At 70.8% G+C, this 41,617-nt stretch carries 39 protein-coding genes, 1 pseudogene and 1 riboswitch; of the genes and pseudogenes, 11 read left to right on the top strand and 29 right to left on the bottom strand.

The window, feature by feature from the left end; translation table 11 throughout:
* Positions 1 to 208: pseudogene (locus tag ABD374_RS33760) on the top strand (hypothetical protein); the annotation flags it as partial.
* Between the two features lie 45 nt (positions 209 to 253).
* On the opposite strand, the gene ABD374_RS33755 reads toward ABD374_RS33760, so the two are convergent.
* The gene (locus ABD374_RS33755; RefSeq protein ID WP_344500829.1) at positions 254 to 730 is read right to left on the bottom strand and encodes a hypothetical protein; all 477 of its coding nucleotides are present in this window, start codon (positions 728 to 730) and stop codon (positions 254 to 256) included.
* An 80-nt stretch (positions 731 to 810) separates the two neighbouring features.
* A complete protein-coding gene (locus ABD374_RS33750) occupies positions 811 to 1,788 on the bottom strand; it encodes a helix-turn-helix transcriptional regulator (protein WP_344500827.1) in 978 nt (325 codons plus the stop codon).
* A 112-nt stretch (positions 1,789 to 1,900) separates the two neighbouring features.
* On the opposite strand from ABD374_RS33750, the gene ABD374_RS33745 reads away from it, so the two are divergent.
* Positions 1,901 to 2,314 (top strand): DUF3224 domain-containing protein, encoded by a 414-nt coding sequence (locus tag ABD374_RS33745; RefSeq protein WP_344500825.1) that lies wholly within the window; start codon positions 1,901 to 1,903, stop codon positions 2,312 to 2,314.
* Between the two features lie 9 nt (positions 2,315 to 2,323).
* Here ABD374_RS33745 and ung read toward each other — a convergent pair whose 3' ends face one another.
* The 8 genes from ung to ABD374_RS33705 all read right to left on the bottom strand — a co-directional run bounded on the left by ung (position 2,324) and on the right by ABD374_RS33705 (position 10,511).
* A complete protein-coding gene (gene ung, locus ABD374_RS33740) occupies positions 2,324 to 3,007 on the bottom strand; it encodes a uracil-DNA glycosylase (RefSeq protein WP_344500823.1) in 684 nt (227 codons plus the stop codon).
* Positions 3,008 to 3,075: 68 nt separating this feature from the next.
* The gene (locus ABD374_RS33735; protein WP_425577424.1) at positions 3,076 to 4,656 is read right to left on the bottom strand and encodes an ABC transporter substrate-binding protein; all 1,581 of its coding nucleotides are present in this window, start codon (positions 4,654 to 4,656) and stop codon (positions 3,076 to 3,078) included.
* Between the two features lie 119 nt (positions 4,657 to 4,775).
* Complete coding sequence (locus ABD374_RS33730) at positions 4,776 to 5,543, bottom strand: SDR family oxidoreductase (RefSeq protein WP_344500819.1); 768 nt, start codon at positions 5,541 to 5,543, stop codon at positions 4,776 to 4,778.
* Between the two features lie 44 nt (positions 5,544 to 5,587).
* The gene (gene fabG, locus ABD374_RS33725; protein WP_344500817.1) at positions 5,588 to 6,349 is read right to left on the bottom strand and encodes a 3-oxoacyl-ACP reductase FabG; all 762 of its coding nucleotides are present in this window, start codon (positions 6,347 to 6,349) and stop codon (positions 5,588 to 5,590) included.
* 164 nt (positions 6,350 to 6,513) lie between these two features.
* Entirely contained in the window at positions 6,514 to 6,900 is a 387-nt protein-coding gene (locus ABD374_RS33720) for a DUF3037 domain-containing protein (RefSeq protein ID WP_344500815.1), read from the bottom strand.
* Entirely contained in the window at positions 6,897 to 7,805 is a 909-nt protein-coding gene (locus ABD374_RS33715) for a HipA family kinase (protein WP_344500813.1), read from the bottom strand. The genes ABD374_RS33720 and ABD374_RS33715 overlap by 4 nt, the downstream gene beginning before the upstream one ends.
* 149 nt (positions 7,806 to 7,954) lie before the next feature.
* Positions 7,955 to 8,206 (bottom strand): metal-sensitive transcriptional regulator, encoded by a 252-nt coding sequence (locus ABD374_RS33710; protein WP_344500833.1) that lies wholly within the window; start codon positions 8,204 to 8,206, stop codon positions 7,955 to 7,957.
* Positions 8,207 to 8,246: 40 nt separating this feature from the next.
* A complete protein-coding gene (locus ABD374_RS33705) occupies positions 8,247 to 10,511 on the bottom strand; it encodes a heavy metal translocating P-type ATPase (protein WP_344500811.1) in 2,265 nt (754 codons plus the stop codon).
* A gap of 328 nt (positions 10,512 to 10,839) precedes the next feature.
* On the opposite strand from ABD374_RS33705, the gene ABD374_RS33700 reads away from it, so the two are divergent.
* The 3 genes from ABD374_RS33700 (at position 10,840) to ABD374_RS33690 (ending at position 14,679) form a co-directional block, all read left to right on the top strand.
* Entirely contained in the window at positions 10,840 to 11,811 is a 972-nt protein-coding gene (locus ABD374_RS33700) for a hypothetical protein (RefSeq protein ID WP_344500809.1), read from the top strand.
* Positions 11,812 to 12,012: 201 nt separating this feature from the next.
* On the top strand, positions 12,013 to 14,127 hold the full coding sequence (locus ABD374_RS33695) for a prolyl oligopeptidase family serine peptidase (RefSeq protein ID WP_344500807.1): 2,115 nt from the start codon (positions 12,013 to 12,015) through the stop codon (positions 14,125 to 14,127).
* 81 nt (positions 14,128 to 14,208) lie between these two features.
* Positions 14,209 to 14,679 (top strand): Rieske (2Fe-2S) protein, encoded by a 471-nt coding sequence (locus ABD374_RS33690; RefSeq protein WP_344500805.1) that lies wholly within the window; start codon positions 14,209 to 14,211, stop codon positions 14,677 to 14,679.
* A 149-nt stretch (positions 14,680 to 14,828) separates the two neighbouring features.
* On the opposite strand, the gene ABD374_RS33685 is transcribed toward ABD374_RS33690, so the two are convergent.
* Positions 14,829 to 15,737, bottom strand: coding sequence for a LysR family transcriptional regulator (locus ABD374_RS33685; RefSeq protein WP_344500804.1), 909 nt, complete (start codon positions 15,735 to 15,737; stop codon positions 14,829 to 14,831).
* Between the two features lie 74 nt (positions 15,738 to 15,811).
* Between ABD374_RS33685 and ABD374_RS33680 the strand changes: the two genes are divergently transcribed.
* Complete coding sequence (locus tag ABD374_RS33680) at positions 15,812 to 16,828, top strand: DMT family transporter (RefSeq protein ID WP_344500803.1); 1,017 nt, start codon at positions 15,812 to 15,814, stop codon at positions 16,826 to 16,828.
* On the opposite strand, the gene ABD374_RS33675 is transcribed toward ABD374_RS33680, so the two are convergent.
* The gene (locus ABD374_RS33675; protein ID WP_344500801.1) at positions 16,819 to 18,153 is read right to left on the bottom strand and encodes an aminotransferase class I/II-fold pyridoxal phosphate-dependent enzyme; all 1,335 of its coding nucleotides are present in this window, start codon (positions 18,151 to 18,153) and stop codon (positions 16,819 to 16,821) included. The genes ABD374_RS33680 and ABD374_RS33675 overlap by 10 nt on opposite strands.
* A 35-nt stretch (positions 18,154 to 18,188) precedes the next feature.
* On the opposite strand from ABD374_RS33675, the gene ABD374_RS33670 reads away from it, so the two are divergent.
* Complete coding sequence (locus ABD374_RS33670) at positions 18,189 to 18,851, top strand: pyridoxamine 5'-phosphate oxidase family protein (protein WP_344500799.1); 663 nt, start codon at positions 18,189 to 18,191, stop codon at positions 18,849 to 18,851.
* A 114-nt stretch (positions 18,852 to 18,965) separates the two neighbouring features.
* On the opposite strand, the gene ABD374_RS33665 is transcribed toward ABD374_RS33670, so the two are convergent.
* From ABD374_RS33665 to ABD374_RS33650, 4 genes are all read right to left on the bottom strand, one after another.
* Complete coding sequence (locus ABD374_RS33665) at positions 18,966 to 19,937, bottom strand: DMT family transporter (protein WP_344500797.1); 972 nt, start codon at positions 19,935 to 19,937, stop codon at positions 18,966 to 18,968.
* Positions 19,938 to 20,098: 161 nt separating this feature from the next.
* Positions 20,099 to 21,100, bottom strand: coding sequence for an EamA family transporter (locus ABD374_RS33660; protein ID WP_344500795.1), 1,002 nt, complete (start codon positions 21,098 to 21,100; stop codon positions 20,099 to 20,101).
* 40 nt (positions 21,101 to 21,140) lie between these two features.
* On the bottom strand, positions 21,141 to 21,683 hold the full coding sequence (locus ABD374_RS33655; protein WP_344500793.1) for a Clp protease N-terminal domain-containing protein: 543 nt from the start codon (positions 21,681 to 21,683) through the stop codon (positions 21,141 to 21,143).
* A gap of 167 nt (positions 21,684 to 21,850) precedes the next feature.
* Complete coding sequence (locus ABD374_RS33650; RefSeq protein WP_344500791.1) at positions 21,851 to 22,441, bottom strand: PadR family transcriptional regulator; 591 nt, start codon at positions 22,439 to 22,441, stop codon at positions 21,851 to 21,853.
* 138 nt (positions 22,442 to 22,579) lie between these two features.
* Between ABD374_RS33650 and ABD374_RS33645 the strand changes: the two genes are divergently transcribed.
* Positions 22,580 to 23,395: a PhzF family phenazine biosynthesis protein gene (locus ABD374_RS33645; RefSeq protein WP_344500789.1), complete on the top strand. Its 816-nt coding sequence runs from the start codon at positions 22,580 to 22,582 to the stop codon at positions 23,393 to 23,395.
* A gap of 96 nt (positions 23,396 to 23,491) precedes the next feature.
* Here ABD374_RS33645 and ABD374_RS33640 read toward each other — a convergent pair whose 3' ends face one another.
* Both ABD374_RS33640 and ABD374_RS33635 read right to left on the bottom strand, forming a co-directional pair.
* On the bottom strand, positions 23,492 to 24,292 hold the full coding sequence (locus tag ABD374_RS33640; protein WP_425577422.1) for a CPBP family intramembrane glutamic endopeptidase: 801 nt from the start codon (positions 24,290 to 24,292) through the stop codon (positions 23,492 to 23,494).
* Positions 24,293 to 24,523: 231 nt separating this feature from the next.
* Positions 24,524 to 26,032: a glutamate-cysteine ligase family protein gene (locus tag ABD374_RS33635; RefSeq protein ID WP_344500785.1), complete on the bottom strand. Its 1,509-nt coding sequence runs from the start codon at positions 26,030 to 26,032 to the stop codon at positions 24,524 to 24,526.
* A gap of 496 nt (positions 26,033 to 26,528) precedes the next feature.
* Here ABD374_RS33635 and ABD374_RS33630 point away from each other — a divergent pair, with 496 nt between their 5' ends.
* Together ABD374_RS33630 and ABD374_RS33625 are read left to right on the top strand one after the other, a co-directional pair.
* Positions 26,529 to 27,131 carry a hypothetical protein gene (locus ABD374_RS33630; RefSeq protein ID WP_344500783.1) on the top strand — a complete coding sequence of 201 codons (603 nt, stop codon included), beginning with the start codon at positions 26,529 to 26,531 and terminating at the stop codon, positions 27,129 to 27,131.
* Between the two features lie 346 nt (positions 27,132 to 27,477).
* Positions 27,478 to 27,675, top strand: a complete 198-nt coding sequence (locus ABD374_RS33625) for a DUF5999 family protein (RefSeq protein ID WP_344500781.1) — start codon at positions 27,478 to 27,480, stop codon at positions 27,673 to 27,675.
* Between the two features lie 147 nt (positions 27,676 to 27,822).
* Here ABD374_RS33625 and gcvP read toward each other — a convergent pair whose 3' ends face one another.
* A complete protein-coding gene (gcvP, locus tag ABD374_RS33620; protein ID WP_344500779.1) occupies positions 27,823 to 30,708 on the bottom strand; it encodes an aminomethyl-transferring glycine dehydrogenase in 2,886 nt (961 codons plus the stop codon).
* A 233-nt stretch (positions 30,709 to 30,941) separates the two neighbouring features.
* Positions 30,942 to 31,038, bottom strand: a riboswitch (glycine riboswitch).
* 114 nt (positions 31,039 to 31,152) lie between these two features.
* On the opposite strand from gcvP, the gene ABD374_RS33615 reads away from it, so the two are divergent.
* The gene (locus ABD374_RS33615) at positions 31,153 to 31,518 is read left to right on the top strand and encodes a PRC-barrel domain-containing protein (protein WP_344500777.1); all 366 of its coding nucleotides are present in this window, start codon (positions 31,153 to 31,155) and stop codon (positions 31,516 to 31,518) included.
* Here ABD374_RS33615 and ABD374_RS33610 read toward each other — a convergent pair.
* The 10 genes from ABD374_RS33610 to clsA form a co-directional block, all read right to left on the bottom strand.
* Complete coding sequence (locus ABD374_RS33610; RefSeq protein WP_344500775.1) at positions 31,446 to 32,879, bottom strand: DNA polymerase IV; 1,434 nt, start codon at positions 32,877 to 32,879, stop codon at positions 31,446 to 31,448. The genes ABD374_RS33615 and ABD374_RS33610 overlap by 73 nt on opposite strands.
* 68 nt (positions 32,880 to 32,947) lie before the next feature.
* Complete coding sequence (locus ABD374_RS33605; protein ID WP_344500773.1) at positions 32,948 to 33,568, bottom strand: MerR family transcriptional regulator; 621 nt, start codon at positions 33,566 to 33,568, stop codon at positions 32,948 to 32,950.
* 167 nt (positions 33,569 to 33,735) lie between these two features.
* On the bottom strand, positions 33,736 to 34,209 hold the full coding sequence (locus tag ABD374_RS33600; RefSeq protein WP_006123076.1) for a bifunctional nuclease family protein: 474 nt from the start codon (positions 34,207 to 34,209) through the stop codon (positions 33,736 to 33,738).
* A gap of 53 nt (positions 34,210 to 34,262) precedes the next feature.
* The gene (gene ftsR, locus ABD374_RS33595; RefSeq protein ID WP_344500771.1) at positions 34,263 to 35,006 is read right to left on the bottom strand and encodes a transcriptional regulator FtsR; all 744 of its coding nucleotides are present in this window, start codon (positions 35,004 to 35,006) and stop codon (positions 34,263 to 34,265) included.
* Positions 35,007 to 35,023: 17 nt separating this feature from the next.
* The gene (locus ABD374_RS33590) at positions 35,024 to 35,980 is read right to left on the bottom strand and encodes a double zinc ribbon and FHA domain-containing protein (RefSeq protein WP_344500831.1); all 957 of its coding nucleotides are present in this window, start codon (positions 35,978 to 35,980) and stop codon (positions 35,024 to 35,026) included.
* A gap of 82 nt (positions 35,981 to 36,062) precedes the next feature.
* Positions 36,063 to 36,854, bottom strand: a complete 792-nt coding sequence (locus tag ABD374_RS33585) for a DUF881 domain-containing protein (RefSeq protein ID WP_344500769.1) — start codon at positions 36,852 to 36,854, stop codon at positions 36,063 to 36,065.
* A 5-nt stretch (positions 36,855 to 36,859) separates the two neighbouring features.
* Positions 36,860 to 37,192: a small basic family protein gene (locus tag ABD374_RS33580; protein ID WP_023543062.1), complete on the bottom strand. Its 333-nt coding sequence runs from the start codon at positions 37,190 to 37,192 to the stop codon at positions 36,860 to 36,862.
* On the bottom strand, positions 37,189 to 38,121 hold the full coding sequence (locus tag ABD374_RS33575; protein ID WP_344500767.1) for a DUF881 domain-containing protein: 933 nt from the start codon (positions 38,119 to 38,121) through the stop codon (positions 37,189 to 37,191). The genes ABD374_RS33580 and ABD374_RS33575 overlap by 4 nt, the downstream gene beginning before the upstream one ends.
* A gap of 88 nt (positions 38,122 to 38,209) precedes the next feature.
* Complete coding sequence (locus ABD374_RS33570; RefSeq protein WP_344500766.1) at positions 38,210 to 40,705, bottom strand: sugar phosphate nucleotidyltransferase; 2,496 nt, start codon at positions 40,703 to 40,705, stop codon at positions 38,210 to 38,212.
* A 117-nt stretch (positions 40,706 to 40,822) separates the two neighbouring features.
* Entirely contained in the window at positions 40,823 to 41,431 is a 609-nt protein-coding gene (clsA, locus tag ABD374_RS33565; RefSeq protein ID WP_344500765.1) for a cardiolipin synthase ClsA, read from the bottom strand.
* Positions 41,432 to 41,617 lie beyond the last annotated feature (186 nt).

The following is a 41,617-nucleotide window of genomic DNA, read 5'->3' as shown; positions in this document are numbered from 1 at the left end:
CCCCGCCCCGGCGCGGCCCGCTCCCGCGCCTCCCGCCGCCCCCGCGCCCCCCAGGGCGGCCGTACCCGTGGTGCCGCGCGTCCTACCCTCCCTGCCCACTCCCGCCACGGGCGCGGGCACGGACGTGTGCGCGCTCGGCGAGGGGTACGGCGGCTGGCGTCCCGGCAGCGCCGAGGCCCGCATCTGCCGTGATGTGTACGGGCGTTGACGGGCCGACCCGCGCCGCGTCTCCCCCGCTCCCCCGCTCACCCGCTCACCCCTCCTCTGCCAAGAGCCTCCGCTCGAGGCGGTCGACAGCCGCCCGCACACCATCCCCGTAGCCGTCGTCCCCCAACGCGTCGAACGCCGCCCGCGCCCGCGTCAGATGGGTGCGCGCGGCGCCCGGGCGGCGCAGTTTCAGGTAGTCGGCGGCGAGGTTGAGATGGAGCGAGGGGTAGAACCCGCGCACCGCGACCGAGGAGTCGTGCCGGGCCACCCGCTCGTCGGTCAGCCCGTCGGCGGCGGCCAGCGCCCTCAGGTCCCAGGCCAGTTCGTCACCGGCGTCGTCCTGCGTGTCCGCCATGTAGTGCGCGAGCGTGCAGCGGTGGAACGGGTCCCCGTCCTCACCGACCTCCGCCCACAGCTCACCGAGGCGGTTGCGCGCCTCCTCGCGGTCGCCGGCGTGGAGAAGCATGACCGCCTGCCCGATCCGGACCATCGTGGCGTCCTCGGACATCTCCTGCTGCTCCATCGCCGTGTTCTCCTGTCGCCCGCACACGCCCGGCCAATACCGACGGTCCCGACGCTAGACCCCGCCACTGACAATCGGGCTCAGGCTCGGGCTGCGCCCTGGTACCGCTGAGCCAGGCCGGTGACCGTGCGGGCCACCTCCGCGCGCAGTTCCGGCGGGCCCAGCACCTCGATCTCCAGCCCCAGCCGCAGCAGGTCCCCCAGCGCCACGGGCAGCGCCTCGACGCGCAGTACGGTCTCGGCCCACCCCTCCTCGTCCGGCGGCCCCGCGGCCCGCACCGCCTCCGCACCGGCCGCCCCGCACTGCACGGGCAGCAGCCTCATGCCGCGCGGGGACACCCGCAGCCGGGCCTCGCCGCGCAGCACCCCGGCCTCCATCCGGCGCGAGCTCTCCTGCCAGTACGCCGCCAAGTCGAACCCGGCCGGCCGCTCGAAGGGATCCTCCAGCGTCTCCACGGCGAGCATCCGCGACACCCGGTAGGTACGGACCGACTCCCCCGCGCTCGCCACGAGGTACCAGTTGCCGCCCTTGAGCACGACGCCCAGCGGCCCCAGTCCGCGGTGCACGTCGCCGCGCCAGCTCCGGTAGTGGACGCGCAGCATCCGCTGCCGCCAGACCGCCCCGGCGACCTCCGCGAGGTACGGCGTGGGGTCGGCGTCACGGAACCAGGCGGGGGCGTCGAGGTGGAACCTCTCCTGCACGCGCCGGGTGCGCTCGCCCAGACCGTCGGGCAGCGCGGCCCCCAGCTTGAGCCGCGCCGTCGCCAGGTCGGCCGCCAGGCCCAGCTCCGCCGCCGCCCCGGGCATGCCGGTGAAGTGCAGTGATTCGGCCTCGTCGCCCGTCAGGCCGGTCAGCCGGGTGCGGTAGCCGTCCATCAGACGGTAGCCGCCGGCCGGACCGCGGTCGGCGTACACCGGCACTCCGGACGCTCCGAGCGCCTCGACGTCCCGGTAGACGGTACGGACGGAGACGTCCAGCTCGAGGGCCAGTTCGGGCGCGGTCATCCGGCCGCGGTTCTGCAGCAGGAGGAGCAGGGAGAGCAGTCGGTCGGCGCGCACGGGCCAAGTCTGCCCCCGTACCTGACAGAAGGTGGCAGGTACGGACGGGAGGCTGGTTCCCGGGAGCGCGAGGAGTCTCGCGCCGGACTCCCGGATCTTGAGAGGAACCTCCATGTCCGTACAGACGCAGGCCACCGGAAGCTTCACCTTCACCGGCTGGGAGGAGCACCCGGTCGCCGGGGCGCAGGAGGGCCCCGGGCTGGCCCGCGCCTGCGTCACCAACGCGTTCACCGGGGTCATCGAGGCCGCCGCGACCTCGTGCGCGTACTCCATCGCGTACGTGACCGGGAAGACCGGTGTCTTCACCGGTTACGAGCTGATCAGCGGCTCGGTGGCCGGCCGCGAGGGGACGTTCGCCGTCGAGGAGCGGGGCGCCTTCGGCGACGACGGCTCGGTCCGCTGCACCTTCGAGGTGGTGCCGGGCTCGGGCACCGGCGGGCTCGCCGGGCTGAGCGGGACGGGCGGCTTCACCGCGCACCACGGCGAACCGGCCGTCCCGTACACCTTCGCCTACGTCCTGGGATGACCGGGCCGGTCAGCCCAGGTTCGGCAGGGTCCAGTCGACGGGCTGGTGGCCCTGGGCGGCGACCGCCTCGTTGATCTGCGTGAAGGGGCGGGACCCGAAGAACTTCTTCGCCGACAGCGGCGAGGGGTGCGCGCCCTTCACCACCGCGTGCCGCTCCTCGTCGATCAGCGGAAGCTTCTTCTGCGCGTAGTTGCCCCAGAGCACGAAGACCGCCGGGTCGGGCCGCGAGGCCACGGCGCGGATCACCGCGTCCGTGAACTTCTCCCACCCCTTGCCCTTGTGGGAGTTGGCCTCGCCGGCCCGCACGGTCAGCACGGCGTTGAGCAGCAGGACGCCCTGCTCCGCCCACGGCATCAGATATCCGTTGTCCGGGACCGGGGTGCCCAGCTCCGCGTTCATCTCCTTGTAGATGTTCCGCAGGGACGGCGGCACCCTGACACCCGGCCGCACCGAGAAGCACAGGCCGTGGCCCTGCCCCTCGCCGTGGTAGGGGTCCTGTCCGAGGATCAGGACCTTCACCCGGTCGTACGGCGTGGCGTCCAGGGCGGCGAAGACCTCTTCGCGCGGCGGGTAGACCGGCCCGTTCTCCCGCTCCTTCTCGACGAACTCGGTGAGCTCCTTGAAATAGGGCTTCTGCAGCTCGTCTCCGAGGACGCCGCGCCAGGACTCGGGCAGCATGTCGGTGTCGGTCACGTCAACAACCTCCGGTAAGCGATCAGCTCTTCACCGGAGAACCTACCCGCGGCCACTGACAGCGGCCGCTACCAGCTGGTCTTCCTGTGCAGCTGCCACACCTGCATGATCGTCTGCGGGTCCAGCGCCCGTTCGGCGCCCGCGATGTCGTCGGAGGCGCCGACGTACAGCTTGCCCTGCCACAGCGGCAGCAGGCGGACGTCCTTGAGCAGGATCTCCTGGGCGCGCCCGAACTGCTCGCCCACCGCGGCGCGGTCGCTCTCCTGCCGCGTCTTCGGCAGCAGGCTGGCCGTGATCTCGGGCGTCTCGTACGGCGTACCGACGGCGTTTTCCTCGCCGACGAAGGGAGCGACGAAGTTGTCCGGGTCCGGGAAGTCGGGGGACCAGCCGCGGCCGAAGACCGGGAACTCGCCCTTCTGATAACCCTTCTGGAACGTGTTCCAGGGACGGTGCTTGAGCGTGATCCGGAACAGTCCGGACGCGTCCAGCTGCCGCTTCAGCTCGGCGAACTCCAGTGCGGTGGCCGATCCGTACCGGTCGGAGGTGTACCAGAAGGTGAGCGGGACGGGCTCGGTGATGCCCGCCTCGGCCAGTATGTTCCGCGCCTTCGGCGCGCTCGGCTCGCCGTAGGTGTCGAAGAAACTGGTCGCGTGGCCCGCGACACCGTTCGGAATCATCGAGTAGAGGGGTTCCGCGGTGCCCTTGTAGACCTTCTCGACGAGAGCGCCCCGGTCGATCACCTGGGCGACGGCCCGGCGGACCGCCGGGTTGCGTGCGGCCGGGTCCTTGGGGTTGAACACCAGGTAGCGGATCTCGGCGCCGACGGCCTCGACGACCTGGAGCTCCTTCTCCTTCGGCTGGTCCTGCAGGTCGATGACCTGCTCCGCGGTCAGACCGCGGAACGTCGCGTCGATCTCCTTCTTCTTCAGCGCCTCCACCATCACGGCGGAGTCCTTGAAGTAGCGGATCGTGACGGCATCGTTCTTGAGCTCGGCGAACCCGTCGTACTTCGGGTTCCTCACCAGTTCGGCCGTCTTGTCCGGCTTGTACGACGCGAGGGTGTACGGACCCGAACCGGTCAGTCCGTTGTCCTCGCGGAGCTTGCTCTTCGGGTAGTCCGCGGGGCTCACGAGGGACATCGCGGGCGTCGCGAGAACGAACGGGAAGGTGGCGTCCGGCTTGTTGAGGTGGAAACTGATCTTCCGGTCGCCGCTCGTCTCGACCCTGTCCAGGCTGCTCAGGAGCCCGCTGGGGCCGCCCTTCACGCCGATCGCGGAAATGCGGTCGATCGAGTGCTTCACGGCCGCGGCGTCGAGCTCGGTCCCGTCGGAGAAGACGAGGCCCTCGCGGAGCGTGCAGCTGTACACCTTGTTCGAGCCGTCCGTGAAGGAGCACTTCTCGGCGGCGTCGGGCTCCGGTGCGGAGCTGCCCACGGGGTAGCTGACCAGCGTCTGGAAGACGTTCCGGTACAGCTCCCAGGAGCCGTCCCACGCACCGGCCGGATCGAGCGTGCTGGGCGTGCTCGTCGTACCGACGGCGAGCTTCTGCTCCGTATCGGACTGATCACCGGACAACATCCCGCATCCGGTCAGCAGGGATATGGACGCAAGGGCTGCAACGGGCTGCAGACGTCTGGTCCGGTTGAACACGTGCACGCTCCTCGATCAGCCATGGGTCGGCAGACCATACCGCAGCGCCCTGCCGGGTCAACGGGCAGACCTGGCAGGGCACTTGTGAACAATCCAGAGTAAAAGCGGAGTAAAGCGACTCAGCCGACGCCGGCGTTCAGGAAGATCCCGCCGTCGACCACCAGAGTCTGTCCCGTGACCCAGTCCGACTGGTCCGAGGTGAGGAAGGCGGCAGCTCCCCCGATGTCCTCGGGGACACCGAGCCGTCCCAGCGGGTACGCCGCGGCGGCCTCCGCCTCGCGGCCCTCGTAGAGCGCCTGGGCGAACTGGGTCTTCACCACGGCGGGCGCGATCGCGTTGACCCGTACGGTCGGCGCGAACTCGTGCGCCAGCTGGAGGGTCAGGTTGACCATGGCCGCCTTGCTCATGCCGTACGCGCCGATGAAGGGCGAGGCGGAGATGCCGGCGACCGAGGCGATGTTGACGATCGCCCCGCCGTTCTCCTTCTGCCACGCCTTCCAGGTCTGCTGCGCGAACCCGAGCGCGGAGACCACGTTGGTCTCGTAGACCTTGCGGACGACGCCCAGGTCCAGCTCGGCGATCGGCCCGAAGACCGGATTCGTGCCGGCGTTGTTGATCAGGAAGTCGACCCGCCCGAACGCCTCCATGGCGCGCTCGACCGCGATCGCCTGGTGCGCCTCGTCGTGGGCCTTGCCCGCGACGCCGATCACCCGGTCCGCGCCGAGCCTCTCCACGGCCTCCTTGAGCGCGTCCTCGCCGCGCCCGGTGATGCACACCCGGTCGCCGCGGGCGACGAGCGCCTCGGCGACGCCGTAACCGATGCCGCGGCTCGCGCCCGTGATGAGCGCGACCTTCCCGCTGTCCCGTACCTCTGCCCCAGCAGCCATGTTCCTCAGTCCCTCCTCGGTTGAGCGGCGACAGTCGAGCGGCGTCAGTTGAGCGGGCCGCCGGCGACGTACATGACCTGGCCGGAGACGAAGCCGGCGGCCTCGCCCGTGAAGAAGGCGATGGCGTTGGCGATGTCGTCCGGCGTGCCGACGCGCTGCACCGGGATCTGGGTGGCGGCCGCGGCCTGGAACTCCTCGAAGTCCATGCCCACGCGGGCGGCGGTCTGCGCGGTCATCTCGGTGACGATGAAGCCGGGCGCGACGGCGTTGGCCGTGATGCCGAACTTGCCGAGTTCCTTGGCGAGGGTCTTGGTGAAGCCCTGCAGACCGGCCTTGACGGCGGAGTAGTTCGCCTGGCCCCGGTTGCCGAGCGCCGAGGAGCTGGAGAGGCTGACGATACGTCCGAACTTGGCGTCCACCATGTGCTTCTGACACGCCTTGGCCATCAGGAACGCGCCCTTGAGGTGCACGTTCACCACGGTGTCCCAGTCGGACTCGCTCATCTTGAAGAGCAGGTTGTCGCGCAGGACGCCCGCGTTGTTCACGAGGATCGTCGGCGCACCGAGCTCGGTGACGACACGCGCGACGGCGGCCTCGACCTGGGCGCCGTCGGAGACGTCACAGCCGACGGCGAGGGCGGTGCCGCCCGCCGCGGTGATCTTCTCGACGGTGTCCTTGCACGCGGCCTCGTCGAGGTCGAGTACGGCGACGGCGCGGCCCTCTGCCGCCAGTCGGACCGCGGTGGCGGCGCCAATGCCGCGCGCCGCCCCGGTCACGATCGCGACGCGCTGCTCGGTGGTGGACATGCTGGTTCTCCTCGCCCTCGGGTGCGGCCGCTCGGCCAGGTCGACCGAGAGTGAGTTCCCGATCACTGAGCAACCGCTTAGTAGCTTCAGCAGACGTGACGCTAGAAGCGATGGCACGCGGTGTCAACGGTCCGAGGAGCGACCGGCGGAATCAGTAGCGCGGATCACCGCACCAGCAGGTCGAGCAGACGCCCGACCTCGGCCTCCGGATCGGCCGTCAGCCCCGTGTGCACGGGGCCGGGCTGTACGACGGTGCTGCGCGGCGCGATCAGCCAGCGAAAGCGTCGCCCCGCGTCGTCGCCCGCCGCCTGCCCGGCCCCTTCCCCGCCTCCGCAGACGCCTTCCACGGCGCGCAGGGCGGCCCGTACGCCCGCCACGTCGGCGCCGGGATCCAGCGCCTTCAGCTTGGCCTCGTCCAGGTGGGTCCTGGCGGCGACGAAGGATTTGGCGCGGCAGTAGACGAGCACGCCCGCGTTGAACATTTCGCCGCGCTCCACGCGCGGCACGACGCGCACCAGCGCGTATTCGAAGACGTTTCGCTCGGTGCTCACTTGCCGCCGTCCTTCTCGGGCCGCTCGGCCTGCTTGTCCTGCCCCGCCTGCTCGCCCTGCTCGCCCTGCTCGTCCCGACCGGACGCGTGCGGCTGCGGCGCCAGGCGGTCCGCCAGCCAGCCGGGAGCCTGCGACGGCCTGTCCCTGGTCGGCGCGCCGAGGGTGATCCGGTCGTGGATCGTCGCGGCGCGCGGCAGCAGCGCGTCGACGTACGCGCGGCGGAGCGCCTCGGTGCTCTCGAAACCGGGCTCGTCGACCAGCCATTCGGCCGGCACCTCGGCGGCGACCTCGGTCAGCAGTTCCTCGGTGACCAGCGGCGCGAGCTCGGCGGCAGCGGCCGCGACGTCGGGACCGAAGGGCGCGAGGACGTGGTCCGAGGCGTTGTACGGCTTCGCGGACGCGCTCCGGGCGGTCGGCCAGTTGTGCTGCCAGATCATGGTGGCGCCGTGGTCGATGAGCCAGAGGTCCCCGTGCCAGACGAGCATGTTGGGGTTGCGCCAGGAGCGGTCGACGTTGTTGATCAGCGCGTCGAACCACACCACCCGGCCCGCCTCGGCCGGATCCACCTCGTACGCGAGCGGGTCGAAGCCGATCGAGCCGGGCAGGTAGTCCATTCCGAGGTTCAGCCCGCCGCTCGCCTTGAGCAGTTCCTGGACCTCCTGGTCCGGTTCGGCCAGACCGATGACCGGGTCGAGCTGGATGGTGACCAATTCGGGGACGCGCAGCCCGAGCCTGCGGGCCAGTTCCCCGCAGACGACTTCGGCGACCAGGGTCTTGCGGCCCTGCCCCGCGCCGGTGAATTTCATGACGTACGTACCCAAATCGTCGGCCTCGACGATCCCCGGGAGCGAGCCGCCCTCACGCAGGGGCGTGACGTAACGGGTCGCGGTGACTTCTGTCAGCATTTTCCCAGGCTATCGGGGCGCTGAGCTTCACGATCCACGGAGCGGGCAGATGACCGCGCGGTTCCGGCAGGGGCGGCCCGCGCGACCGGAAGATCACCCGACCGGGCACCACGCCCCTCGCCCCTGTCCGTACCTCTGTGTCTCGGCCTCTACGACCGGAGTAGCCGGGCGATGGCCTGGGAGGCTTCGCCGATCTTGGCCGGCGCCTGGTCCCCGCCCTGCACGATGGCCTCGGTGACGCAGCAGTCGAGGTGCTCGCCGAGCGGGGCCACGGCGCAGGACCGGAGTGCGGTGTCGGCCGCGGATACCTGGGTGAGGGCGTCGACGCAGTACGTGTCCTGCTCGGGCATCCGCCGGAGCCCGCGCACCTGTCCTTCGACGCGGGGCAGCCGTCTGACGATGTCGTCCTCGCTCTGTCCGCAACCGGCCGCCGGGGGCTCCTCAGCCGGTGGCGGCTTTGAAACCGCGCAGGCGCAGGGAGTTGCCGACGACGAAGACGGACGAGAAGGCCATGGCCGCGCCGGCGATCATCGGGTTGAGCAGGCCCGCCGCGGCCAGCGGCAGGGCGGCCACGTTGTAGGCGAAGGCCCAGAAGAGGTTCGAGCGGATGGTGCGGAGTGTCCTGCGGGAGAGGCGGATGGCGTCGGCGGCGGCGAGCAGGTCTCCTCGTACGAGGGTGAGGTCGCCGGCTTCGATGGCGGCGTCGGTTCCGGTGCCCATGGCCAGGCCGAGGTCGGCCTGGGCGAGGGCGGCGGCGTCGTTGACGCCGTCGCCGACCATGGCCACGCTGCGGCCCCGGTCCTGGAGCTTCTTGACGACGTCGACCTTGTCCTCGGGCATGACCTCGGCGATCACTTCGTCGATGCCGACCTCGCGGGCGACGGTTTCGGCCACGGCCCGGTTGTCGCCGGTGAGCAGGATCGGGGTGAGCCCCAGGGCCCGCAGCCGGCGGACGGCTTCCGGGCTGGTGTCCTTGACCGCGTCGGCGACCTCCAGCACGGCGCGGGCCTCGCCGTCCCAGGCCACCGCGATCGCGGTACGTCCGGCCGCCTCGGCCGCCGCCTTGGCCCGCTCCAGTGCGACGGGAAGGGTCATGGCCCACTCGGTGAGCAGCTGGGTGCGGCCGACGAGGACCGCGTGCCCGTCGACGACGCCCTGGACGCCGAGTCCGGGTGCGTTCGCGAAGTCCTCGGGCGTGGGGAGGGTGCCGACGCGCTCGGCGGCCGCGGTGGCCACCGCCCGGGCGACGGGGTGCTCGGAGGCATGCTCCAGGGCGCCCGCCAGGCGCAGTACCTCGGCCTCGGTGGTGGTGGGGGCGGTGTGGACGGCGAGCAGGGTCATCTTGCCGGTGGTGACGGTGCCGGTCTTGTCGAGGACGATCGTGTCGACCTTGCGGGTGGTCTCCAGGACTTCCGGGCCCTTGATCAGGATCCCGAGCTGGGCGCCGCGGCCGGTACCGACCATCAGAGCGGTCGGCGTGGCCAGGCCCAGCGCGCAGGGGCAGGCGATGATCAGGACGGCCACGGCGGCGGTGAACGCGGCGGTCAGGCCGGAGCCGTTGCCGAGCCAGAAACCGAGCGTGCCCAGCGCCAGGGCGATGACGACCGGGACGAAGACGGCGGAGATCTTGTCGGCCAGGCGCTGGGCGGCGGCCTTGCCGTTCTGGGCGTCCTCCACCAGCCTGGCCATCCGGGCGAGCTGGGTGTCGGTGCCGACGCGGGTGGCCTCGACGACCAGGCGGCCCCCGGCGTTGAGGGTGGCGCCGGTGACGACATCACCCGCGCCGACCTCGACCGGCACCGACTCGCCGGTGAGCATCGCGGCGTCGACGGCGGAGGTGCCCTCGACGACCGTGCCGTCGGTCGCGATCTTCTCACCCGGGCGGACCAGGAAACGGTCCCCGACCCGCAGGTCCGCCGTGGCGATCAGGTGTTCACGGCCGTCACGCAGGACGGTGACCTCCTTCGCGCCGAGTTCGAGGAGGGCCCTGAGGGCGGCGCCCGCCTTGCGCTTGGAGCGGGCCTCGAAGTAACGCCCGGCCAGGATGAAGGCGGTGACACCGGCCGCCGCCTCCAGGTAGATGTTCCCGGCGCCGTCGCTGCGCGAGATGGTCAGCTCGAAGGGATGGGTCATGCCGGGGGTGCCGGCCGTCCCGAAGAACAGCGCCCACAGCGACCACAGGAACGCCGCCGACGTGCCGACCGAGATCAGCGTGTCCATCGTCGCCGCGCCGTGCCGGGCATTGGTCCACGCGGCGCGGTGGAAGGGCCGGGCGGCGTACGTGACGACCGGAGCGGCCAGCGTCAGCGAAAGCCACTGCCAGAACTCGATCTGCAGCGCGGGGACCATCGCCATCGCGATGACCGGCACGGCAAGAACCGTCGCGGTGACCAGTCGCTGACGCAGCGGCCGCAGCTCCTCGTCCGCCGCCGGTGCCTCTCCGGCGCCGGGTTCCCCGGCCGCCCGTACCGGGACCGGCTCCTTCGCCGTGTAGCCGGTGGCCTCCACCGTCGCGATCAGGTCATGTACGGAGACGCCGTCGCCCCGGTAGGTGACCTTCGCCTTCCCGGTGGCGTAGTTCACGGTGGCCTCGACACCGTCCATCCTGTTCAGCTTCTTCTCGATACGCGCCGCGCACGAGGCGCAGGTCATGCCGCCGATGGCGAGTTCGACCTCGGCGCCGGTGGTGGCCGTGGTGGTGGTCACGTCTGCTCCTCGGGGTGGTGGATGGGGGCCGGGCGCGGCCGATGAAGTCGTATCCGGCCTCGTCGGCCTTCTGCGCGATCAGAGCGTCGTCGGGTTCGGCGGTGGCCGCTGCGGATCCCGTCGATCGCGCAGACGGTCGCGTACGTCGACATGACGACCTCCTCCGAAGAACCTTCATACCCCCTAGGGGTATCTTCGATGGGTTCATGTATACCCCCCTCCCCCATGCGGCGCAAGCGCCGGACCAAGGTTGACTACATACCCCTAGGGGGTATCGTGAAATGCATAAGCCGCTCTCATCGCGGCCCGTACACCCAAGGAGACCGCCATGAACACGGGCCTGAAGATCACTGCCTTCGCCGCCGCGCTCGCCGCGACGTTCGGTACCGCGTACGGCGTGGGCAAGGGCGTCGATCCCGTCGTCGGCGACGAACAGCCCGCGGCGCACGACGCGCACGAGAAGGAGAAGGAAGCCACCGAAGGCGGCGGGCACGGTGAGCACCGGACCGCGCCGGCCGGTGGCCTGCAGATCTCGGAGGGCGGCTACACCCTCGCCCTCGAAACCCCCCGGGTCGCCGCCGGCGACCGCACGAAGCTCCGCTTCTCCATCCAGGACGAGAACGGCCGGAAGGTCACCGCGTACGAGCGCGAACACGGCAAGGAGCTGCACTTCATCGTCGCCTCGCGCGACCTGACCGTCTACCGCCATCTCCACCCGACGCGCGCCGCGGACGGCACCTGGAGCACGTCCGCCGGCCTGCCCGCGGCCGGCGGCTACCGGGCCTTCGCCGACTTCAAGCCCGCGAAGAAGGGCGCTGCGGGAGTGACGCTCGGCGCCGACCTCGCCGTCTCCGGCGAGTACGCTCCCGCTCCCCTGCCCGCTCCCGCCACCACCGCCGAGGTCGACGGATACGAGGTCACCCTCACCGGCGGACTGCGCCCCGGAAGGAGCGGTGAGCTTCAGCTGAACGTCGCCAAGGACGGCAGGCCGGTCACCGACCTCCAGCCCTACCTCGGCGCGTACGGCCACCTCGTCGCCCTGCGCTCCGGCGACCTCGCCCATCTCCACGTCCACCCCAACGGCGAACCCGGCGACGGCACCACCCAGCCCGGCCCGGAGGTCTCCTTCACGGCGACAGCGCCGAGCGCGGGGACGTACCGGCTCTTCCTCGACTTCCAGCACGAGGGCGAAGTCCGCACCGCCGCCTTCACCGTCGAGGCCGGGAAGGGGAAGGGTGCCGGGGACCCCGAGCCGGCCGCCGACCAGCACGAGCAGGAACCGCCGGGCCACAGGCATTGAGCCGGTCACGCGGTCCCGGCCCACCGGCCGTGCCGCCCGGAGATGCGCGCAGGCCCGAGACCCCCGGCCGGACACCCGCTTCGAGGCCGAGTCGGAGTTCCCGTGCCGGTCCGGGGCACTGCGGCGCCGGAGAGCGCCTCCCCGGGCCACCGCCCGGTCGCGGAGTTCTCGCTCACACATCCGCGCGCCTAGGGTGCCCGGATGAACGCCCAGGGTTTTCCTCGCCAGTTCGCCCGTACGCGCCGCTTCTCGCTCGGCGTCCCCCGTCGTTTCACCGTCTCGCCCGACGGCGGGCGCGTGCTGTTCGTACGGTCGGACGCGGGTGACGACCCGGTCAGCAGGCTGTGGCTGTACGAGGACGGGAGCGAGCGGGTGCTGGCCGGGCCCCGGGACGCCGGCGTCGTTCCCGAGGCGGAGCGGGTCCGCAGGGAGCGGGCCCGCGAGACGTCCCGGGGCGTGGTGGCGTACGCGACCGACCGCGAGGTCCGCGTCGTGGCGTACGCCCTGGGGGGCGAGCTCTGGACCGTACGGACGGACGGGGACGGAACCGCCCCGCGCCGCGTCCCGACGGCGGGCCCGGCTGTCGACCCGCGGCCCTCCCCGGACGGAACGCTCGTCGCGTACGTCACCGGGGGCGCCCTGCGCGTCGTGCGCACCGACGGCACCGGGGACCGGCTGCTGGCCGCTCCCGAGAACGCCGACGTGACGTACGGGCTCGCGGACCATGTGGCGGCGGAGTCGCTCGGCCGGATGCGCGGCCACTGGTGGTCGCCGGACAGCGACGCGCTGCTCGTCGCGCGCGTGGACACCTCGATGGTGCAGCGGTGGCACCTCGCTGATCCCGCGCGTCCCGGGAACGCACCGCGGGCGTTCCCGTATCCGGCGGCGGGAACGGCCAATGCTGAAACTACGATGCACGTCGTACGAGTGGACGGTGAACGTGTCGCGGTACGGACACCCGCCGCCGCCGACCCGGAGCACCACGTGCGGGGCCGGTGGACGGACACGGCCTTCGAGTACGTCGTCACGGCGGGGTGGGACGCCGCCGGCCCGTTCGTGAACGTACAGACGAGGGACCAGCGCACGGCGTACCTGATGGGCATCGACCCGGCGACCGGTGAGACCTCGCTGCTGCACATGCAGCGCGACGGGGCATGGCTGGAGTTCGTCCCCGGCGCCCCGACGCGCACGGCCGCCGGCTCCCCCGTCCTGGCGTTCGTGCCGCCGGGAGGCGACGTCCGGGGCCTGAGGACGGCCGGGCACGGTGCGATCACGCCGCCCGGACTGAACGTGCGCGAAGTGCTGTGCACCCTCGGCGAACGGGTCCTCTTCACCGCGAGCGACGAGCCGACGGAGGTCCACGTCTGGTCGTACGGACCGGACTCGGGTCTCGTCCGGCTGAGCGAGGGGCCCGGCGTCCACACGGCCGCCGCCGGGGGCGGCACGGTCGTACTCGACAGCCTGACGCCCGAGGGGCACACCGTGACCGTCCTGCGCGACGGCAAGCCCGCCGGACACATCGCCGTACGCGCCGAGGAGCCGCTGGTCACGCCCCGGCCGGTCCGTCTCTCGCTCGGCCAGCGCGAGTTGCGCAGCCTGCTCTTCCTCCCGTCGTGGCACGAGCCGGGGGCGGGCGGCCTGCCCGTCCTGCTCAGCCCGTACGGCGGCCCCGGGGTGCAGCTGGCCGTCAGGGCCCGCGCGTGGTGGGCGGCCGTGGGCCAGTGGTGGGCCGAGCAGGGGTTCGCCGTGCTGATGACGGACGGGCGCGGTACGCCGGGGCGCGGCGTCGCATGGGAGAAGAGCGTTCACGGCGATCAGCTGACGCCCGTACTGGAGGACCAGGTCGACGCGTTGCACGCGGCGGCCGGGTACTGCGCCGACCTCGACCTGGGGCGGGTGGGGATCCGGGGCTGGTCCTTCGGCGGCTATCTGGCGGCGGGCGCCGTACTGCACCGCCCCGACGTCTTCCACGCGGCCGTCGCGGGCGCGGCCCCCACCGATCTTCGGCTCTACGACACGCACTGGAAGGAGCGCTACCTCGGCCACCCCGGCGTCCTGCCCGAGAACTACGAACGCTGCTCACTGGTCGAGCACGCCGGCAAGCTGACGCGGCCGCTGATGCTGGTCCACGGCATGGCGGACGACAACGTGCTGCCGGCCCACATGGTGCGCTTCTCGGCGGCGCTGCTCGCCGCCGGGCGGCCGCACACCGTCCTGCCGCTGCCCGGGTCGGGCCACCTCGTCACCGAGGAGGGCGTCGCGGACAGACTGCTGCTGCTGGAACTCGATTTCCTGAAGAAGTCGCTCGGGTGCTGAACAGCGCGGCCCGCTCCCCCGTACCACCCCGTACAACCGCGTCCGACAACGCGCGGCCAGTCGTCGAAGGAGAGTGCCGGCATGACGAGGTCTCAGGAGGCAGTGCGGCTGATCGGCCGCCGTACGGTCGTCGTCGCGGTGGGCGCCGCCGGAGCCGCAGCGGCGCTGACGGCGTGCGGCGGCTCCGGCGGTGACGGCCCGGCCGGCACCGCGGTCGAGGAGCCGGTGGGCGGTACGGGCGGCAGTGGCGCGGGCGACGGCGCGGGCGCCGTACTCGCGAGGACCACCGACATCCCGGTGGGCGGCGGCAAGGTCTTCGCCGACCAGGGGCTGGTCGTCACGCAGCCCACCGCGGGGCGGTTCAAGGCGTTCTCGTCGAAGTGCACCCATCAGGGCTGCGCGGTCAAGGACGTCTCGAACGGAACGATCAACTGCCCCTGCCACAACAGCACGTTCGATGCTTCGGACGGCAGCGTGAAGGGCGGCCCGGCGAAGCAGCCGCTGCCCGGCGCCGCCATCAAGGTCGAGGGCGACGCGATCACCCTCGCCTGACCCGGACGGACCACGGGCGGCGGGCGGCGGACGACGGACCACTGACGGCGGACGGCGCAGCCGGGGAAGGGCAACCGGCCGGCCGTGACCGCCGGCAGCGACCGGTCCGGTCCGGTCCGGTCCGGTCCGTACGGACCGGACCGGTCACGTCACTGCCCCACCGCTCCCGCGCCCGCCGTGACCAGCGCGTCGACCGCCGCACGGATGGAAGGCCGCCGGTCGGCGTCGGCGCGCCAGACGGCGTACACGTGCCGCCGCATCGGGTGCCGCACCGGTAGGACGCGCACCCGGTCCGGCACGGGCCCGCGCCCCAGCCGGGGTACCACGCACACCCCGAGCCCCTCGGCGATCAGCGCGAGCTGGGTGGCGTGTTCCTCCGCGACATGCCCGATCCGGGGTTCGACACCCTTGCCGCGCAGCGTGAACATCAGCCACTCGTGGCAGAACTCGCCCTCCGCCCAGGTGACCCACTCGTCGTCGGCGAATTCCTCCAGGTCCACCGCGGCCCGGCCGGCGAGGGGGTGGTCGACGTGCACGGCGACGTCGGCGGGATCGTGGAGCAGCTCCCGCTTCGCGAGTCCTTCGGGCATGGAGAGCGGCTTGTTGTACCAGTCGAGCACGACGGCCAGGTCGAAATCGCCCCGCAGGACGGCGCGTACCGAATCGGCGGGCTCCATCTCCCGCATCCGCACCCGCAGTTGAGGATGTCCGGCGCGCAGCGCCGCGAGGGCCGACGGCAGCAGACCGCGGGCGGCCGTGGGGAAGGCGGCCACCGCGAGGTCCCCGACGACGCGGCCCCGCTGTGCCTCGATGTCGGACTGGGCCAGTTCGACCTGGGAGAGGATGCGGGCGGCGTGGTCGGCGAGCAGTCGCCCGGCGTCGGTGAGGCGGACACCCCGGCCGTTCTTGGCGAGCAGGGGCTGACCGACCTCGCGTTCCAGCTTGGCCATCTGCTGGGAGACCGCGGAGGTCGTCACGTGCAGGCCCTCGGCCGCACCGCCGACCGAGCCGTGCCGGGCCAGGGCATCGAGCGTACGCAGGCGCTCCAGATTCAACATGTAAGCGATGCTAAGCGATGGGATTCATTAAATCTCGCTTGTTCTAAGAGGTTGAACGATCCAGAGTGAGCACCATGAGCCCCGCCTCCCCACTTCGCGCCGCACCGCCCGCCATCCCCGACACCACCTCCAGCGCCCCTGTCGCCCCCGACGGCCCTCCCGCGCCCGTCCGCCGCCCCGCGCTGGACTGGCGCATCCGTTTCGCGGTGCTCGCGCTCATCTGGGGCTTCAGCTTCCTGCTCATCAAGGTCGGCACGCAGGCGTACGCACCCTTCCAGGTCACTCTCGGCCGCCTGGTGTTCGGTACGGCCGTCCTCGCCGTCGCGATGGCCGTGAAGCGGGTGGGGCTGCCGCGCGGCGCCCGGACCTGGGGCCATCTCACCGTCGCCGCGTTCTTCCTCAACGCCCTGCCGTTCTCGCTCTTCGCCTATGCCGAGCTGACGATCCCCTCGACGCTCGCCGGCATCTGCAACGCCACCTCGCCGCTGTGGGGCATGGCGCTCTCGGTGGTCGCGTTCTCGGAGGACCGCCCGACCCGCCGCCGCGTCGCGGGACTCGGCCTCGGCTTCATCGGCGTACTGACCGTGCTCGGCGTCTGGCAGGGCTTCTCGGGACTGGACCTCGGCGGAACGGTGATGGCCCTGCTGGCCGCCCTCAGCTACCCGGTCGGCTGGATCTACCTGCGCCGCACCCTCGCGGGCAGCGGCGGCTCCGCCCTCTCCATGACCGGTGCGCAGCTCCTCCTCGGCACCGTCCAGCTGGCCGTGGTCACGCCGCTGTTCACCACCGTGCCCGGCTCGTTCCCGGTCGTTCCGCTGCTCGCGGTGGTGGCCCTCGGCGCCCTCGGGACCGGCCTCGCGATGCTCGTCCAGTACGGTCTGGTCGCCGAGATCGGCCCGACGACCGCACAGATGGTCACGTACTTCGTCCCGGTGATCGCCACCGTCGCGGGCGTCACCCTGCTGGGCGAGCACCTCAGCTGGAACACTCCGGTCGGCGCCCTCGTCGTCCTCGCGGGCGCCGCACTCACCCAGAGCCGGGCCCGGGGCGGCAGCCGGAGCCGACGCGGCAGCACGGCACGTCAGGCGTAGTGCCTGGCCGCCGGCGGAGGTCCGGTCGCCGACGCGACGGCGTCGGCGACCGGACCGATGTCACGCGCCGTCATCGCCGAGACGGTCAGGCGTACGCCGGGCGGCGCGGACATCCGGAACCGCGCGCCCGGCGCGACCGCCCACCCCGAGTGCAGCAGCCGCGCCACCGCCCCCGTCTCGTCCGCCACCGGCACCCAGACGTTCAGGCCGCTGCGCCCGTGCGCCTCGATCCCCCGCTCCGCCAGCGCCCGTACCAGCGCGTCCCGCCGCCCGGCGTACGCACGCGAGACGGCGCGGACGTCCACGGCGCCCGTCTCCCACAGGTCCACGACGGCACGCTGGAGCAGCCGGCTGACCCAGCCGGGGCCGAGCCGCTGGCGTCCCGCCACCCGGTCCACCGTGACCGGGTCGCCGGTCGCCATCGCGAGGCGCAGGTCCGGCCCGTACGCCTTCGCGACGGACCGCACGAACGCCCAGTGGTCCGTCACGCCCGCGAGCGGACGCAGCGGCAGATCGACGATGGCGTGCCCGTGGTCGTCCTCGATGAGCAGCACCCCGGGGTATGCCGCCAGGACCGCGCGCAGCTCCTCGGCGCGCGCGGCGCCCACCGCCGCGCCGGTCGGATTCTGCGCCCGGTCGGTGACGACGAGCGCCCGGGCGCCGCTCCGGAGCGCCCGCTCGACCTCGCCGGGCAGCGGCCCGTCGTCGTCGAGCGCGACCGGTACGGCGCGCAGCCCGAGCGCGGGGACGAGGTCGAGCAGACCGCCCCATCCCGGGTCCTCGACCGCGACCACGTCACCCGGCTTCAGATGCGCGGCCAGTACGCGCTCGATCGCGTCCAGCGCCCCCGAGGTGACCACGACCGGGCCCTGCGGCACCCCGTCCGCGTCGAACGCGGCCCGTGCGAGCCGCCCGAAGTCCGGGTCCACGGGCTCCTCTCCGTACAGTCCGGGCCGCCGCGCGCCGTGCCGCGCCGCGGCGGCGAACGCGTCGTGCAGCGGTGGCAGCAGCGCGGGATCGGGGTTCCCCCGGCTCAGGTCGCGCACGCCGGGCGGTACGTCGGCCCTGATGGACTCGCGCGCCGTACTGGCCGGGCGGGGACGCACCCGGCTGCCGCGGCGACCGGACGTCTCGATCACCCCGCGCTCGCGCAGGGTGCGGTACGCGGCCGCGACCGTATTCGGATTGACTCCGAGCTCACCCGCCAACTCCCGCATCGGCGGCAGCAGTTGGCCGGGCGAAAGCTCCCCGGAACCCACCGCGCGCTCCACGCTCGCGGCAATCTCCGATGCGCGCCGCCCACTGATCCGATATTCTCCTAGCACAAAGTTTACTATGCACTAGTGCAATGGAGAAAGCAATGCCGGACACCAGCTCCTACACGCCTTCCGAGCGCACCGTCCCGACGCGTTCACGGGAGCGCGCCTCTTACGACCGCGAGCTGGTGCACGCGCTGCTCGACGAGGGTTACGTCTGCCACCTCGGCTTCGTCCGCGACGGCGCCCCGGTCGTCCTGCCGACGCTCTACGGCCGGATCGGCGACCGCCTCTACGTGCACGGCTCCACGGGTTCCCGCCCCCTGCGCATGGCCGGCCAGAGCGATCCCGGCCTCGCCGTCTGCCTGACCGTCACCCACGTCGACGGCCTCGTCCTGGCCCGCTCCGCCTTCCATCACTCCATCAACTACCGCTCCGTGGTGGTCCACGGCATCGCCCACGAGGTCGTGGACGAGGAGGAGCGCCGCACCGCCCTGGACGCGCTGGTCGACCACGTCGTCCCCGGCCGCTCCTGCGACTCGCGCCCGGCCAACGCCAAGGAGCTCGCCGCGACCGCCGTGATCCGCCTCGACCTGGAGGAGGTCTCCGCGAAGGTCCGCACCGGCGGCCCCAACGACGAGCCCGAGGACGCCTCGCTCCCCCACTGGACGGGTGTCGTCCCGCTCGTCCGCGGCTACGGCGCGCCGATTCCGGCGGACGGCCTCGATCCGGCCGTCGCCCTGCCCGACTACCTCACCACCCTCTGAGGGACCGTACGGAGAACCGTCCGCCGCGTACCGGAAGCCGGCGGGCGCCCGCGAAGGCGTCCACCGACTTCCGGACCCGGACCGGCACGGCCCGCCCCCGTACGCGCGAGCCCCCTACGCGAGAACGGCGGCCCGCCGGCCCGGCGCGGCGGTCCTGGCCTCCGCGACCGCGAGACCCGCCACCGCGGCGAGCAGCAGCAGCGTCCCCGCCACGGTGGCCGGCGCCAGGTGCTCGCCCAGCAGGACGACCGCGATGACGGTGGCGCTCACCGGTTCGAGCAGCGTGATCACCGAGACGGTCGCGGACCGGACGACCGCCGCCCCCGCGAAGTACAGGGCGTACGCGAGCGCCGTCGGCACCGCCGCCACGTACACCAGCAGGCACACCACCCGCACCGGGTCGTCGGTGTGCGGCAGCAGCCCTTCGGCGGCCACGAACGGCAGCAGGCACAGCGAGCAGATCGCGAACGCCCACGCGGTCGTCGCGAACGGGTCGGCCCCGCCCCCGTCACGCCCGAGCCGGCGCGTCAGCAGCGTCATGGCGGCGTACCCGGCGGCAGACAGCAGCGCGAAGAACACGCCGACGGGCCGCACCGACGTACCGCCGCCGCCCAGCACCATCACGGCGAGCCCGACGAGCGCACCCACCACGGTGAGCGCCCCGGCGCGTCCCAGCCGCTCCCCCATGGCCAGTCGCGCCCCCAGCGCGATCAGCACCGGCGCCGCGCCCATGGTGACGACGGTGCCGACGGCGAGCCCGGTGGCCTGGACGGCCGCGAAGTAGGCGCTCTGGAAGACCGTGAGTCCCAGACCGGTGACGAGGACGCGCGTCACCCGCCGCCTGCGGGGCTCGGCGGACGCCACCGGCGCGGCGGCCGGGCGACGGCGCAGCGCACGGGCGGCCAGGAGCAGCACCAGGCCGCCGACGCAGCGCCAGAAGGACAGCGCGAGCGGTCCGAGGTCGCTGGCCAGGAAGGTCAGCGAGGCGGCCGCTCCCGCGGTGCCCCAGGCCGTTCCGGCGACGATCAGGTAGACCAGGCCACGCCGGACGGGCAGGCCCGAGGAAGGACAGGAAGATTTCGACACGTGACTTCTCCGCGTGAAGACGGGACAGGTGGTCGCTCGGCTCCGCACGCGGGCAGCGACGAACCGCTCGGGGACTGCCCGAGCCCGGTCTTCGTCTTCGGCAGTGCCGCCCGCGTTACGCGGCGGGAGGCGGAAGCACAGTCGAATGCATGATCGTCACCCTACGGCGCGGTCCGCTCGGCGGACAACTCCCCGTCCGCATGCCGGAGATCCGCGCCCGCCCCGGTGAGCCCGCCCGCGACGGGCCCGCTCGGCGCCCTGGGCGCCGACGACTGGGCGATGAAGGCACCGACGAGCACCACGGCTCCGCCGATGATCTGCGGCGCGGACAGGTGCTCGCGCAGCAGCACCCATGCCAGTACGGTCGCGACGACCGCCTCCAGGCAGGCGACCACACCGGCCACCTGCGGCGACAGCCTGCGCACCGAGACCACGCCCGTGACGTACGCGAGGACGGTGGCGATCAGTACGATCCAGCCGAGCAACAGCGCGGCCGGCACGTCCGCCCCGCCCATCCGCGCACTCCCCGCGAGCAGTGACCAGTCCATGCCCCAGGGGCGTGCCACGAGGGTCAGCACCGCGGCGCCGATGAGCAGTCCGTACGCGATGACGCCGAGCGGGTCGGCCGCGTCGTCACCGGTGCTGCCCTGGTCGGACAGGACGAAGTAGCCGACCTGGCAACAGGCGGCGCCGAGCGCGAACAGCAGCCCGAGCGCGTCGAAGCTCAGCCCCGCCCACACCTCGACGACGCAGGCCAGGCCCCCGACGGCCAGCACCACACCCACCGCCGCGGCGCGCGTCACCGGCCTGCGCTGCACGAAGCGCACCCAGCCGAGCACGAGCGCGGGGGCGAGGTATTCGATGAGCAGGGCGACGCCGACCGGGATCCGGGACAGCGAGGCGAAGTAGAAGGCCTGCACACCGGCGACCGCGAGCAGGCCGAAACCGGCGAGCAGAGCGGGCTTGCGCAGCAGCAGGGCGCGGTGGCGCCAGGCCACGGGCAGCATGACGAGCGCGGCTCCGGTCACGCGCAGCCACACCACGTGCAGCGGGTCGAGCCCCGCTTCGATCAGCGGCTTGGCCGCGACACCCGAACCACCGAACGCGAACGCCGATGCCAGGGCAAGTCCCAGGCCGGCGCTCCTCCCCTGAGACGCTTGCATCGGCACATCATGCCAGGTGGGGTCAGGAGCTTCATCTCCGTCACACCTGACGGGATTCTCCGTGCAGGCGCCCCGCCAGCAGCTGCGTGTCGACACCGGCCCGCCGGAGCACCTCCGCCGCCCGGCAGCCGGGCTCCGCGGCGAGCACGGCGAGCAGGTCGAGGCCGCGGGCCCGCCGGTCCTCGCGCGCCGCGGCACGCCCCAGCGCACCCGCCATGGCCGCGACAGCGGCGGGCGACCAGCCCGCCACTCCGGTCTCCCCCGCCCCGGGCGCCGCGCCGGAGTCCTCCACCGCCCCCTGCCAGCGCAGCCCGTAACCGATGCTGCGCTGCACCAGGTAACCGAGCACCCTGGCGACCTGCGGGCCGCCGTCGAACGCCGCCCTGACATCGGGGTCGGTCTCGATCACCGAGTGCAGCAGATGCGCGGTGTCGATCTGCCGGTCGCCGTCCCGCAGCGCCCGCCTGCGCGCACCCGCTACCACCGAGGCGAGCTCCGCGGTGAGCCCGGCTTCGATGTCTGCGCAGGAAGGAGCGGGCCGAGGAGCAGGTTGCTGAGGAACCCGTGGGGTACGGCTTTGCACACCTCCCACCTCATCAGCCGCCGCCGTCGGCGGCATCCCCGGCAGGAAGCATTTACGCATCCGACAGAAGGTGGGCAACCCCGCGCGAGTCCTCCTCCTCACGGATGAGAACAGGGAAACCCGGACAACCCGATGCGAGACGCCGGGATCCCCCGCCCTCTCGGTCCTCAGTCCTCGTCGGCGAGGATCAGATAGAGCTTCTTGCGGGACTCGTTGATGACGGCGAGAGCCTTCTGCCGCTGCTCGGCCGATCCGGTCTTCCAGACCTGGCCGAACGCCTCCATCAGCCCGAACCCGGCCTGCCGGATCTCGTTCACGTTCTCCCAGTCGATGCCCCGCCCGGCTTCCTCCCACGGAGCCCGCGGCCCGGCCTCCGCCTCGGTACGCCCCGCGTCGGTGAGGGTGAACAGCTTCTTGCCGCCCTCGCTCTCGCTGACGATCAGCCCTTCGTCCTCGAGCAGCTGGAGCGTCGGGTAGACCGAGCCGGGGCTCGGCCGCCAGGCCCCGCCGCTGCGCTCGCCGATCTCCCGGATCATCTCGTAGCCGTGCATGGGACGGTCCGCCAGCAGCGCCAGGATCGACGCGCGTACGTCGCCGCGCCGCGCCCGGCCCCGGGGCCCGCCCCGGCCGCGTCCGCCGCCCCACGGCCCGCCGAACGGCGGCCCGAAGGGACCGAACGCGGCGCGCCGCCCCTCGAAATCACCCCGGCCGCGATGACCGGGCCCGCAGTCTCCATGTCCGTGTCCATGTGAACGCATCGCCGCGCTCCTTCCATCGGTGACCTGTCGCGATGCTTCAACGATATATCGGAACTACTCTTCCGCCAAGCGTTAAAGAGCCAGTCGTACGAAATTGGCCTTGGCCTGCGGCTTCACCCCGCCGCTACGTTCATGGCCATGCGGATTCGAATCGTCGACGCCTTCACCGACCGCCCCTTCGCCGGAAATCCGGCCGGAGTCCTGTTGCTGGACTCCGGCGGCTTCCCCGACGACGCCTGGCTCCAGCGGGTGGCGGCCGAGGTGAACCACCCCGAGACCGCCTTCGCCCACCCGCTTCCCGCCGGCGGCGACGCCGACTGGGCGCTGCGCTGGTTCACCCCCACCGCCGAAGTGGACATGTGCGGCCACGCCACCCTGGCCACCGCCCACGTCCTGCACACCACGGGCGCCGCGACCGGCACCGTCCGCTTCTCGGCACGCTGCGGCATCCTGGCCACCACCGTGCGGGAGGGCGGCGCCTACACCCTCGACTTCCCGACCGCGCCGCTCACCGGAACGCCCGTCCCCGACGGCGTGAGCAAGGCGCTGGGCGCCGAGGTCCTCTCGGCCCACGACACCGGGCCGCACATCGGCGACCTGCTGGTCGAGCTGGCCGACGAGTCGGCCGTACGGGCGCTCACGCCCGACTTCGCCGCCCTCGTGGCCCACTCCGGGCGCGGCATCATCGCCACGGCCGCCGCCGAGGACCCCTCCCGCGGCTACGACTTCGTCTCGCGCTGCTTCTTCCCCCGGGTCGGCGTCGACGAGGACCCGGTGACCGGCAGCGCGCACACGGCCCTCGCCCCGTTCTGGTCGGCCCGCCTCGGCCGCGACGAGCTGACCGGCCTCCAGGCCTCCGCCCGCTCCGGCCTCGTCGCCGTGTCACTGCGCGGTGACCGCACCCTGCTGACCGGCGGGGCCGTCACCGTCATCGACGGCGAGCTGTTCGCCTGACAGCGCCGGCGGCGCGAAGGGGCGTACCGGACGTCCCGTACGGAACCCGAGCTTCCCGTGCGGGACGGAACCCCGGTACGCCCTCTCCCCGCGCCCTCAAGCCGTCGGCAGCCATCCCACCCTGCCCGCCAGCAGCGCGTACCCGACGAAGGCCCCGACATCGAGCAGCGTGTGGGCCACGACCAGCGGCCCGACCCGCCCCCAGCGCCGGTACAGCAGCACGAAGACCGCGCCCATCACCATGTTGCCGATGAAACCGCCGATCCCCTGGTACAGGTGGTACGAGCCGCGCAGCACCGAACTCGCCGCCAGAGCGGCCATCGGCGACCACTCCAGCCGATCGAGCCTGCGCAGGAGATACCCGACGACGATGACTTCCTCCAGCACGGAGTTCTGCATCGCGGACAGGATCAGTACGGGAAACTTCCACCACACCGAGGGCAGCGATTCCGGCACCACCGTGAGGTTGAACCCCGACTCGATGGCGACCAGGTAGAAGGCGAGCCCCGCGCTGCCGATGCCCGCCGCGACCAGCACCCCCCGCCCCAGGTCCGGCCACGGCCGCGTACGGTCGAACCCGATCGCACGCAGCCCCGTGCCCTCCCGCGTCAGCAGGTACGCGACCAGCGCCACAGGCACCAGCGCCGACGTGATGCCGAACAGCTGCCAGGCGAGATCCAGCCACGGCCGCCCCGGTGTGTACGACCCGTTGAGTTTCGCCGCCTGGTCCTTGAGCCCACCCGGTTTCGTGAGCGCTCCGACAAAACTGATCAGGGACGACACCGCGCTCGCGCCCAGCGAGAGCGCGAGAACGATCAGAACCTCGGCACGGAGGGTCCGCGGCATCACCCCCTGCCCGGGATGAGAGCCGGCCACCCGTCCCGCCTCTGCCTGCACACCAGCCTCCAGTTCGGCCGTTCCGCCTCGTCACCGGCTCCGCCCGCCAGGGTCTCGAACACGGGCACGGAGATCGCGCGTGACAGGCCCCGGGACGTCACAGCTTGCCCGACGACGCGGCGACGGACGGCACCAGGTCCAGAACCCTGCTCCGGCTCCGGCTCCGGCTCACAGTCCGGGCACACCCCGGGCGCCGGCGGCGGCCCACCCGCAGCCCGGCCGGCTGTCCCCTCAGACTCGTCCCGGGAATCCCGCCGGCCACGTGTGCACCGGATCGCCCCGGTGCATCAGCTCGCTGTAGCGGCGGGTGGTGGCGGCCAGCGCGGCTTCGCGCTCCAGACCGGCCTCCAGGGCGCGGTGGTACGTGTCCACCTGCCAGGAAGCGCCGTTCACGCGGCGCCTGCACCGCTGCTCGATGACGCCGAGGTAGTAGTCGCGGTCCGCGGGCTCGATGCCCCAGGCGTCGAGCCCGGCCGCGGCCAGCGGCAGCAGCTCTTCCTGTACGAGCCTGACGGCCGGAACCCGCGCGGTCCCGTTCGCACGCCCCGGCTTCGGCCAGACGATCTCCGCGTCGATGCCGTGGCGGCAGGCCGCGTCGAAGTTCTCCTCCGCGGCCTCGAAGGGAAGCCGCTTCCACACCGGCCGCGCTTCCTCGGCGAGCGCCCGGACCAACCCGTAGTAGAAGGCCGCGTTGGCGATCACATCGGTCACCGTCGGTCCTGCGGGCAGCACCCTGTTCTCGACCCGCAGGTGCGGTACGCCGTCGACCAGCCCGTACACGGGCCGGTTCCAGCGGTAGACCGTCCCGTTGTGCAGCACCAGTTCCTGGAGCCGCGGCACCCCGCCGTCCTCGAGCACCAGGAGCGGGTCCTCGTCGTCGCATATCGGCAGGAGAGCCGGGAAGTAGCGCACGTTCTCCTCGAAGAGCTCGTACGCCGACTCCACCCACCGCTCGCCGAACCAGGTCCTGGGCCGTACGCCCTGGGCCTTCAGCTCCGGCGGGCGGGTGTCGGTGGCCTGCTGGAAGAGAGGCGGCCGCGACTCGCGCCACAGCTCGTGCCCGAAGAGGAAGGGCGAGTTGGCGCCCACGGCTATCTGCACCGCCGCGATCGCCTGGGCCGCGTTCCACACATCCGCGAACCGGTTCGGCGTGACCTGGAGGTGCAACTGCACGGAGGTGCAGGCCGCTTCGGGCGTAATGGAGGCGAAGGTACAGCTCAAACGCTCGACGCCGGCGATGTCGAGGGTGAAGTCCTCACCCCGCGCGGCGACGATCTGATCATTGAGCAACTGGTAGCGGTCGATGTCGGAGAGGTTTGCCGAAACCAGATCATGGCGCCCGAGCGTCGGCAGAATTCCGATCATCACAATGCCCGCGGCGACCTCCTCCGCCTTTCTGTTGGCATACCCCAGGCTGGTGCGCAGCTCCTCCGTCAGCTGATCGAAGACGCGTCCGCCCAGCCGGTGCGGAGCAATATTCACTTCCAGATTGAACATTCCGAGTTCGGTCTGGAAATCACTGCTGGCGATCCGGTCGAGGACCTCCGCGTTCACCATCGCCGGCATCCCGTCGGCTCCGGCGAGATTGAGCTCGATCTCCAGTCCCATGAGGTTCTTGGGGCGGTCGAAGCGCTTCTCCGCCAGCAGTCGCTCCAGTCCCTCCAGGCACTGCTGGAGTTTCCTCCGGTACCGCTGCCGGTCCGACAGATCGAACCCGCCTGCTACGACCTTCTCCCCCATCGAAGTACCCCTCCTCGAGTGGGCGGCTCACAGCATCGGGCATTGACGTCACGATCGATGATGCCCAGACATGCCGATCCGTAACGCCCCACGGCCGCAGAGGACCGGGTACCCTCGACCGGGAAGCCCAGCGGCACATTCACTCGGCATGCGGCAGAAAGCAGATACCAGCGCCCTGCCGTCGGTGAGAAAAGCCGATGATTTCCGGCCTACCGCTTTCGCCGGAACTTTCCAGGCCACGGGCCTGAGACCCCGGTGAATGGGTAGATTCTCCGCAGGAAAAGGTCCGGATACCGCCTTGCCCGCAATACCGGCGACCGCTAGCCGAAACACCATGTGAACACGTGTCGTATAAACTCCGCAGACGAGGCAGAGAGCTGGCGCCCCGGCCATCGCCCCACGGCCCCCCTCTGACCCCGCACCTGCATCACACGCAGACAGCGCCGTCCGCACCGCCCACGCATCACCGTGTCTCCCAAGTGAGAGGCGACCCACCATGCCGCTGCTTGTCCCCTCGGCTCCCGCGCCCGCCCTACGCAGCGTCCTCGCGGCACTCGGTTCCCCCACCGCCGTCCGGGAGGCCCGTCCCGCGGCCCTCCGTACGGCCCAGGGACCCCTCAGCCCCGAGTTCCCTCTTCCCGTCCACGTCCTGGACGGGATCATCCCCTCCGGCAGACCACCGCGCGCCCGGCTGACCGGCTGGCGGTTCCTGATCCGCAGCGGCGACCGCACGGTGGCCGCCGCCGACAGCATGCTCACCCCCGACGGCTGGGCCTTCTCCCATTTCTGCGAGGGCCCGTACATCACCTCCAGCGAGCGCGCGCTGCGTCAGGCCGAGGCGATGTCGACGCGCTACCAGCCCCGCCTGCTGTCCGTGCCGGAGCTCTACATGCTCACCCTGTGGCTGCACGACGGCCCCGAAGCCCACACCGACGCCGCCGACACGATGCCGCTGCCGACGGACCTGCTCGTGCCGCTGGCGCCCGCGCCGCCCGGCATCGCCTCGCACCGCCCGCACCGGGTCGCCGACCTGCTGCCGCTGCTGACCCACCGGCTCGCGCCACCGGCGGCCGCCCCGCTCCTCAGCCAGTCCGCCTGACGACAGCAGGACAGCGCGACACCAGCCCTCACAAGCTCCTCGCAACGCCCTTCACGCCCCCTGTGCCCCGTGCCCGCCCCGGCACGGGGCACAGTACTGGCCCGTGCCGACCCGTCCGGACTAGCCCGTACCGGCCACCCCGAACCACCCGGAAATACGCCCCGGTTGAACTGAACCGCCCGCACGGGTGACGCGTCATCAATCAGTGAGGAGAGCTGTCGTGAAATCCCTGCGGATCGACGTCCGTGGGGCAACACTGGGACCGGACCGATTGATACGGGGGGCGGCCATGAGCACCGCATCGAGCCGCAGGACACTCACCACAACGCAGCGAAAGAACCCTTCCATGTGCCAGCACCAACCAGCCTGCCCGACCGCCGAATCCGCCGATCGGGAAGCCGCCCGTCTCGTGGCACACCATCCGGAGCAGGGCTGGAGCCTGCTGTGCAACGGAGTTCTCGTCTTCGAGGACACCGGCGAACTCCTGCCGGACGGCCAGATCATCGCCCCGCACCGTCCGCTGGACGTCGTCAAGGCCGCGTGACTCTGCCCGTATGCCGAGTGCGCGCGTAGCCCGGCCCGTACACCGAGTACGGCCGTAGGGCGGCGGTACGACGGAGGGGCCGGCCCGGAGAAACCCTCCGGACCGGCCCCGACGCACATCGGCGCCTCTGCGCCGTCCCCGCGTCCGTCAGTTGTCGTACGCGTCCAGCGGCGGGCACGAGCAGACGAGGTTGCGGTCACCGAACGCGCCGTCGATCCGGCGCACCGGCGGCCAGTACTTGTCCGAGGCCGAGACCCCGGCCGGGAAGACCGCGGCCTCACGGCTGTACGCGTGCTCCCACGCGCCGCCCAGCGCGGCCGCCGTGTGCGGCGCGTTGCGCAGCGGGTTGTCGTCCGCGGGCCACTCGCCCGACGCCACCTTCTCGATCTCGCCGCGAATGGCGATCATCGTGTCGCAGAACCGGTCGATCTCCGCCAGGTCCTCGCTCTCGGTCGGCTCGATCATCAGCGTCCCCGCCACCGGGAACGACATGGTCGGCGCGTGGAAGCCGTAGTCGATGAGGCGCTTGGCGATGTCGTCCACGCTGACACCCGTCGCCTTCGACAGCGGCCGCAGGTCGACGATGGCCTCGTGCGCCACCAGCCCGTTGGGGCCGGTGTAGAGCACGGGGTAGTGCGGCTCCAGCCGCTTGGCGATGTAGTTCGCCGCGAGCACGGCGACCTGCGTGGCGCGCTTGAGCCCCTCCCCGCCCATCAGGCGGACGTACGCCCACGAGATCGGCAGAATGCCCGCCGAGCCCCACGGAGCGGCCGAGATGGGCCCCACGCCCGTCTCCGGACCGGCCGTCGGCTGGAGCGGGTGGTTCGGCAGGTACGGCGCCAGGTGGGCCCGTACGCCGACCGGACCGACGCCGGGGCCGCCGCCGCCGTGCGGGATGCAGAAGGTCTTGTGCAGGTTCAGGTGGGACACGTCCCCACCGAACTTGCCCGGCTTGGCGAGGCCGACCAGCGCGTTGAGGTTGGCGCCGTCGACATAGACCTGACCGCCGGCCTCGTGCACCGTCGCGCAGATGTCGGCGACGTGCTCCTCGAACACCCCGTGCGTGGAGGGGTAGGTGATCATCAGCACCGACAGCTCGTCGCGGTACTGCTCGATCCTGGCGTGCAGGTCCTCGACGTCGACCTCGCCGTCCTCGCGGGTCTTGACGACGACGACCTTCATACCGGCCATGACCGCGCTCGCCGCGTTGGTCCCGTGCGCGGACGACGGGATCAGGCACACCGTGCGCTGGTCGTCGCCGTTGGCCCGGTGGTACGCCCGTACCGCCAGCAGCCCCGCCAGCTCGCCCTGCGAACCGGCGTTCGGCTGGATCGACACCGCGTCGTACCCGGTGACCTCGGCGAGCCGCTCCTCCAGCTCCCGGATGAGCGTCAGGTACCCCTGCGCCTGCTCGACCGGCGCGAAGGGGTGGACCGCCCCGAACTCCGGCCAGGTGACCGGCTCCATCTCGGTGGTCGCGTTCAGCTTCATCGTGCAGGAGCCGAGCGGGATCATGCCGCGGTCGAGCGCGTAGTCGCGGTCGGCGAGCCTGCGCAGGTAGCGCAGCATCGCGGTCTCGGAACGGTGCTGGTGGAAGACGGGGTGCGTGAGGACCTCGTCGCTCCGCAGCAGCCCCTCGGGCAGCGCGTCGGCCGTCTTCGCGTCGAGCGCCTCGATGTCGGCGTCGACCCCGAAGGCCGACCAGACCGCGGCGACCTGCGCGCGGGCCGTCGTCTCGTCGCAGGCGAAGGAGACGTGGTCGGCATCGACCAGGTACAGGTTGACCCCGCCCTCACGGGCCGCGGCGACGACCTCGGCCGCCCTGCCCGGGACCCGCGCGGTCAGCGTGTCGAAGTACGAGCCGTGCACGACCTCGACCCCGCCGGTCCGCAGGCCCTCGGCGAGCAGCGTCGCGTACCGGTGCGTGCGGCGCGCGATGCCGCGCAGCCCGTCGGGTCCGTGGTAGACGGCGTACATGCCGGCCATGACGGCGAGCAGCACCTGCGCCGTACAGATGTTGCTGGTGGCCTTCTCCCGGCGGATGTGCTGTTCCCGCGTCTGCAGCGCCAGCCGGTACGCCTTGTTCCCGTCGGCGTCGACGGAGACACCGACGAGCCGCCCCGGCAGGCTGCGCGCGAACTTCTCGCGGACGGCCATGAACCCGGCGTGCGGGCCGCCGAAGCCCATCGGAACGCCGAAGCGCTGGGTGGTGCCCACCGCGATGTCCGCGCCGAGCTCGCCGGGCGAGGTCAGCAGCGTCAGCGCCAGCAGGTCGGCGGCGACGGTGACGACCGCACCGAGCTCGTGCGCCTGCTCGATGACGGGCTTGATGTCCCGTACGGCGCCCGAGGCGCCCGGGTACTGAAGCAGCACGCCGAAGACACCGCGCTCGGCGACCTCGGCCGGAATGCCTCCGGACAGATCCGCGACGACGACGTCGACACCGGTCGGCTCCGCGCGCGTCCGGATGACGGCCACGGTCTGCGGCAGCGCGTCGGAGTCGATCAGGAAGACGCCGTTCTTGACCTTGCCGACGCGGCGCGAGAGCGCCATGGCCTCGGCCGCCGCGGTGCTCTCGTCGAGCAGCGAGGCGCCCGAGGTCGGCAGACCGGTCAGATCGGCGACCATCGTCTGGAAGTTGAGCAGTGCCTCCAGCCGGCCCTGCGAGATCTCCGGCTGGTAGGGCGTGTACGCCGTGTACCAGGCCGGGTTCTCCATGACGTTGCGCAGGATCACCGGCGGCGTGAAGGTGCCGTAGTAGCCGAGCCCGATCATCGGGGCGAGCACCTGGTTGCGGTCCGCGAGCGCACGCAGTTCGGCCAGGACCTCGGCCTCGGTGCGGGCGTCGGGCAGCCCGAGCGCCTCGGCGCTCTTGATGACGTCCGGCACCGCGGCCGCGGTCAGCTCGTCGAGCGAGCCGTAACCGACCTGGGCGAGCATCTTGGCCTGGGCTTCGGCATCGGGCCCGATGTGGCGCTGCTCGAAGGGGATGCCACGCTCGAGCTGCGAGAGCGGAATGCGGTTTGCGGTCATCTGCGGAAGGCCTCCTGGTCTGACGCGACCTGCGAGGGCACCACGGCACGGTACCCGGACGGCCTCCCCCTCTGTCATCTCAACCTGAGAGCTTCACCGGAAGACCGTACGGACATCACTGACGTCGAAGGTCGTTCCGGCTTTCACCGTCGGTGAGGAAGGGAGCCGCGACAGGTGCTGTGCTGTTCTCCAGCACATGCCCGTCCGACGCCCGCCCTGCTTTCCAGAGTGACCTCGTCCGTGCGGTACGGGGGCCTGAGAGATTCCGGGGAGGATTTGCTCCTTCGGCGTCCCCGGCATGTTCACCGGAGACTCTCCCGCACGGGGTCAGCAGCCATTTGCCAGCCTACCAGCGAGCCTCGTCGCGGATCCCTCGAGTGGCCGAGTCCACAGTTGTGCCCTTTCGTAGGGTCTACGGAGCAGCTGCGATCAGTTGGAGGGACCGTGCAGACCGACATCGATCCGCGCAGCCTGATCGGCCGCAAGGCGTTCGACCGCAATGGCACCAAGATCGGAACGGTGGACGAGGTGTACCTCGACGACGCCACGGGGGAACCCGAATGGGCAGCCGTACGCACCGGCCTCTTCGGCCGCGACGCCTTCGTCCCCCTGGAGCCCAGCACGGTCGTGAACGACTCCCTCCGCGTCCCCTACGACCGCTCGCTGATCAAGGACGCCCCGGACTTCGGCGTCGGCCGCCACCTCTCCCCCGAGCAGGAACTCCAGCTCTACCACCACTACGGGCTCGACATCTCCTCCCCCGCCCCCGACCGGGACTTCGGCCGGCTGGCCGGTGAGGACCCCGCCTGATCCCGGGCCGCCCTCACCAGCGGGAGCGGATCCGACGGCACCAGGTCCGGATCGTCCACCTTGAAGGTCCGCACCCGCCCGGGCGCCGACGTCGGCTCCTCGAACCGCACGGTGACCCGTCCGACCCCGCTGCCCTGCACCCACCCCGCTCCGTACGCGGCGTGCCGCACGTCCTGCCCGGCCAGCCACCGGCGCTCCGGCGGCGGCTCGGGCACCGGCGCCGCCGGCACCCCGCCGCCCGGATCCGCGTCCACGGCTTCTTCCGCCGACTGCGACTGCGCCCGCTCACCGGCCGCCTGGGCGAAAAGGTCCTCCTGCGTGAAGTCGGCGAGCCCGGTGACCCCCACCCCGAGCAGCCGCACCCCGCCCGTGGTGTCCACCGACTCCAGCAGCCGTCCTGCGGCCTCCCGCACCACGGCGGGGTCGTCCGTCGGCCCCCGCAGCGTCTCGGAACGCGTCAGCGTCGAGAAGTCGTACCTGCGCACCTTGAGGACCACCGTCCTGCCCGAGCGCCCGGCCGCCCGCAACCGCTGCACACACCGGTCGGACAGCCGGACCACTTCGGCCCTGATCCTGACCCGGTCGTGCAGGTCCACCTCGAAGGTGTCCTCGACCGACACCGATTTCGCGTCCCGCTCGGCCACCACGGGCCGGTCGTCGTGCCCGACGGCCATCCGGTACAGCGAGACCCCGTGCGCCTTCCCCAGCAGCCGTACGAGCTCGTCCTCGCCCGCTTCCACCAGGTCGACGACGGCCGTCATCCCCGCCCGCCGAAGGTGCTCCCCGGTGGCAGGCCCGACCCCCGGCAGTGTCCGTACGGGCATCGGCCCCAGCAGCTCGCGTTCGGTGCCCGGTTCTATCAGCGTCAGCCCGTCCGGCTTGGCCTGCTCCGACGCGATCTTCGCGAGCATCTTGGAGCCCGCGAGCCCCACGGATCCCGTGAGCCCCGTGACCGCCCGGATGTCCGCCCGCAGCCGCTCTCCGGCCCTGCGGGCGGAGGCCGAGTCGTCGGCCACCCCGCCCGCCTCCAGATCGACGAAGGCCTCGTCGAGACTCAGCGGCTCCACCAGCGGGGAGAGCCGGCCGAGGAGCTCCATGACCTGTTCGCTCACGGAACGGTAGAGGGAGAAGCGCGGCATCAGATAGGCGGCGTTCGGGCACAGCCGACGGGCCTGGGCCACCGGCATCGCGGAATGCACCCCGAAGCGCCTGGCCTCGTACGAGGCCGTGGCGACGACCCCGCGGGTCCCGGTACCGCCGACCACCACCGGCTTTCCGCGCAGACTCGGCTTCGCCGCCTGCTCTGCGGCGGCGTAGAAGGCATCCATGTCGAGATGCAGGATGGTGGGCGCGGCTCTCACACCACCGATGCTGCCGTACGGCACTGACAATCGGCGGCCGGCAGCACGGCAGGAGGCCGGACCGCCGGTCAGACCGCCTTGTTGCGGCGCCGGGCGAGCTCGTCGGTGGGGTTGTGGCCCACGAGCGTCTCGCCCGTGTCGACGCGCTCGCCGTGCAGCTGGGACAGCGCACTCTCCACGTCCCGCCAGACCACGCCCACGGCGATCCCGAACACGCCCTGCCCGCCCTGGAGGAGTTCGACGACTTCGTCGGGCGACGAGCACTCGTACACCGTCGCGCCGTCGCTCATGAGCGTCATCCGCTCGAGATCCTGAAACCCGCGGGCCCGCAGGTGCTGGACGGCGGCACGGATGTTCTGCAGTGCGACACCGGTGTCCAGGAACCGCTTGACGATCTTGAGGACGACGACGTCGCGGAAGCTGTAGAGACGCTGCGTACCCGACCCATAAGCGGGCCGCACGCTCGGCTCGACCAGCCCCGTGCGCGCCCAGTAGTCAAGTTGCCGGTACGTGATTCCAGCCGCCGCACAGGCGGTCGGCCCCCGGTACCCGATGCTGTCCGTGCTGTCGGCCGCCGCTGTCCCGCCCATGGCCGACGTCACGCTCTGCCGCCCCGCCAGAGGGCCGACCGCACTGCCGTGAAGCGGATACGGCCCGCCCGCCACCGTACCGTCGCCGCTGCTTCTCACGCCGACCTCCGTCCTTGACCTGCCCTGTCGACGGTAGGCAGTCACCCGGGGTGCGTCAACGATCGCCACACTCGGCACGCCGAGTGATAATCACCCTGAGAGTGGTTTCCCGTGCCCCACTCCGGGGAAAGGCTACTCGAATGCGCGGACGGCCCCTGGTGCACGGCTCACTGGCTGTTGGTCCCGAAGTCCTCAGGGGAGATCTGGTCGAGGAACTCACGGAACTTCTCCACCTCGTCCTCCTGCTCGTCGGGGATCGCGATGCCTGCGTCGTCCAGCACACCGTCACTGCCGTAGATCGGCGTTCCGGTGCGCAGCGCCAGCGCTATGGCGTCCGAAGGCCTCGCACTGACCTCGACTCCACTGGCAAAGACCAGTTCAGCGTAGAAGACCCCTTCCCGCAGGTCGGTGATGCGGACTTCGGTGAGCTCCTGGCCGACCGCTTCGAGTACATCCTTGAAGAGATCATGGGTCAGCGGCCTGGCAGGGGCCATCCCCTGCTGGGCGAAGGCGATCGCGGTCGCCTCCCCCGGCCCGATCCAGATGGGGAGGTACCGATCGCCTCCCACTTCGCGCAGGAGCACGATCGGTTGGTTCGAGGGCATTTCCACCCGGACACCTACGACGTCGAGCTCGTTCACACAGCAACCCTAGGACGTGCCTGGCAGGTTTGGGTAGTCGGGCTCCCCCATGCTCAGTGCAGCCGTACGCCGAGAGCCGCCTGAATGAGGGCCGAATGGAGCCTGACGGACAACTCCGCGAGCTCCTTGGTCGTGGCCTCCGCATGCGCTCTGGTCTGCGGATTCCGGTGCCGGCGCAGTGGCGCGACGACCTGCTCGACCAGGTCGGCCTCCCGTTCCGCCGCCGCTTTCACCGATCGCAGATGCCGCGGCTCCAGACCGAACCGCCCCAGGTCGGCGACGAGCTTGGCCACCGTGACGGCGTCGGCGTCGTACCCGCCGCCCGGCAGGGACGAGATCAGACCGTACGACTCCCACTGCTCGAGCTCCTCCTCGCCGACCTCGGCCGCGGCCAGGAACTCCGCGCGGCCGATCCGCACTGTGCCCGGGCGCTCGGCCTCGCCCTCCGGCGAGCCGTCGTGCACGTCACGCGGCCCGCCGGCAGACGGGAGCTGCACCTGCTCGCCGCGCTCAAGCGCTTCGAGATGCTCGCGAATGACCTTGAGCGGAAGATAGTAATCGCGCTGCATACGCAGCACCTGGGCCAGCCGCTCGATGTCGTTCGGGCTGAATTTGCGGTAGCCGGAGGGCGTCCGCTGCGGTTCGACAAGCCCCTCGGTCTCCAGGAAACGAATCTTGGAGATGGTGACCTCGGGAAACTCGTCGCGCAACAGGTTGAGCACGGTGCCGATGCTCACCAGCCGATCGCCTGCGGTGGCGGTGCCGTCTCCGGCACCGCCCGTCAGTGTTCGCAGCATGGACCTTCCCGTACGGGTCAGATGGCCCGCTGGCTCGCGTAGAAGACCAGCCGGTACTTACCGATCTGCACCTCGTCGCCGTTCGACAGCGGAACCGAGTCGATCCGCTCGCGATTGACGTAGGTGCCGTTGAGACTGCCGACATCCGAGACGGTGAACCCGCCGTCAGCGCCCCGACGGAACTCCACGTGGCGTCGTGAGACGGTCACGTCGTCGAGGAAGATGTCGCTCTGCGGGTGCCTGCCGGCCGTGGTCAGCTCACCGTCCAGGAGGAAACGGCTGCCCGAATTCGGACCGCGTCGCACCACCAGCAGCGCCGCACCGAGCGGAAGGGCATCGACGGCCGCCTGGGCCTCGGGCGAGAGCGAGGGCAGAGCGGTCTGCCCCGTCACTTCCGCCTCGTACGCCTCGAGCCCGGAGATGGAGATCGTCGACGTCGTCTCCGAGGGACGCTCGGCGGCGGCTCCGGCCCGCAGCGGTGCCCCGCAGTTGGAACAGAAACGGCTGGCCTCGGCATTACGATGCCCGCACCTCGTACAAACCGGCAAGGCCGACATGGACGGATCCTCCTGCCGCGGCTGCCCCTCACGGGCATGGGATGCGTACGGATCGGAGGCAAACCCTCCACCCGTGCTTGAGGCTGGTGATTCCTCGAAACCTATGCGGCCAGGACCGGCGGGGTCAACGGCCGACGCGCCCCGACCACCCGAAATGTCACCATCTGGACCAGTGACCTCGTCCCGGAAGAGCGGGCGCCCACCGCCCTGCTCGTCAACTTCTCCACCACGCGGAGCACGGTGACGGGCGGTGCTGTTCGCACTGTCCTCACGTGCACTCTTGCCGAACAACTTCGCAAACAACTTCACGGGCGATTCCCCTTGACTGAAACAGACCCGCCCGTGGGGCAGGACGAACCCTGAATGAACACACCTGCCGAACCGGACATCTTCACAACGTCCGTATCCACCAAACAGTTTCCACCACGCACCATGCCTTCGGTGCGCCGACCCCCCGCAACCTGATGCCCTTGTCCCGGTGCCCCCATGCGCCCCCGCCTCACCGCGATGACGACCGAGCGTAGTCAGGCCGCTTCGCCGGTCGCAAGGCATCCACGACGATCTTCTCGGAGCGGGCGACGGCAGCGATGGCCTGCTCCTTCTCCAACGTCTGCACGACGCCGCCGGGGATGTTGAGCGCGGGCTCCAGGTCCTGCGGCTTGCCGATCACCTCGAAGCGGTACGGAGCGCCGATCTTCCGCCCGTCCACCTGGATGCCGCCGTCACTGTCGGAGAAGTACGTGTCCGCGACCACCCTGACGTCATTGACCTGGATCGCTTCCGCGCCTGCCGCCCGCAGCTCCTGGATCGCGTCCAGCAGCATGTCGGCCTCGACCATGGAGTGCGGATCCGTGATCGTCAGCGTGATCCCGGGCCCCTGCGCCGCCACCGTACCGGCCAGCACACCGAGCTGACGTTCCTTCTCCAGCGTCTGCTTACGAGCTTCTTCCGCCTGGTCCGAGCTGTTCTCCAGCTCGGTCTTCTGGTCGTCGAGCTTCTGCTTCTCATCCTCGAGCCGCTGCGTACGATCGTCCAGTTCGTCCAGGATGCGCACCAGGTCCTCCTGGCGTGCTCCCCGCAGCGCGCTGTCGTCGCTGTTCGACCTGACCTGGATCGCGAGTCCGAGCCCGAGCACGAACAGCAGCAGCGCGACGACGAGTTGCGCCCGCGTGACGCGCGGCGGCCACAGCCCCGCGATCAGCCGCTGGCGCCCGGTCGAGGGCCGCTGCGCCACCGGCTCCTGAGCCTGTGCTTCTTCTTCGCCGTGCTGGGGATTGTCTTCTGTACTCATCTGCCTCACGCCCGGAACACGTGACGGCGGATCGCCGCCGCGTTGGAGAAGATCCGGATGCCGAACACCACGACCACACCCGTGGACAGCTGCGCGCCGACGCCCAACTTGTCGCCCAAGAACACGATCAGCGCCGCCACCACGACGTTCGACAGGAAGGACACGACGAAGACCTTGTCGACAAAAATCCCGTCAAGCATGGCCCGCAGACCACCGAAGACCGCGTCGAGGGCCGCGACGACGGCAATCGGCAGATACGGCTCGACGACCGCCGGTACCTCGGGCCGGACCAACAGTCCGACCACGACTCCCACGACGAGGCCCAGTACGGCGATCACGATGTGCCCTTCCCTGTGTTGGCCACGCCCTTCCCGGCGCCCCCGGCCAGCGGCTCTGCTGTACGTACGATCAGGCTCGGCGCGGCAGGAAGCCGGACCTCCTCCTGAGCGGAAATGCTTGTCCTGATGCCGTAGTTCTCCTGCAGCACATGCAGGTACTGACCGTCGGCACTGTCCTGGAAAGCGGTACTCAACCGCTGCCCGTCCCCCACCGCCAGCACCGTGTACGGGGGCACCAGCGGTCTGTTGTCGACCAGTATGGCCTCGCCGGCGGCGCGGATCGCCGACAGGGAGGTGAGCCGCTGCCCGTTGATGGCCACAGCCTCGGCGCCCGAGGACCACAGACCATTGACGATCCTCTGCATGTCCCGGTCCCGCAGCCGGCCCGTGTCGGAGAAGCTCGTGCTCTCCCGGGGGCCCCCGCCGCCCTGGGCCGTGTCCTTGGCATCGTCCACGACAAGTTTCACACCCGGGCCCTGCACAGCCGTCGCCCCCGACAGCAGAGCCACCAGGCCACCCTGGTCACCGCCGTGTTCCTGAAGCGCCTTTCGCTGCCGCTCTCCCACATCGACCCGGAGCTTGTCGACATTCTGCTCCAGCTTGTCGGCCGCGGAGGTCTCCGCCTCGACACGGTCGATGAGCTCTTCACGTTCCTTCGCGACAACCGGTGCCGCGATCCGCGCCTGTGCGGCGCCAACGGTGACGACCAGGGCGGCCAGTACAAGGCCTGCGGCCAGCCCGAGCTTCGCGCGCAGTGTGCGTGGCATGCCCGCGCTGCCGTCGGCCTTCCTGCGGGCCGCCGCCTCCGCGTACCCGTCATCGAGGCTGTGATCCATCACATTCGTCAGCAGCGACATGGACGCGTCGGGGCGCCGAGGAGGTGGAGGAGAGGTGCTCCGATCAGGGAACTGCTGCGACATGCCGCACATCGTCGCACGTCGGAGGTGTTACCGCCGAATGGCCCCACCGGTGTGCCGGACGGGGTGGTCACACCCCGTCCGGCACACCGGTCACACCTCAGTGACCTGCGCTGTCCACGATCGCGGACCACTCGTCGAGCAACGCCTGGGCCGAATCGTCATCGGGCCCCTCGGCCCACAAATGAGTGACAGCCTCCGCCGGATCCGGCAGCACCATCACCCATCGCCCGTCCGCCTCGACCACACGCACGCCGTCGGTCGTGTCCACGAACCGGTCTCCGGCGGCCTCGACCACGCGGCGCATGACGAGACCCTTCACCGCCCACGGCGTGGCCAGATCCCGTCGCAGCACATGGGCTCGCGGTATCCGCGCGTCGATCTGGCTCAGCGTGAGCTGAGTCCTGGCCACCAGCCCGATCAGCCGCACGAAGGCGGCAGAGCCGTCAAAGACGCTGCTGAACTCCGGAACGATGAAACCACCGCGTCCGTCGCCACCGAAGATGGTCGACTCCTCACGGCCTACTCGCGTCAGGTCGTCCGGCGACGTGGTCGTCCAGTCCACCTGCGTTCCGTGGTACGCCGCGACCTGTTCAGCGATCCTCGTGGTGGTCACCGGCAGCGCGACCCGCCCGCTGCGCCGTTCAGCTGCGACCAGATCGAGCATCACCAGAAGCGCCCGGTCGTCTTCGATGATCCGCCCGCGCTCGTCGACGAGCGACAAGCGCTCACCCACCGGGTCGAACCGTACTCCGAAGGCGGCCCGCGCCGAAGCGACGATCTCACCCAACCGCACAAGACCGGAACGGCGAGAGTCTGCCGTCTCTGTCGGCCTGGACTCGTCGAGTCCAGGGTTGATGGTCAGCGCGTCGACCCCGAGCCGTCCCAGCAGGCTCGGCAGCACAAGACCGGCACTTCCGTTGGAAGCGTCGACGACGACTTTGAGCCCCGATTCGGCGATACCCGTGACGTCCAGGTTCCGCAACAGCGACCCGGTATAGGAGTCGAAGACACTGGCCGGGAAGTGCAGATCGCCGATCTCGCCGGGAAAGGCCCGCCGGTACTCCTGCCGCGCGAACACCCGGTCGAGCTTGCGCTGTCCGGCCTGCGACAGGTCCGCGCCACGCTCGTCGAAGAACATGATGTCGACGGAGTCCGGCACACCCGGAGTCGTACGGATCATGATTCCGCCGGCGCTGCCACGAGCCGTCTGCTGTCGCGCCACTGGCAGCGGCACGTTCTCCAGATCGCGTACGTCGATGGCGCTCGCCTGAAGCGCCGAGATCACCGCCCGCTTCAGCGCACGCGCACCACGCGAGTGGTCACGCGCGGTGGTGACCGTCGCCCCCTTCTTCAGCGTGGTGGCGTAGGCACCCGCGAGGCGCACCGCCAGCTCGGGGGTGATCTCCACGTTCAGGATGCCGGAGACACCGCGCGCTCCGAAGAGATGTGCCTGTCCCCGCGACTCCCAGATCACCGAGGTATTGACGAAGGCGCCGGCCTCGATGGTCTTGAACGGGTAGACCCGCACATTGCCCTGAACAATCGATTCCTCACCGACGAGGCACTCGTCCCCGATGACGGCGCCGTCCTCGATCCGCGCGGCTCGCATGATGTCGGTGTTCTTGCCGATCACACAGCCGCGCAAGTTGCTGTGCTGGCCGATGTAGACGTTGTCGTGCACGACCGCCCGATGGAGGAACGCCCCGCTCTTGACGACGACATTGGACCCCACGACCGTGTGCTCCCGGAGCTCCACGCCGGCCTCGACCTTGGCGTAGTCACCGATGTAGAGCGGCCCCCGCAACACAGCGTCCGGGTGCACTTCGGCACCTTCGGCCACCCAGACTCCGGGAGAGATCTCGAAACCGTCGAGATCCACATCGACCTTGCCCTCCAGGACATCGGCCTGGGCCTTGACGTAGCTCTCGTGCGTGCCCACGTCTTCCCAGTAGCCCTCGGCGATGTAGCCGTAGATCGGCTTGCCTTCCTTCATCAGCTGAGGGAAGACATCGCCCGACCAGTCGACAGAGACGTCCGCCTCGACATAGTCGAACACCTCGGGCTCCATGACATAAATGCCCGTATTCACGGTGTCCGAGAAGACCTGCCCCCACGTGGGCTTCTCCAGGAACCGTTCGACCTTCCCCTCCTCGTCCACGATCGTGATGCCGAACTCCAGAGGATTCGGTACCCGGGTCAGACACACCGTGACCAGTGCGCCCTTCTCCTTGTGGAACCTGATCAGGTCGGTGAGATCGAAGTCGGTGAGAGCATCACCCGAAATGACAAGGAACGCATCGTCCTTCAATGCTTCCTCGGCATTCTTCACACTGCCGGCAGTGCCGAGTGGCTTCTCCTCATTGGCATAGGTGAGCTCCATCCCAAGCTCTTCGCCGTCACCGAAGTAGTTCTTGACGAGCGAAGCCAGGAACTGCACGGTCACGACGGTCTCATTGAGCCCATGCCGCTTGAGCAGCCGCAGCACATGCTCCATGATCGGCCGATTGGCGACCGGCAGGAGCGGCTTGGGCATGCTCGAGGTCATGGGGCGAAGGCGAGTGCCCTCGCCACCAGCCATCACGACGGCCTTCATGTCGGAAAAATCCTCCTCGAACAGATGACGGTCTAACCGACTTCACCCGGCCAGGGCTGCCCGAGAGGCATCACGCACGGACAATCAGGCACTTGGGTTGCACCGTAATTGGCAGGCTCAATCGGCCGCGGTCTCCGCCTTCACCAGCCGGCGGACCTGAACCACGTAGAGGATTCCTGCCCACCAATACAGAGTTGTACCCCATCCGGCGAACGCCCATCCGAAAATAGCAGCCAGTGACGGCAGCCACCCGTTTCCGTCACTGAGAAGCAGCAACGGGAACGCGTACATGAGGTTGAAGGTAGCGGCCTTCCCCAGGAAGTTGACCTGCGGCGGCGGATAGCCGTGCTTGCGGAGGATGCCCACCATCACCAGGAGCATCAGCTCACGGGCCAAGAGGGCAGCGGTGAGCCACAGCGGCAGGATCTCTCGCCATGTGAGACCGAGCAGGGTGGAAAGGATGTACAGCCTGTCGGCGGCCGGGTCGAGCAGTCGCCCGAGACTGCTGATCTGGTTCCAACGACGGGCGAGCTTTCCGTCGAGATAATCGCTGATGCCGCTGAGCATCAACACCAGCAAGGCCCAGCCGTCACTCTTGGGCCCACCGAACACAGGCAGGAGGATCAGCCACAGAAACAACGGCACGCCAACGAGGCGAGCCATGCTGAGGATGTTCGGGATGGTGAGCACCCGGTCCGTCTGAACGCGGGTTTCCTGAACCTCCACCCGGGGCCTCCTGTGGAAACGTGCCAATGATGCCCCTGACCTTACCCGTACCCACAGTCGGCAGATGCCGAGGGGTGTGGTAGGTCCCGGAACGCAGGAAAGCCCCGCACCATGAATGGTGCGGGGCTTTCCCACAATGATTGTTCGGCGGTGTCCTACTCTCCCACAGGGTCCCCCCTGCAGTAC

It is taken from the genome of Streptomyces enissocaesilis (genome assembly GCF_039533765.1).
Classification (GTDB): Bacteria; Actinomycetota; Actinomycetes; order Streptomycetales; family Streptomycetaceae; genus Streptomyces; species Streptomyces enissocaesilis.
Note: the sequence above shows the minus strand (reverse complement) of the source record. Positions and strands in the feature narration are given on the sequence as shown.

Bases quoted from the DNA above. Each gene is read 5' to 3' on its own strand.
- ABD374_RS33755 (WP_344500829.1), bottom strand. From the start codon at position 730: ATGGAGCAGCAGGAGATGTCCGAGGACGCCACGATGGTCCGGATCGGG.
- ABD374_RS33745 (WP_344500825.1), top strand. From the start codon at position 1,901: ATGTCCGTACAGACGCAGGCCACCGGAAGCTTCACCTTCACCGGCTGG.
- ABD374_RS33730 (WP_344500819.1), bottom strand. From the start codon at position 5,543: ATGGCTGCTGGGGCAGAGGTACGGGACAGCGGGAAGGTCGCGCTCATC.
- fabG (WP_344500817.1), bottom strand. From the start codon at position 6,349: ATGTCCACCACCGAGCAGCGCGTCGCGATCGTGACCGGGGCGGCGCGC.
- ABD374_RS33715 (WP_344500813.1), bottom strand. From the start codon at position 7,805: ATGCTGACAGAAGTCACCGCGACCCGTTACGTCACGCCCCTGCGTGAG.
- ABD374_RS33700 (WP_344500809.1), top strand. From the start codon at position 10,840: ATGAACACGGGCCTGAAGATCACTGCCTTCGCCGCCGCGCTCGCCGCG.
- ABD374_RS33695 (WP_344500807.1), top strand. From the start codon at position 12,013: ATGAACGCCCAGGGTTTTCCTCGCCAGTTCGCCCGTACGCGCCGCTTC.
- ABD374_RS33690 (WP_344500805.1), top strand. From the start codon at position 14,209: ATGACGAGGTCTCAGGAGGCAGTGCGGCTGATCGGCCGCCGTACGGTC.
- ABD374_RS33685 (WP_344500804.1), bottom strand. From the start codon at position 15,737: ATGTTGAATCTGGAGCGCCTGCGTACGCTCGATGCCCTGGCCCGGCAC.
- ABD374_RS33680 (WP_344500803.1), top strand. From the start codon at position 15,812: ATGAGCCCCGCCTCCCCACTTCGCGCCGCACCGCCCGCCATCCCCGAC.
- ABD374_RS33670 (WP_344500799.1), top strand. From the start codon at position 18,189: ATGCCGGACACCAGCTCCTACACGCCTTCCGAGCGCACCGTCCCGACG.
- ABD374_RS33660 (WP_344500795.1), bottom strand. From the start codon at position 21,100: ATGCAAGCGTCTCAGGGGAGGAGCGCCGGCCTGGGACTTGCCCTGGCA.
- ABD374_RS33650 (WP_344500791.1), bottom strand. From the start codon at position 22,441: ATGCGTTCACATGGACACGGACATGGAGACTGCGGGCCCGGTCATCGC.
- ABD374_RS33645 (WP_344500789.1), top strand. From the start codon at position 22,580: ATGCGGATTCGAATCGTCGACGCCTTCACCGACCGCCCCTTCGCCGGA.
- ABD374_RS33635 (WP_344500785.1), bottom strand. From the start codon at position 26,032: ATGGGGGAGAAGGTCGTAGCAGGCGGGTTCGATCTGTCGGACCGGCAG.
- ABD374_RS33630 (WP_344500783.1), top strand. From the start codon at position 26,529: ATGCCGCTGCTTGTCCCCTCGGCTCCCGCGCCCGCCCTACGCAGCGTC.
- ABD374_RS33625 (WP_344500781.1), top strand. From the start codon at position 27,478: ATGTGCCAGCACCAACCAGCCTGCCCGACCGCCGAATCCGCCGATCGG.
- gcvP (WP_344500779.1), bottom strand. From the start codon at position 30,708: ATGACCGCAAACCGCATTCCGCTCTCGCAGCTCGAGCGTGGCATCCCC.
- ftsR (WP_344500771.1), bottom strand. From the start codon at position 35,006: ATGCTGCGAACACTGACGGGCGGTGCCGGAGACGGCACCGCCACCGCA.
- ABD374_RS33585 (WP_344500769.1), bottom strand. From the start codon at position 36,854: ATGAGTACAGAAGACAATCCCCAGCACGGCGAAGAAGAAGCACAGGCT.
- ABD374_RS33575 (WP_344500767.1), bottom strand. From the start codon at position 38,121: ATGTGCGGCATGTCGCAGCAGTTCCCTGATCGGAGCACCTCTCCTCCA.
- ABD374_RS33570 (WP_344500766.1), bottom strand. From the start codon at position 40,705: ATGAAGGCCGTCGTGATGGCTGGTGGCGAGGGCACTCGCCTTCGCCCC.